Raw genomic sequence first — 57,671 nt, forward strand, 5'->3', positions numbered from 1 at the left:
CGCCCGCTCCGCGCGCCTCGGGCTCCCGGACCGCCTCGGCGGCCGGGTCCTGCTGCGGCCGCGCTCGGAGGAGTCCCGGCGCTGGCGGGGATGGCCGTGCGGCGCAGCGCCGCAGCGGCCACGTCTGCGCGGTGCAACCGCTCGCCCCGCGACCAGCGCGGTGCGCGGTTGCCGGGAAGGACCGCAGAGCAGGGCCGCCGGGTGGCGCCGGCCCGCTCGGCGATGCACGCGGCAGTCACCGCGCCGCCGCCGCGGCCCCCGGGCCGCCCTGGTGGGCCGCACTCCTGCTGCGGGGTTCCCGCCCGTACGCCCGCCGCCGCTTCGGTCCCCGGCGCGCTTCTGCTGCGGGGGCCGCCTTCCCCGCTGCAGGGCCGCCCCGCGCCCGCCGCTCCTGGCCGCGGCCGCCGCCCCGCTAGGGCGTGTTGGGTGGACACCTGCCCTGCTGCCCACCGCCCCGGCACGCCCCTCACGGCGTTCTCCTCAATCAAGGAGGAAACCCCGCCCTGACTCCCTCGTCGGCCTAGCGACGGGTGCACCGCCGACACCGCTCGCGACGAACGCCACCCACCCGACACGCCCTAGTGCGCCGCTGCCGCCCGCCCCGTCCCCGCCCCCGGTCCCGCGGAGCGGGACGGGCGGCCGCCGGCGGCGCATGCGGCCCTAGGGTCGGGGCCCGTTCCGCGCGACGTGTCGCGCACGGCCCGGCACAGGAGACGACGCACCATGCCCCCAGCGGCGCCCGCCACGTTCCCCCAGCTCCTCCGCTCCGCGGCTGAGCGGCACGCCGGCCGCACGGCGCTCGTCGACGGCGGCGTGCGGCTCAGCTACGCCGGACTGCACACCGCAGTGGTGCAGACGGCCCGCGCGTTCGCCGCGCTGGGCGTCCGGCCCGGCGACCGGGTCGGGATCTGGGCGCCCAACTCCTGGCAGTGGGTGGTGTCGCTGCTGGCCGCCACCTACCAGGGCGCCGTCCTGGTCCCGGTGAACAGCCGCTACACCGGGCACGAGGCCGTCGACCTGCTGCGCCGCACCGGAGCGCGCGCCCTCGTGGTCGCGGACGGGTTCCTCGGCCGGTCCCAGCTCGCCGAGGCCCGCGACGCCGCGCGCCCCGCGGACTCCGGCGCCGCCGGCGGCGGGCCGCCCGAGGAGGCACCCCCGATCCCCGGCCTGCCGGGCCTGGCCGCCGTGGTGCGCATCGGCGAGGCGCCGGCGGCCGCGGACAGCGCGGCGCACCCCGGCGTGGTGGAGTTCGAGGAGCTCGATGGGCTGGCCGCCCGGGTGGACGCCGCGGAGATCGAGCGGCGCGCCGACGCGGTACGGCCCGATGACGACGCCGACATCCTGTTCACCTCCGGCACCACAGGCCGCAGCAAGGGCGCCCGTTCAGCCCACCGGCAGACCATCGGCGTCGCCCGGTCCTGGGGCCGATGCGGCGCGGTCACCGCCGAGGACCGCTACCTGCTCGTCAACCCGTTCTTCCACAGCTTCGGCTACAAGGCCGGCATCGTGGTCTGCCTGCTGCACGGCGCCGCCATGCTGCCGCAGGCGGTGTTCGAGCGCGACGCGGTGCTGCGCCTGGCCGCGCAGGAGCGGGCGACCATCCTGGCCGGGGCACCGCCCGTCTTCCAGGCGATGCTGGACGCGCCGCTGCGCGCCGAGCTCGACCTGTCGGCCCTGCGGCTCGGCGTCACCGGCGCTTCGGTGGTACCGGTCGCGCTGGTCGAGCGGGTCCAGTCCGAGCTGGGCTTCGCCGCCGTCATCACGGCCTACGGGCTGACCGAGGCGGTCGTCGCCACCATGTGCCGGGCCGGCGACCCGCCCGCACTCGTGGCGGGCAGCTGCGGGCGCGCCGTGGACGGCGTGGAGGTGCGCACGGCGGGTCCGGGCGGGACCGTGCTCGGCCCGGGCGAGGAGGGCGAGGTCCAGGTCCGCGGGGACATCGTCATGCGCGGGTACCTGGACGACCCTGCGGCGACGGCGGAAGCGGTCGACGGCGAGGGCTGGCTGCACACCGGCGACGTCGGGCGGCTCGACGCCGCCGGCTACCTGTCGATCACCGACCGCATCAAGGACATGTACGTGGTGGGCGGATTCAACGTCTACCCGGCCGAGGTGGAGCAGGTGCTCGCCCGGATGGACGGCATCGCCGAAGCCGCGGTCGTGGGCGTCCCCGACCCGCGGCTGCACGAGGTCGGCCGCGCCTACATCGTGCCGCGCGGCGGCGCGGCGCCCACCGAGGAGGAGGTGATCGCGTTCTGCCGCACCCGGCTGGCGAACTTCAAGGTCCCCCGCTCGGTGGAGGTGGTGGGCGCGCTGCCGCGCAACGCCTCCGGCAAGATCCTCAAGCGCGCGCTGCGGCCCGGCGCAGCGCCGGCCGCGCAGGGCTGACCGGGTCCGGCGCTCTGCCGCCGGCCCCGGGCGCCGCGGCGGACGCGCCGATCCGGCTGCGGCGCCCGGGTACCGCAGCCCCCTGACCCGCGGGCGGAACCCGCCGCCCGCCGCCGCGGTCCGCCGGACCGCCGATCGAGGGAGCGCCCATGACCGACCAGGACCGTACCGACCGGCTCGCCGACCTGACCGGACGCACCGTGCTGATCACCGGGGCCGCGGGCGGGCAGGGCGCCGAGCACGCCCGCCTCGCCGCGCGCGCCGGCGCCCGCGTCGTCCTCGCCGACCTCGACGGGGACCGCGCGCGCGAGGCCGCCGCAACGGTCGGCGGCCCGGCGCTCGCGGTGGCGCTCGACGTGCGCTCCGCCGCGTCCTGGGATGCCGCCCTCGAACGGGTCCGCGCCGAGTTCGGCGGGCTGGACGGCCTCGTCAACAACGCCGGCATCTACGCGCCGTCACCGCTGGCGGAGCTCGCGGAGGAGCAGCTGCGCGCCATCGTCGACACCAACCTGATCGGCACGGTCCTCGGCATGCAGCGGGCCCTGCCGCTGCTGCAGGACGGCGGCGGCGCCATCGTCAACATCGCCTCGACGGCCGGAATCCGCGGTTTCCCCGGCGTCACCGCCTACAGCGCCGCCAAGTGGGGCGTGCGCGGCGCGACCCGCTCGGCGGCGCGGGAACTGGCCGCGGCGGGCGTCCGGGTCAACTGCATCTGCCCGGGCGCGATCGACACCCCGATGATCTCCGCGGAGACCCGCGCGGGCAGCGGTGCCGTCAGCCGCATCCCCATCCCCCGGGTCGGCCGGCCGGACGAGGTCGCGCCGCTGGCCGTATTCCTCCTCGGCGGCCACGCCTCCTACATCACCGGCCAGGAGTTCGTCATCGACGGCGGCCAGACCGCCTGACCCGGCGCCCGCGCCGGCCCCGGCCCGCCCGCGACCGGCGCGGGCGGGCCGCAGCCCCGGGGCGCGTCCGCACAGCGGGTGGAGCCAGAGCGTGCGGCGGAGGGCGCTGACGGCTTCGAACGCCAGGGCGGCCTCGGCGTAGCGGGGGTGGCGACGGCACGCTCGTGCGTGCGGCGGTTGACGCGGATACGGGTCAGGGCCTGTTCGGATAGGGGGGCAGCCATTGCGGTTGCCGCCGGCGCGGGGGAACGCGAGGAGCCGCCCCCGGCCGCCGGCGGCGAGGTGGATCTGGGAGGTCAGCCCTCCTCGGGACCGGCCGAGGGCGCGATCTTCCGGTTCGTCCCCGTATCGGCCCCTTTTCCGCGCCGGCGGCATGCCGGTGGGCGCCGGACCAGCGTCGATCCCAGGGCGACGAGCCGGTCCGCACCGGCGTGTGCCTGCGGGTCGGCCTGCAGGGCCGCGAGCGTCCGGGTGAAGGTGCCGTCTCGGGCGTGCTGGGTGGAGGGCGCTTGTCACGAGCGGCGCCCTGGCACGCCCTAGCGGTCGGCGGGGGTGCGGGAGGTGAGGACGAAGCCGGTGTAGCCGTCCTCGCGGACGCGCTCGCATTCGCGCGTGTAGGTGCCCAGGCCGCCGGAGTAGAGCATGAAGACGCGCTTCTTGCCCGGGATGTTGGCGCCGACGTACCAGGAGTCGGCGCGCAGGAAGAGGGTGTCCTCGGCGAGTTCGGCGACGTGGGCGGTCCACTCGCGCGCCGCGTCCGCGCGCGCCTCCACCTGGGTGGCGCCGCGGGCCCGGGAGTCGGCGATGAAGCGGAGGATCCAGTCGACCTGCTGCTCGGAGGTGAGCACCATGTTGGCGAGCACCGCCGGCGAGCCGGGGCCGTTGACCAGGAACAGGTTGGGCAGTCCGGGGACCTGCAGGCCCAGGTGGGCCACGGGGCCCTCGGCCCAGGCGTCCCGGAGGGTTGCGCCGCCCGGGCCGCGCACGTCGATGCGGCCGAGGGCGCCGGTGAGCGCGTCGAAGCCGGTGGCGTAGACGAGCACGTCCAGCCGATGGTGCCCCTGCCCGGTGGCGACGCCGTCGGCGGTGATCCGCGTGATCGGGTTCCTGCGCAGGTTGACCAGGCGGACGTTGCTGCGGGTGAACGCCTGGTAGTAGCCGGTGTCGGTGCAGATGCGCTTGGCGCCGACGGGGTGGTCGTCCGGGGTGAGGTCGGCGAGCAGCTCCGGGTCGGTGATGACGGCGGCGAGCTTGCGCTCGAAGAACCGGCGCGCCTGGTCGTTGGCAGCCAGGTCGCGGTTCTGGTCCGGGAAGGTCTTGCTGAACAGGACGCCTCCGCTGCGCCAGGTCTCCTCGAAGGCCGCGGTCCGCTCCGCCTCCCCCACGTCCAGCGTGTTCCGCGGGTGCACCCGGTGCGGGGAGCCGCCGCCGCTGCGCCGCGCGATCTCCCGCCGGCGCGGGTATTCGGCGCGGATGCGCGCGTGGTCCTCCGGCGTGAACGGGCGGTTGTGCGCCGGCACGCTGTAGTTCGCGGTGCGCTGGAAGACGGTGAGCTCCGCGGCGCGCTCGGCGATGACCGGCACCGCCTGGATCCCGGACGATCCGGTGCCGATGACGCCGACGCGCAGCCCGTCCAGGTCGGGCTCCTCCCGCGGCCACCGGGCGGTGTGCAGCACGCGGCCGGCGAAGTCGCCGGCGCCGGGGATGTCCGGGGTGCTGGGTTCGGACAGCGCTCCGGTGGCGAAGACGGCGTACTGCGCGCGGTGCACCCCGCCGCCTTCGGTGCGCAGGGTCCAGCGGGCGGTCCGGTCGTCGAACTCGGCCGCGGTGACGCGGGTGTCCAGCCGGATTCCGGAGTGCAGGCCGAGGCGGTCGGCCACGAAGCCGATGTAGGCGAGGATCTCGGGCTGGGCGGCGTAGCGCTCGCTCCACTCCCACTCCTCCTGCAGCCGCGGGTCGAAGGAGTAGGAGTAGTCGATGCTCTCCACGTCGCACCGGCAGCCGGGGTAGCGGTTGGCGTGCCAGGTACCGCCGATCCCGTCGGCCGCTTCCAGGCAGCGGGCGGAGAGCCCGGCCGCACGCGCCGCGTGCAGGGCGTACAGGCCGGCGAAGCCGGCACCGACCACGAGGACGTCGACGTCGGGCTCCGCCGGGGCGGGGGCTGCGGCGCGGGATGCTGCGGGGGTCATGGGCGGGCCGTCCTCTCCGGGGCTGCGGCGGGAAGGTGGTCACCGATGTCGCGCCAGAGCAGCGCGCGGGCGGACGCGCCCGCGGCCAGCTGCGCGATGGTGGCGAAGCCGTGGAAGGCGCCGGGGTAGCGGCGGTGCAGCACCGGCACACCCGCGTCGGCCAGTGCGGCCGCGTAGTCGCCGCCCTCGCTGCTCAGCGGGTCGCAGTCGGCGGTGACGACGACGGCGGGCGGCAGGCCGCGCAGCGAGGGGGCGCGCAGCGGTGCGAGGTGGTGCTCGGGCACGCCCAGGGAGGCACCCGGCGCTGCGGGGTCGGCGCCGCCGAGGTACTGCTTCCAGTACCACTGCATGGCGGCCCGCGTGTTGACGTACCCGGTCGCGTAGCGGTGCTGGCTCTCGCTGCCGCACTGCGGATCGATCACCGGGTAGAGCAGGATCTGCGCCGCGATGGGCGGCCCGCCGCGCTCGGCCGCGAGCAGGCTGGCGACGGCGGCGAGGTGGCCGCCGGCGCTGTCGCCGGCCACGGCGATGCGCTCCGGGTCGCCGCCGAGCCCGTCCGCCGCGGCGGCGGCCCACTCCAGCACGGCGAAGGCGTCCTCTGCGGCCGCGGGCGCGCGGTGCTCGGGCGCGAGCCGGTAGCCGGCCGAGACCACGGTGCTCCCGGTCGCGGCGGCCATCTCGCGGCAGAACCCGTCGTGGCTGTCGACAGAGCAGAACACGAACCCGCCTCCGTGGAAGAAGACCACGGTGGGGCGCGGCCGGCTGGTGCTGCCGTGCGGCACATAGATGCGCACCGGAACGGGGCCGCCGGGTCCGGGGACAGTGCGGTCGCGGATGCTGCGCACCTCGCCGCCGTCGGCCGGCGCAGCCGCCCGGGCAGCCATCACGGCCCGCGCCTCGGCTCCGGTCAGCTCCTGCACCGCGGGAAACCCGGCGTCAGCGGCGGCCATGGTCCGGGCCAGTTCCGTCTCGAGCACCTCTGCCTCCGTTCTGCGCGCCCGGTTCCGGGCGCGGAGCAGACCTGCCGTTCAGAGCCGCCGTCCGCGGCCCCTGCCCTGGCCGGGACCATCGCCGACCCGGCTCCGGAGCGTCAATCGGGGTCCCACTCGCCGGGATGCGCGGGCGCGGCGGGGACGGCCCGATGCGGCCGAAAGCGGTGCGGCGCTCGCGGGGACAGGCCGGGACGTTCTAGCGTGGAGCGGTCAGCGGTCCCGCAGCGGACCGCCCGGCCACCGACCACACGAGGGGCGCCGATGCCGAAGTCCAGTACGGGCGATGCCGCCCGGGTCGCCAATCGGCGCACCCGGGCCCCGGCGCTCGCCGCCGCCGCGGGGATGCTGCAGCGCGCCGCCGAGACGGCCCGCTCGGAGCGCGTGTTCGGGGACCCGGTGCGCACCCGCGACCTGACGGTGGTCCCGGTGTCCCGGGTCCGGTTCGCCGCGACGTTCGGCGGCGGTTCGAGCCGTATCCCGGCGCTGGGCGACGGCGCCGGCGGCGCGGCCGGCGGCGCCGCGGAGCCGTGCGGCTTCCTGGTGCTGCGCGGCACGGACGCCGAATACCGGCCGATCCGGCGGCCCGCGGCGGCGCTGGCCGTCCCGCTGGCCCTCATCGCCGCTGCAACCGCCGTCCGGATCGTCGGCGTCTCGGTCCGCGCGGCCCGCCGCCGCGCCCGCGACCGCGCCGCTGCGGCCTGCGCGCAGTGCAGCCCCGCTCCGGAGCCTGCCGCCGCCGGCACCCCGGCCGAGGGACAGGGCCGCTAGGGATCTCCGCCGGGCTGAAGAGCCGGGCGGCGGCTCCGGCCGGGCCGCTCGCAGCGGCGGCCGCGGGGGCACGGAAGGCAGGCGGACGGCAGCCGCGAACCGCTCTCCCCCGGCCGCTGTGCACGGGCAGCCCCGGGCATCGCTGTCCCGGGTCCCGGCGGACGGTCCGCCGGCGCAGCCGTGGTCAGCCCGTAGGCGGCGCCGCGCATCGGCGGTGATCCGGACCGGACCATCCAGTGCCGGGCAGCCGCCGAGGCCGAGCGGTGCCGCCGCGGCCGGCCGCAAGCATCCCGGCGTCGCCGGCGGTCGGGACAGGCGCAGCTTTGGCCGCAGGTCAGCCGTGCAGGGCACCACCGCCGGGCAGAGGAGCAGCGGACCGCGGCCGCGCTTCTCAGCGGCGGTACCCGCGGACGGCCGCACGGGCGCTGCAGGCGCGAACACCGCCGGTCCGCAGCACAGCCAGCGAGCGGCGCCCCGGTTCCACGGCGATCCGGACGTGGCCTGCGGAGCAGCTGAGGGCCTCGGCCGCGGCGTCCACCGAGCGGCCGGGCAGGGGCACCGGACACCCCGCCAACGCCGCGTGGTCCTCTCCAGCGGCACCCCAGCACATGCCCGGCCGCGGACGTGCCCCCGGCGGCACTCCGCCCCGACCGGCGGCGGGCGGCATCCCCGGCGTCGGCAGCGGTCGGAACTTGCGCAGCCGAGGGCCTGGGCCACGGCTCCCGATGAGCACCGCAGGCGGGCCGGACGGTGCAGGAACCGCCGAGGTGCTGCACGAGACGGCGCCGCCGGCCCGCGGCGCAGCCGTGGTCAGCCCGTGGGCGGTGCCCCCGCATCGACGGCGATCTGGACGAGGTCGGCGAAGCCGACGGTGCCCGCAGCGGCCACCGGCCACGGGTAGGCGCCGGGGGCGGGGGGCGCGCCGTCGCCGAAGGCGGAGGCGTCGACGGCCTGTCCGACGAGGCCGGCCAGCCCGAGCAGCGCCGTCGACTGCAGGGCCTCACCGACGGTGAGCGGCTCAGCTGCCGATTCCTCCAGAGCGGTCCGCGCCGCCGCAAGGGCCTCCTCGGCCGCGCTGCTGCGCGGCACCGGCGGCGCCGCGGAGCGCTCGGCCATCCACCACAGGGCGAGCAGACCGAGCAGGACAAGCGCGGCCAGCGGCCCGGTGCGCACGCCCGCGTCCCCCTGCTGCGCGGCCAGGCCGGCGGCGAGGGCCGCGGCAGCGGAGGCCGCCGGAATCCACAGGCGGCGCAGGGCGCGGTGCCGCGCCTGCAGCGCCGCGTCCGCCGGGGCTTCGAGCAGCAGGCCGCTGGCGGTGAGGCGGCTGACCAGCCCGCCGGGTGCCACGCCGGCTGCGGTGCGCAGGACCGGGCCCGGCGCGGCGCCGCCCGCCGCAGCGGCGGAGAGCACAGCGCTCTCCTGCGGGCCCGGCGCCGTAGAGGAGGCAGCGGGGTGCGCGGTGACCGTGCCGTCGCCGTTGCGGCGGATCTGCCCGGACAGGGCCAGCCGTACCAGCGCCACCTCGGCGGAGCGTGCCGGTCCGCCCGCGAGGTAGCCGAGTGCGTCGGGTCCCAGGCCGCCGTCCGGCAGAGCGGGGGCGGCGGCCCGGTCGGCGGCGCGCAGCACGAGGCGGGCGCGGAGCACCGGTGCCGCGAGGAACGCGGCGGAGGCCGCGGCGAGCAGCGCGAGCGCCGCATCCACACCGATCCCGCCCGGTCCCATGCACCGCCCCCTGCCCCGCCGCCGGCCGTCCGCCCGCAGGCACGAGCGGTGCCGCGGCGCGGGAACCGACGCTACCGGCCTGCCGCCGCCGGCCGGACCGTCCCGCCGGCGATCTGCTCGGCGAAATGGCAGGCGACCCGGTGGCCGGTGGCGAGGGTGCGCAGCGCCGGGCGCTCGGTGGCGCAGCGGTCGTCCTGCCGCCACGGGCAGCGGGTGTGGAACCGGCAGCCCGGCACCGGCGCGGCGGGCGAAGGCAGGTCGCCCTCGATCAGGACGCGGGTCCGGGTGTCCTCCACCGCCGGGTCGGGGACCGGGACGGCGGAGATCAGCGACCGCGTATAGGGGTGGAGTGGCGCCCGGTAGAGCGTGTCGCTCGGCGCCTCCTCCACGAGGCCGCCCAGGTACATGACGCCCACCGTGTCGCTGACGTGCCGCACCACCGCCAGGTCGTGCGCGATGACGAGGTAGGTGAGGCCGCGCTCGCGCTGCAGCTCCGCCAGCAGGTTGAGCACCTGCGCCTGCACCGACACGTCGAGCGCGGACACCGGCTCGTCGCAGATGATGAGGTCCGGCGCGAGCACCAGCGCCCTGGCGATCCCGAGCCGCTGCCGCTGGCCGCCGGAGAACTCGTGCGGGTACCGGGACAGCGCCGCCGCCGGCAGCCCGACCGCCTCCAGCGCCTCTGCGGCGCGCCGGTGCCGGTCGGCCCGGCCGGCGCCGATGCCGTGCACCTCCAGCCCCTCGGCCAGCAGCGAGGCGACGCTCTGCCGCGGATCCAGGCTGCCCAGCGGGTCCTGGAAGACCATCTGCAGGCGGCGCCGCTCGCGCCGCAGCTCCTCGCCGGAGAGCCCGGCCAGGTCGGTGCCGTCGAGCAGGACGCTTCCCGCGGTGAGGGCGGTGAGCCGCAGCACCGCCCGGCCCAGCGTCGTCTTGCCGCAGCCGGATTCGCCGACCAGGCCGTACGTCGTTCCGGCCGCGATCGAGAGCGACACCCCGTCCACGGCGCGGACGTGCCCGACGGTGCGCTCCACCAGGATCCCGCTCCGGATCGGGAAGTGCACGGCGGCACCGGCAACCTCCAGCAGGGGGCGTCCGGGCACCGCGGCGCCGGCCGCGCTGCGGGCACCGGATTCGGCGCCCGGCGCGGTTCCGGTGGAGGCGGCCGGCTCCCCCGCACTGCGCGGGGCTGGAGGGGCCGCCCCGCCGCTGCTGCCCGCACCGCGTTCCCCTGTGCCGCGCCGGGTACCGGCGGACGGCCCGGTTCGGCTGCCGTTGAGGAGGACTGGGCCGGAGTGCGCGCCGCGCAGCGGGCGGACGCAGCGGTGGCGGTGGCCGGGCCGCGCCGCGCGCATCGCCGGAGCCCTGCCGAGGCAGTCGTCGGCAGCGCGGTCGCAGCGCGGCGCGAAAGCGCAGCCGTCGTCCCACGCGATGGCGTCGTTGACGGTGCCGCGGATCGGCGTGAGCGGCTCATCGCGCGGCGCGTCCAGGCGCGGGATCGAGCCGAGCAGGCCGCCGGTGTAGGGGTGCGCCGGCTCGGCGAAGAGCTCGTACCGCGGCGCCGCCTCCACCGCCTTGCCGGCGTAGAGGACAGTCACGTCGTCGCAGAGCCCGGCGACGACGCCCAGGTCGTGGGTGATCATCAGCAGCGCGGTGCCTTCCTCGGCCACCAGCTCGGCCAGCAGCTCCAGGATCTGCGCCTGGATCGTCACGTCGAGCGCGGTCGTGGGCTCGTCGGCGATGAGCAGCCGGGGCCGGCAGGCGACGGCCATCGCGATCAGGGCGCGCTGGCGCATGCCGCCGGAGAGCTCGTGCGGGTACTCGCTGAGCCGCCGCTGCGGGTCCGGGATCCCCGCCCGGTCGAGCAGTTCGGCGGCGCGGTTCCGGGCCGCCGCACCGCGCAGGCCCCGGTGGCGGGTGATGATCTCGGTGACCTGCCGCCCGATCGGCACGACCGGGTTGAGCGAGGACAGCGGATCCTGGAAGACCATGGCGATCTCGCGGCCGCGCAGGTCGCGCAGTGCCCGCTGGGGCAGGGACGGCAGGTCGACTGCGCCGGCTCGGGCCGCGAACCGGGCGGCCCCCGACACCCGCACCCCGCGCGCCGGAAGCAGCCCCATCAGGGCGAGCGCGGTGACGCTCTTGCCGCAGCCGGACTCCCCCACGAGGCCGCCGATGCGGCCCTCGGCAAGGGTGAAGGAGACCCGGTCGACGGCGGTGATGCCGGGCCGGCCGCGCCGGGTGAACAGAACGGACAGGTCCTCCACGTCAAGCAGGGCGCCGCTGGTCATGGTCGGCTCCTCCGGGTGCGGGTCGGTGCGGTTCGGTCGGTGCGGTCCGGGCAGACGCGGGCGGCGTCATACGCGCAGCCGCGGGTCGAGGGATTCGCGCATCGCCTCGCCCAGCAGGGTGAAGCCGAGCGCGGTGACGATGATGCCCAGCGCCGGCAGCACCGCCAGCTGCGGTGCGCCGCTGAGGAACCGCTGGGCGTCGGCGAGCATCGTGCCCCACTCCGGCACCGACGGGTCGGCGTTGCCCAGGCCCAGGTAGGAGAGTGCCGCGGCGTCGATGATGGCGGTCGCGAGGCTGAGGGTGAGCTGCACCAGGACCGGGCCCAGCGCGTTGGGCAGGATGTGCAGGAGCGCGATGCGGCGGTTGCGCGCGCCGAGGGCGCGGGCCGCGAGCACGTAGTCCCGGCTGCCCTGGGCGATCATGGCGCCGCGCAGCAGCCGCGCGAAGATCGGCACCTGCGCCGCGCCGACCGCGATCATCACCGTGGCCAGGCCCTGCCCGAGGAGCGCGGCGATGCTCACTGCCAGCAGCAGCGTGGGCAGCGCGAGCAGCATGTCGGTGATGCGCATCAGCACCGCGTCGGCGCGCCGGCCTGCCGCGCCGCCGAGTGCGGCCGCCGCGCCGGAGACCCCGCCGAGCAGCGCGCCGAGGGCGAACCCGAGCCCGGCGGCGACGACGCCCACCAGGAGTGTCTGCCGCGCGCCGAGCACCATCCGGGAGAGCTGGTCGCGCCCCAGGTTGTCCAGCCCGAGCCAGTTCTCCGCGCGCGGGCCGACGAACACGTTCCGGTTGGGGAAGACCTCGGCGCCCCAGGTCTGCGCGGTGGGGCTGTAGGGGGCGAGGAGGGGGCCGAAGACGGCGGCCGCGGCGAAGGCGGCGACGATCGCGGCACCGGTGATCGCCATCGGACTGCGCCGCATGCGGGCGAACGCCTCGCCCCACACGCCGCGCCCCGCACCGTCCGCCTGGCGCGCGGCGACGAGCTCGGCGAGCCGGTCGATCCGCTCGGTGCGGCCGCCCCGGGCGGGGCGGGGTGCGGGGGCCGTCATGCCTCCACCCGCACTCTCGGGTCGAGGAGGCTGTAGGAGATGTCGACCAGCAGGTTGATGAGCACGTAGACCACCGCGATGATCAGGATGAAGCCCAGCAGCACGGGATAGTCGCGGGTCTGGGTGGCCGCGTAGATGAACTGGCCGATACCGCCGAACGCGAACACGCTCTCGGTGAGCACGGCCCCGGCGAGCAGGTTGCCGGCCAGCAGCCCGATGGCGGTCACCACCGGCAGCATCGCGTTGCGCAGGACGTGCCGGGTGCGGACCGTCCCGCGGCGCAGGCCCTTCGCCTCTGCCGTGCGCACGTAGTCCTCGCCGAGCACTTCGATCACGCCGGCCCGGGTCATCCGCACGATCACGGCGAGCGGGATCGACGCCAGCGCCAGCCCGGGAAGGGCCAGGTGCAGCAGCGCGTCCCAGGCGGCGTCCCACTCCCGGGTCGCGATGCCGTCCACGACGAAGAACCCGGTGATGCGGGTGGCGTCGATTCCGGGCGTCTGGCGGAACGCCGACGGGAGGATGCCGAGCTGCTCGGCGAAGACCAGCTTGAGCACGAACGCGAGGAAGAACACCGGGGTGCAGATGCCCAGCAGCGAGCCGCCGACGGCGATCGCGTCGAGGAGGCCGCCGCGGCGCCGGGCCGCCAAATAGCCGAGCGGGATGCCGACCGCGACGGCGATGAGCATCGCCGCCGCAGCGAGCTCGGCGGTGGCCGGGAAGCGCATGGCGAACTCGGTGAGCACCGGGCGCCCGGTCTGCAGGGAGCTGCCGAGGTCGCCCTGGACCAGGCGGAGCAGGAACACGCCGTACTGGGCGACGACCGGGTCGTCGAGGCCGAGGGACTCGCGCAGCGTCGCCCGCTGCGCCGGGCTCGCATCCTCGGGCAGCAGCGAGTACTCCGGGCCGCCGGGCAGCAGCCGCACCCAGCCGAAGAGGAGGACGGAGAGGCCGGCGAGCGTGGGCACGGTCGCCAGGACGCGTCGGACGATGAACCGGAGCACCGTTGCAGCCGCCTGACTCTGCGCGGGGCCGGCGGCACTGCGCCGCGCGGCCGGGGCGGACGGGGGCGCCGCGCGGAACGCGGCGGTCCTGCGGGTGGGGTGCCCGGGGCGCGGACCGGGCGCCCCGGGCCGTGCGCTAGCGGAACGCCGCCTCGGCGAAGCGCTCATGCGTGAGCGGGCTGACGGCGGGGGGCTCCACGTCCGGAGCGAAGACGATCGACGGCGCGGAGTGCGAGATCGGCAGGCCCGGCAGGTATTCCATGATCACCTGGTTGGCCTCCTGGTAGAGGAGTTCGCGCTCGGCGACGTCGGGCTCGCCGGCCACCCGGTCCATCACGTCGAACACCTCGTCGTCGCGGAACCCCCACGCCTTCTTGTAGCCGTCGAACCAGGTGCCGAGGAAGTTGTATGCCTCGTTGTAGTCGCCGGTCCAGCCGAGCATGTAGAGGCTGCACTCGCCGGCGTCGACGTAGGGCGTGTACTCGTCCCACGGCTTGGACTCCGGCTCGACGGTGATGCCGGCCTCCTCGAGGTCGGCCTGGATGATGTCGTAGATGTCCTTGGGGGCCGGCATGTAGGGCCGCGTGACCTCGGTCGGATAGCACGCGTCGATGGTCATGCCGTCCTCCCCGGCCTCCTCCAGCAGCCGCTGGGCCTGGGCCGGGTCGTGCTCGTAGGTGGCGACCTCGTCGGACCAGCCGGCCACCGTGTCCGGGATGAACTGGGTGGCGACCTCCGCGCCCTCGGGCAGGACGGTGTCGACGATGCGCTGGCGGTCGACGGCGTGCGCGAGCGCCTGCCGCACCAGGGGATCCTCCAGCGCGGGTCCGGCCTCGGGGTTGTAGGCGAGGTAGAGCACGTTGAACACGTCGCGCACCGGCACCTGGAAGCCGGCCTCCTCCAGCGGCTCCACGTCGGCCGGGGCCACGAGGTCGTAGCCGTGCACGTCGCCGGCTTCGAGGGCTTGGCGGCGCGCGGTTTCCTCGGAGATGGTCTTGATGATGAGGGTCTTCAGGGCGGGCGCCTCGCCCCAGTAGTCGTCGTAGCGCTCCAGGGTGACCTCCTGGGCGTCGTGGTCCCAGGAGGTGTAGGCGTAGGGGCCGGTGCCGGCGATCCGGCCGGCCTGCTGGCTGTACTCGGGCAGGACGGGCGCGCCCTCGTCACCGCCCACCTCCTGGTCGGCGACGGCCTCGATGGAGGCCGGGCTCATGATGCTGAGCGAGCTGAGCGTGAACGCGCCCGGGAACGCAGCGGACGCCTCGGTCACGGTGATCCTGGCGGTGTGCTCGTCGACCGCCTCGCACCCGTCGTAGGTCGACTCGGGCAGGTCGTCGTTCTCGTTCTCGGCGAAGCCGCCGAAGACGGCCTGCCAGTAATAGGTCTGGTTGCTGCTCTGGTAGCCGCCGGTGAACTCGTTCCAGCGGTCGAAGTTGGCGCAGACTGCGGCGGCGTTGAACGGCTCGCCGTCGTGGAAGGTGATCCCCTCGCGCAGCGTGAACGTCCATTCCGTACCGGCGTCGTTGGATTCCCAGGACTCGGCGAGTCCGGGTCCGATCTCGGTGCCGCCGGATTCGTGGGTGAGCAGGGTCTCCATGGCCTGGCGGGTAACGCGGAAGGTCTCGCCGTCATTGGCGAGCACGGGATCCAGGGAGCGCGCATCGCCGGTGCCGGCGAAGACGAAGGGCTGGGTCTCGTTGGGGTCGCCGCCCTGGTCGCGTTCGCTCTGTGCGCATCCCGCGGCGGCGATGAGGAGAGCTGCGGCGGCGGCCGCGGGGGTGAGGAGCCTGGTCGATGTCAGCACGGTCCACCTCGTCGGGGGGGGTCGGCGGCGTCTGGATCACCGGCGGTGGTCCGCCATTCCTCGTTCAATTCTCCCGGGGATCGGCAACAGAAACGTATCCATTCCGGACGCGCCTGGATACCGCCCGGATATTCGCTGACCAGAAACGGAAGAGTCCGCAGGGCCCGGAAATGGTGAGCAGGATGGGGAGAACGGTTTCCAGGCGCCCGGAGGAATAAAAAGGCGCTCGCGGGGTTCCAGGGGATTGTGCAGCCCCGGGGAATTCAGCGCACCCGGATCACCGGCGGGGCGCCGGAGCGCGCCGGTACTGCCGGGGCGGGTGCGCGGCCGGGCGGGACGGCGGCGCGGGTCGGCGGGTCAGGCGGGCTGGCAGCCCGGGCACCAGTAGAGCGTGCGCCCGGCGAGCTCCGCGGAGCGGATCGGGGTGCGGCACACCCGGCACGGCCGGCCCGCGCGGTAGCAGACGTAGAGCGTGTCGGGCTTCGGCACGGGGCGCGCGTCCGGATCGTCGCGGTGCTCAGGCCGGGTGGTGATGATGATTCCGTCCCGGACGCCGTCGCGGAGCAGGCCGGACAGGTCCGCCCAGAGGGCGTCCCACTCGGCCCGGGTGAGGTCGCGGCCGGGCCGGTAGGGGTCGATCCCGGCGCGGAAGAGCGACTCGGCGCGGTAGATGTTGCCGATACCGGCGATGACGTCCTGGCGCATGAGCAGCGCCGCGACGGTGGTGCGGGAGCGCGCGATGACGGCGCGGGCCCGCTCGGGGTCGGCGTCCGGGCGCAGCGGGTCGGGGCCGAGCTTGGCCTGTGCGGCGTGCTTCTCGTCCTCGCTGACCACTTCGCAGGCGGAGGGGCCGCGCAGGTCGGCCCAGCCCCGTCCGGTCACCAGCCGGGCGCGGACGGCGCCGACCGGCTCGGGCGGAACGATGAAGCCCTCGCCGTCGCGCAGCAGCGGCCGCCCGGCCGCACCGGCGGTCCGCGGCGCCCCGAGGTGGCGCTCACCGCTCTCATCGCCGAAGGTCCAGGCGCCGTAGAGGCCGAGGTGGACGCGGAGCCACTCGCCGGAGTCGAAGCCGACGAAGAGCTGCTTGCCGTGCGCTTCGGCGCCCTGCACGGTGCGGCCGTCGATACGCCGCGCGCCATCGGCGAAGCGCCCCTGCGGGCTCGCGGCCCGGATCCGTACGCCGCCGAACTCCGCGGCGAAGTGCGCCGCCAACCGGTGCAGCGTGTGTCCTTCGGGCACGGTCCGCCCTGTCCCCTCTGTCGTGCTCTCTGGCGAGCGCACTCTATCCGCGCGCGGGACCCGGCCGGACCCCGCCCCGGGCGGCACCGCCGGTTCCCGGGAGACGTCGCCGGGAACGGGGAGACCCGCTGCAGGCACGTCCGCATGGGCTGCGGCCGCGGCAGGTCCGTCCGAGGACGGAGCCGTGCGGCCTCAGGGCCTGCCCCCGAGAGGGCAAGCCCTGAGGCCGGGAAGCCGCGGCGGTGCGCGGCGGCGTTCAGCTGCGCGAGGACGCGGCGGCCGTCGGGGGCCCGGGGTGCGCAGCACGGGACCGGCGGCTCGCCGTGCATGACCGGGCAGGCGCGGGCTCTCCTCGCCGTCAGCCTGCGGTTCCGGCTTCATGGCACGCGCCGCACCGTGCTGCGGGCCAGACGCGGACTCCGGAAGGAGGCCGGGGAATCGAGGCACCGGCATACGCTCCCGGATGCGCGTCCGCCGCAACCGTGCCCCTCCCGCGGGGCGCACCGCCGAGCACACGGCAGGTCGCCGCCGATGGGCCCGGAGGGCGGGCACCGCGGGCCCGCGCGGAGTGCCCTCCGGCAGCGGACCCGCGCTGCACCGCCGCTGGCAGGCACGCAGCCCCTGCCGGGCACCCCGCCCGGCCGGAGTCCGGGCGCTGCCGGCCCCCGGCGAGCGGAGCGCCGGCAGTGCTCAGGCCCGGTCGGCCGCCGCGGCAATGTCGCGCACGACCGCGGCCGGGTTGTCGGCGCACCGCCAGGCGGGGACGCAGACCACGGGACGCCGCTCGGCGGACTCCAGCGCGCGGGCGCGGGAGAGGACCCGGTACAGGCCCGCGCCGTCCCGCGAGTCGTCCAGGACGGCGAGGGCTTCGCCGCCCTGCGCGGTGCGGACCCGGGCGTCGGCGTGTGCGGGGCACGGGGCGACGGAGGTGAGCCCGCCCTCGTCCAGCACCCGCAGCAGTGCGCCGGCCCGGCCGGCCTCCGGATCCGGCTGCTCCGCCTGGGGATCGGTGACCGAGATGCGGGCGGAGGCGCCGGTCTCGGCGCCCGTTCCCGTCCGGCTCGCGCTGAGCAGTGCGCGTACCGCGCCGGGCCGCCGCTCCCAGTAGGACCGGTCCCCCACGATGACGACCCGCTGCCGCGCGCGGCCCACCGCTGCCGCCCACATGCGCTCGGCCGCGGCGTCCGGGGGCGGGCCGCCCGGGCCGCCGGTGGCCGACACGACCACGACGTCGGCGACGGCTGCGCCTGCCCCGGGCGGAGCGGACGGCTCCGCTGCACGCCCGAGGGCCGCGGCCGGATCCGCCGTGCTGCCGGGGGCGGGGCGGGCCCGCAGTTCGGCGGCGGTCAGTACCGCGACGCGCTGCCGCTCCGCGGGCCGGATCAGCCGGCGCAGCAGCGCGACCTGGCCCTGCCAGGGCGCGGTGACCGCGATCGCGATGCCGGCCGGCAGATCGGCGTCGAGCCGGTCGACGGCGACGGCGGTGCGGTACGCCTCGTCCCGGTTGACGGCCGAGGCTCCCGGTTCCGGCGTGCAGGAACCCGCGGTCTGCACCCACGCGACGGGCGGGCCGTCCAGCAGGCCGCTGGGCGGGGGCGGGCCGGGCACCGGATGCAACGTCCGCGACGGGAGCGCCTGTGCCGTTGCCGCCACCAGCGCGCACGACGTGCGCTCCGCCTCGGTCAGGCGCAGCACCCGGCCGTCCGGGTTCCCCGCTGCCTCGGCCACGGTGGTGCACACCTCCAGCGCCGATCCTCCGTCGGCGGCGGACTCCGCTCCGCGCGCGCCGGCGGGGCCGTGTGCCGCGAAGGCGTCCAGGTGCGGCTGCGCCGGGTCGCCCAGCACCAGGGCGTGCCGCGCGCGGTAGAGCAGCGGCAGCAGCTCCGCGGCAGTGACGCGGTCGGCCTCGGCCACCACGACGAGGTCGAACAGCCCGGCCACCGCGGGCAGACTGCTGGCCGCGTCGGCCGCCACCGCCCAGGCCGGCAGCACCGACAGGGAGCGCGCGAACCCGTACCAGGGGTCGGAGCCGGGCGCTTCGAGGGCACCGGCTCGCTGCCGGGCAGCGGCCCGGCCGCGGGCCGCGCGCCGCTCCGCCTCACCCGCAGCGAGTTCGGCGCCGGACAGCGCCTGGCAGGCGAGCGCAGCCGCCAGGTCGGCGGCCAGGTCGCCCACCGAGGTGGCCCGGTGCCGCCGGTCGAGGGAGCGCCGCCACTGCGCCTCCACCGTGGCGGCCCGTGCCAGCGCGTCGAGATGGTCGCTGGTCGGGGCGATGCCCAGTTCGCGGCGGACCGCAGCACGGACCGCGCGTCCGCCGAGCCGGCTCTCCGCGGCCCGCCGGAACCGCGCCAGCCAGGACTCCGGATCGCCGCGGCGCTGGCCGAACAGGGCCTGCGGGTCCCAGCCGCACGCGGCCAGCCGGCGCCGCTCCGCGCCGAGCCGGACCAGCGCGTGGCCCTCCGCGGCGACGGCGTCCATCGCCCGCCACGCCTGCTGCACCCGCACCCAGTCGTCCCGGGCGCTGTGCCGGAGGGCAACGTGGTCGGGCGGTTCGGCGGGGGCGTCGAGGACCCGCCGGAGCGCGCACTCCTCGGCGGCACGGGCATCCGGGGCGTCGGCGCGCAGGACCAGCGAATCCAGCGGCGCCTCCGGGTCCCCCCAGCTGGCGGGCAGGGCGCTCGCGGGCGCGGCCACCACGACGCTGAGCCCGGCGGTGCGGGCGGTGCGCACGGCGGCGTCCACGGCCTCCGCGGCGGACGCGCCGGCGGCGGCGTGCACGGTGGTGAGCGTGCGGCGCAGGGCCGACTGCACGGCGGCGGCGCGCTCCTGGGTCAGCCGCGCGGCCGCAACGGGCAGGACCGCCTCGTCGCGTTCGCGGTCGGTGCAGGTCAGGACCGGCGCCAGAGCGGTTCCGGCAGCCTTGCCCGGGTCGATGCCGCCGGCACCGGGATCGAGGTCGGCGCAGAGCGGGGCCGAGGTGCCGAGCTCCGGCGGCGCGGACGCGGCGGGGGCCGGGCGGTAGACGAGCGCCACGTTGTAGGCGCCCTCGCCGGGCGGGAGCGGAGGCGCTCCGCGCAGCGCGGCGGGCGCGACGGTGTCGGCGCGGGGGATCTGCAGCCGCGCCAGCAGCGCGTGCGCCTTCTGGGCGAGGGCGGCGACGGCGGGCGCGGTGCGCGCGGCGGGCGTGCTCGGCCCGTCTTCCGGACCCTCCCGCAGCCAGGCGCGCAGGGCGGCCCGCTCCTCGGCGGTGTCGGCACCGAGCAGGCGGAGCAGGCCGGGGTGGACGTCAGGCGGTCCGGTGAGCCGCACCCGGGGCGCCGCGCCGCCGCTGCCGGGCAGGAGTTCGGCGTCAGCGGCGAACAGCGGCGCCGCGAACGGCGCGCCGCCGCAGTCGAGGACGACGAGCGGGTAGCCGTAGCGCAGCGGGCCGCTGCCTTCGCGGAGCGCTGCGGCGGTGCTGATCGGCGCGGAGGCGGCTGCACCGCCCGGCCGGTCGGCGCTGAACAGCGGCTCGGGCCCGGCCGGCAGGGCGGCCCACGGCGCCGCCGTACCGGCGAGGTCGACCCCGCTGAGCAGGGTGTCGCGCCGTTCGAGGCGGCCGCGGTGGCGCGCGAGCAGGTCGCGCAGCCGGTCGTCGGCGAGGGCCTGCGGGCTGCGGGCGACGTTGCGCCGGACGGCATCGGCCACCAGCGCGGGCTCCCCGGCCGGCAGATCCGCCGAGCCCGCCGCCTCGGGCGCCGGCGCGGAGACCACCGGTTCAGGGGCCCCGCCGGCGCCGCCCCCGGCGGGGCGGTCCGCCTCGGCGGGCGGGCGGATACGCGGTCGGGATCGCTGGACGGCCACGGGGCACCTCACGGTCTTCGGACGCCGGCAGACGCACCCCATCGCTCCGCTCCGCGTTCAGAGCGTCACTCAGGGGTGGTGCCCATTCTGCGTGCCACCCGCCCTCCGCGCAGGACTTCCGTGATTTCCCACCCGGACCCCCCGATCCGGGACACCGGCGGCCGGCCCGGCGGGTACAGGGCAGCGGAAGCGCCCACGGGCGTTTTGGGTGGGTGGCGTCGGTCGCGAGCGGCGCCCCGGTGCACCCATCGCACGGCCGGCGAGGGAGTCAAGTCGGGTTTTCCCTGTCGACGATGGAGAACGCCGGCGCGGCACCAGCCCGAGCACCTGCCCGGCCGGCTCGGCGTGGCTGCTCGTCGCCCTCTGGAGCACCCACCGCCGGCGGCGGGCCGGATGCACATCAAGCGGGCGACCGCACAGCGGTGACCTCACCCCTGCCGTCGAGCACGGCGCACCCGGCTGCAGTGCCGTCCGCGCCGAGGTGGCGCCCCTCCGCGCCAGAGCGGCCGGCCTCGGCGCACCGGCGGGCGGCGGCACCGGAGCCGCGGAACAGGATCGCGCCGCCTTTCCCGCCTTCCGCCGCCGCTCTGATGAGTCGTCTCAGGAGAGCGGAGCACACCCCGCCAGCGGCGGCATCCGTGCACCGCTTCTCTCGGCGGGAGAGTGCGGCGCGGCCGGCCAGCGGACCGGTCGGGAGAGCGGCTGCGTGGACCGCGGGGGCGACGCGAGTGCCGGGCCGGCCGGCTGGCGCTTCGACATCAGGCCGTCATCGGCTCACTGCGCGGCTACCGGAGAGTTCTCGGGCCACGGCGTCATATGCCCAGCTGCGCCATTGGTCGAGTGTCCATCCCCGTTCGGTGACGAACAGCGTGTAGGACTCGACCGTCATGGTCGCGTAGATGACATCGGCGACGCGGCCGGCCGCCTCGCGGTCGGCTCCGGGCAGGTCGAGCAGGATGCGGGCGAGACCACGGCTGAACAGGTGGCGCTGCCGCCGGAGATCCGTCAACAGGTCGGCGATGCCAGGGTCGGCTGCCGCTTGGTGGATCACGGTCAGGATGGGCGCGACGCGAGCGGTGGACTCGGCCAGTCTGCTCGCCGCCCCGGCCCAGGCCTCCTGCGCTGATTCCGCGTCGGTGAGTGCTCGAACCCAGGGGCGTTCGAGCAACGGGATCGGCTCACTGCCGCCCAGGACGGCACGGTCGTGGGAGGCGGAGAGCACGCCGAGCTTGCTGCCGTAGGCAGCGTAGATCGTCTTGACCGCGACCTGCGCCTGCTCTGCAATCGAGCCGATCGTGGTCGCCACGTACCCGTCGCGCACGAACAGCTCCGTCGCCGCAGTCACGATGCGCTCCCGCGCCGCCTCGTCCCTGGGCCTGCCCTTCGCTGCCACCAGCGGCCACCTCCCCCTGTCTCGACAACACGACTTTACACCATGATATAGTGCAATGGCGTTCTACTAATAAGGGAGACTGTCCATGGCACGCATCACCGTCGTCTACTACTCGTCCACCGGGGCGAACCACACGATCGCTGAGGCCTTCGCCGCCGGAGCATCCGAGGCCGGGGCCGAGGTGCGGCTGCGCCGCGTCGCAGAACTCGCGCCCGCAGAAGTCATCGAACGGAACCCCGAGTGGTCTGCGCACCTGAAGGCGACCGAGCACATCGAGACCGCCACGCCCGATGACCTCGTCTGGGCCGACGGGTTCGCCATCGGCGCTCCGACCCGGTTCGGTCAGCCCGCTGCGCAGATGAAGCAGTTCATGGACACCACCAGCGGCGCCTGGGGCGAAGGGCATCTCGCGTGCAAGCCCGCAACCGGGTTCACCAGCAGCGACGAACGCCACGGAGGGCAGGAGGCCACACTCCTGGCGATGTACCACACGCTGTTCCACTGGGGATCGATCGTCGTGCCCACCGGATACGTGGACTACGACCTCTCCCATTCCGCCGGAGGCAACCCCTACGGAGTCAGTGCGATCGTCGGCGACGGCCCGCCCAACAAGGATGTCCTGGCCCTGGCCCGCTACCAGGCGGGCAGGGTCGCCGCCCTCGCAGACGCCCTCCTGCCGACGCGTACCGCGCCATGAGCAGGCAATGCGGAAATCCGCCCTCCGACCGGTTCAGGGCCGGCGGTCGCGGGTGCGGAGGGCGAGCCAGAGCTCGGTGCGGTAGTCGGGATCGTCGAGGTCGCCCGGGAGAAGCTCGCGGATGCGGTTGATGCGGTACCGCAGGGTGTGCCGGTGGACGCCGAGGGCTTCGGCGGCCGCGTCCCAGCGGCCGGCGGCGGCCAGGTAGGCGCGGAGCGAAGCGAGGAGGACCCCGGCGGACCGGCGGCCGGCCACCGGCGCCAGCACCTCGTCGGCGACGCGGTCGGCCGCGGGTCCGGCGACCAGTCCGGCGAATCCGCCGGGCAGGTCCTCGGCGCGCACCACCGGCGGTGTCCCGGGGCTTCCCGCGCCCGCGGACGCCCGCGCGCGCGCCGCTTCCAGGGCCCGCTCGGCCTCGGACCGGGCCGCGGGCAGCGCCGGGTAGCGGTCGGCGCGCCCCACTCCCACGGCCGCGCCGCCCAGCCGCACGAGCAGTCCGCCCGGATCCGATCCGGCCGGCCCGAGGGCCGCCACCAGGCCGGTGCCGTCCAGCAGCGCCAGCAGCCGGTCGCCGACTGCGGCGGGCAGCGCCTCCTCCGGCGCGTCCGACAGCGCCACCTCCAGCGGCTCGGCGGGCAGCGCCGCACGCAGCCGCCGCGCATCTGCCACCGGCAACGTCCCGTCCAGCAGCCCCGCGACGAGGCCGCCCACCAGGTCGCCGCCGACCGGGTCGACGTGCTCCAGCTCCAGCGAGAGCAGCGAGGCAGCGCCGCTCACCAGCGTCCGCTCATCGGCGCCGAGCGCGTGCGCGGTACCCACGGCCAGGAATCCGCGCACCCGGCCGGCGACGCCCAGCACCTGCAGCGCCACCCGGTCCCCCGCCGCGACCAGCGACGCCGACGCGGGCCGGCCCGACGCGGCAAGGCGGTGCAGCTGGTCGGCGAGGTCGGCGGCGAGCTCCGCTGCGCCGTCCGGCACCGCGTGGCGGACGCCGCCCTCCGGCCCCAGCAGCAGCACCCGGGCCGGGGCACCGCCCACGCTGCGCAGTTCGGTGGCGAGCCGCTCGACGACGGCGCGCTCGCCGCGCGGCGCGGCCTGGGTGAGCCGGCGCTGCGCGGCGAAGGCGCGGGTCAGGCCCTCGTACTCGGCTTCGGCGAGCAGCCGGGAGACCGCCTTGCCGACCGCCATGAAGGGCGTCGGGATGGGCACCTCGACGAGCGGAAGGCCCTGCTCGGCGGCTGCGGACTCCACTGCCGCCGGCACGTCGGCGTGGGCCACACCGACGCCGAAGCCGAGCGCCGCGATCCCCCGGTCGGCGAGCCGGCCGACGTAGGCGGATGCCTCATCGGCGCCGAGCTCCGGCGGCCAGCGCACGCCGGTGGTGAGCAGCAGTTCGTCGCCTTCCAGGTAGGGGGTGGGGTCGGTGAGCTCGCTGGTGGCGACCCAGCGGACCGGGCGGGACTCGGCGCCCGGCACGCCGCCGCGCAGGCGCAGGCCCAGCTTCGGCGTCCGCAGCACGGCACCCAGGGTGGGCGGCACAGCCCCTCCTCTCCGGTGCGCGGAGGCCCGCGCACCCGTCGCTGCGCCGCCGGCCGGCGGCGCCCTCCCCGCTGCAGCGCAGCGGTGCCGGCGGAACCCCGGGGCGGCTCAGCCTCCGCCGGGGCGGTAGCGGCCGGACAGCCCCGCGTGCGTGCTCCGAAACGGCGGAACGATACCGCGAGTTTATCCGGAACGGCGCTGGGTGGGCGGCGGCCGCGGCCGTACAGTCGCTGCGTCGGGCGGCGCAGCGGGCTCCGCCGGGGGCGCTGCGGCGCCCGCGAGACGTGGAAGGAGACAGGTATGACGTCGAGCGAGATCGCCCAGGCGCGGCGCATCGTGACGGAGATTCCCGGCCCGAAGTCGCGCGCCCTGCAGGAGCGCCGGGCGAGCGCGGTCGCGCAGGGGGTCGGCAGCGCCCTGCCGGTCTACGTCGAGCGCGCCGGCGGCGGCATCGCCGTCGACGTCGACGGCAACTCCTTCATCGACTTCGGCTCGGGCATCGCCGTCACCAACGTCGGCAATGCCGACGAGCGCGTGGCCGCGGCGGTGAGCGAGCAGGTCTCCCGGTTCACCCACACCTGCTTCATGGTCAACCCCTACGACAGCTACGTCGAGGTGTGCGAGGCGCTCAACCGGCTCACCCCGGGCACCCGCGAGAAGCGCTCGGTGCTGTTCAACTCCGGCGCTGAGGCGGTCGAGAACGCGGTGAAGATCGCCCGCCGCGCGACCGGCCGCTCCGCCGTCGTCGCCTTCGACCACGCCTACCACGGCCGCACCAACCTGACCATGGCGCTGACCGCGAAGAACCAGCCCTACAAGGACGGCTTCGGCCCGTTCGCCGGCGAGGTCTACCGGATGCCGATGGCCTACCCCTACCGCTGGCCCACCGGCCCGGAGAACTGCGGCCCGGAGGCGGCCGCGCAGGTGGCCGAGCAGATCGCCAAGCAGGTCGGCGCGGACCGCGTCGCCGCCGTGGTGATCGAGCCGATCCAGGGCGAGGGCGGCTTCATCGAGCCCGGCGCCGGCTTCCTCCCCGCGCTCGCGGAGTTCTGCCGGGAGAACGGCATCGTGTTCATCGCGGACGAGGTGCAGACCGGCTTCGGCCGCACCGGCGACCTGTTCGCCAGCGAGCACGAGCAGATCGTGCCCGACCTCATCGCCACCGCCAAGGGCATCGCCGGCGGGCTGCCGCTGGCCGCGGTGACCGGCCGCGCCGAGCTGATGGACTCCGTGCACGGCGGCGGCCTGGGCGGCACCTACGGCGGCAACCCGGCCGCGTGCGCGGCGGCGCTCGCCACCATTGCGGCGATCGAGTCCGACGGCCTGGTCGAGCGGGCGCGGCAGATCGGCGAGCGCATGCTCGGCCGGCTGAACGCGCTGGCCGCCAAGTACGACATCATCGGCGACGTCCGCGGCCGCGGCGCCATGGTGGCCATCGAGCTGGTCGCCGGCGCCGGCGACACCACGCCCAACACCGGCGACCTCGGCGCGGTGGTCCGGTACTGCCACGAGCGGGGCCTCATCCTGCTCACCGCGGGCACCTACGGCAACGTGATCCGGATGCTGCCGCCGCTGGTCATCGACGACGCGCTGCTCGACGAAGGGCTCGACCTGCTGGACGAGGCGTTCGCCCAGCTCGGCTGAGCCGGTCCGGCCGCGCGCTGCGGGCCCGCACCCCCGCGGGGTGCGGGCCCGGCCTGTTCCGCGGACGGCGGGCGCGCGATGATGGGTGTGCCGCCCCTCATCAGGTGCGGCGGCAGCAGCGCGGACGAAGCGGCCGGCGCATCCGCCTGCGCAGCCAGTGCACACACCGCGTTCCGCCCGGGGCGCAGCGAGGAGGTCGGCATGGTCGAGGTGGCGGTGGCGCAGTTCGCGCCCGGCGAGGACAAGGCGCGCAACCTGGAGGCGGCGCGCGGCTTCATCGCCGAGGCCGCAGGCCGCGGCGCCCGGGTGGTGCTGCTCCCCGAGTACGCCATGTTCACCGCACCGCGCATGGACGCGCGCTACGTCGACGCCGCGGAGCCGCTGGACGGGCCGTTCGCGGCCGGGATCGCCGCGGCGGCGGCCGAGCACGGCGTCTACGCGGTAGTCGGCCTCGTGGTGGCGCTGGCGGACACGCCCGACCGGATCTCGAACACGCTCGCCGCGTTCAGCCCGGAGGGGCAGCTGGCGGCGAGCTACCGCAAGCTCCACCTCTATGACGCGTTCGGCGCGACCGAGTCCGACACCCTGGTGGCCGGGCCGATCGAGGAGCCGGAGACGTTCACCGCCGACGGCGTCACCTTCGGCGTTCAGACCTGCTACGACCTGCGCTTCCCCGAGGTCTCCCGACGCATCGCGGACGCCGGTGCGCAGGTTCTGCTCCTCGCCGCCCAGTGGGTTCCCGGTCCGCTCAAGGAGGACCACTGGACGACGCTGCTGCGGGCCCGGGCGATCGAGAACACCCTCTACGTGGCGGCCGCCGGGCAGAACACGCCGCGCGGGTCCGGGCGGAGCATGGTGGTCGACCCGCTGGGGACCGCGGTTGCCGCCCTCGGCGAGGAGACCGGAGTGGCCCTCGCCCGAATTCGCCCCGAGCGCATCGACGAAGTCCGAAAGGTGAACCCTTCGCTGGCGCTGCGGCGGTTCACCGTCGCCCCGAGACCCTGACCGCCGTTCTCCCGCTGCCATTCCGGCGGGCGCTCCGCGGAGCAGCCCCCTCCGCACCGCGGGGCGCCGGCGCGATTCCCGCGGGAGCCTTCCTGTCCCCTGCACGTTCCACCGGGCTGTGCGGCCAATGGGCCGCCTCCGTTCGGCATGGATCGGCCCCACCTGCACCACCGGCCGGGATCCGGCTCGTCCCCGCCAGGCGCACTCCGACGTCGAGGGCATTGCCCGGAATCAGGCCCAGATACATCTGGGCAGCCGGATCTTGCGCGACTCCGCGCACATTTGGAACGCCACAAAATAAGACAAAGTACGCAACCCTCCGTTCGACTTGACCAAGTCATTCCTCGGATGACTACCAACAGTTAACCTTCATGGGCTTAGAGTCACATGAAACGGCCTGAGCCATTCCCGTCGCAGACCGTTTCTGGTTCAATAAGAGCCGATCTCTATAGGTCCGCCAGACTGTCCTAAACCACGGGGGGAGCAGGGACGTTGAGCGGTCTGAGCATTGTGCCCTACGTCGACATCGATTCCGATTCGACCGAATATGACATCTACAGTCCGAAGCTGTTGAGCAGCGCGCAGTGCATGGGGGACGCGTGCGCGATCTGCCATGCGCGCTGGCCGCGCCCGCGCCACGCGCTGGGCGAGCTGGCCGGCGGCGGCCTGGTCTTCGGGTGCGCGGAATGCGCGGGGATCATCGCCGCGCACGAGGCGCGCACGAAGCAACCGGAGCTCGCCGCGCGCTGAGGCAGCCGTCCGCACCGCGCACCGGTGCAGGCGGCGAGAGGCGGGCGCCGAACGGCGTGCCGGACCGCGTCCCGGGGGGCGCGGACCGGCGCGGCGATCGGCGCCCGCCGCGGTTCACCGGCCCGCGGACCGGGAGGCGGGACGGGATGCAGCGGCCCGCTCCGGATCCGGCCGATCGGGACGCAGCGGGGCTGCCGGGGGCAGGCGCGGCCGGCCGGACCGGCGCTTTCGCCCGCCGACAGGACCGCGGTGAACAGGGCTTCCACACCTCTGGCGCACCCCGCGGGACATGCGCGGCCGGGGCGTTCGCGAGGTGCGCGGGACACTCCGGGTCCGGGGGGAGACCGGACCCGGAGCGCCCGCGATGCGCCCGCTTCCATGGGGAGGAGGGGAATTGAGCGCATTCTCCCGGTTGGCGCAGCGGGGCGGGCACGGTGCAGCACCGCCCGCAGAGCGTGCCCCATCCCCGGCGGACAGACTACTGCGTGTTCCGGCCATCTGACCGCGAGTAGGCAATTTCGCACCGGAGGAGCATCAGCGCGGCGGATGCCGCCGCTCCGCTCCCCCGGCGATCCGGTCGCGGCCCGCCGCACCCCGGGGGGGCACGGCTCGGCCGGCGGTCAGCCGTTCGTGGGGAAACCGAGGTTGACGCCGCCGTGCGACGGGTCGAGCCAGCGCGCGGTCACCGCCTTGGTGCGGGTATAGAAGTGCACGCCCTCGGTGCCGTGCGCGTGCGAGTCACCGAACAGCGAGTCCTTCCACCCGCCGAAGGAGTAGTAGGCCATCGGGACCGGGATCGGCACGTTGATCCCGACCATGCCCACCTGCACCTCGTTCTGGAACCGCCGCGCGGCTCCGCCGTCGTTGGTGAACACGGCCGTGCCGTTGCCGTAGGGGCTGCCGTTGATGACACCGAGCCCCTCCGCGTAGGAGGACACCCGCAGCACGCTGAGCACCGGCCCGAAGATCTCGTCGGTGTAGCAGTCCATCCCGGTGGTGACCCGGTCGAGCAGCGAGGGCCCCAGCCAGAAGCCGTCCGCTCCGCCGCCCAGGACCGGGTGGACGCGCCCGTCGATCGCGAGCGTGGCGCCCTGGCGCACGCCGGACTCCAGGTAGGACGCGACGCGGTCGCGGTGCTCCCGGGTGACCAGCGGCCCCATCTCCGATTCCGGGTCGTCGCCGGGGCCGACCCGCAGCCGCGCGACGCGCTCGGTGATCTTCTCCACCAGGGCGTCGGCGACCGGCTCGACCGCCACCACCGCGGAGATCGCCATGCACCGCTCCCCGGCCGAGCCGAAGCCGGCCGAGACGGCGGCGTCCGCAGCGAGGTCGAGGTCGGCGTCGGGGAGCACCAGCATGTGGTTCTTCGCCCCGCCGAGGGCCTGCACGCGCTTGCCGCTCGCCGCGGCCTTGGTGTAGATCGAGCGGGCGATCGGCGTGGAGCCGACGAAGCTCACCGCGTCCACGCCGGGGTGCTCCAGCAGCGCGTCGACGGACTCCCGGTCGCCGTGCACCACGTTGAAGACGCCCTCGGGGAGGCCGGCCTCGGCCCACAGCTCGGCGATGCGCACCGCGGCCGAGGGGTCCTTCTCGCTGGGCTTGAGCACGAACGTGTTCCCGCAGGCGATGGCGATGGGGAACATCCACATCGGCACCATGGCCGGGAAGTTGAAGGGGGTGATGCCGGCGGCGACGCCGACCGGCTGCAGCACCGAATAGGCGTCGACGCCGGTGGAGACGTTCTCCGAATGGCCGCCCTTGAGCAGGTGCGGGATGCCGCAGGCGAACTCGACGACCTCCAGGCCGCGGGCGACCTCCCCGGCCGCATCGGAGCGGACCTTGCCGTGCTCGGCGCTGACGATCTCGGCGAGCTCGCCGGAATTCGCCGCGAGCAGCTCCCGGAAGCGGAACAGGATCGCCATCCGGCGGGAGAGCGGCGTGTCCCGCCACCCGGGGAACGCGTCGCGGGCGGCGGCGACGGCGGCGTCCACGTCGGCGGCCGAGGCGAAGTCGACGGTGCCGGAGACCTGCCCGGTCGCCGGGTTGTAGATGTCGCCCCGCCGCTCGGCGGGGCCGCCGGCGGGCTTGCCGCCGATCCAGTGGGTCACGTGCTGGGTCACGGGGTGCCTCTCGGTGTCGAAGCGGACGGAGGAGCGGCGCTGCGGACAGCGCGGGTGCGGTCGGCGCCGGGCTGCGGCGCGCCCCTTGCCCGGTACAGCGCGGGCAGCGCCACCGCACCCGCGGCAGGCGGCGGCCGCCCCTCCGCGGGACAGCGCCTCTCGCGGGTGTCAGCCCGCAGGCGCGGCGTCGACGGCGCGCACGGAGTCGACGAGGATGGTCCGGGCTTCGGCCGCCTCGTCGGCGGTGACGGTCAGCGGCGGCGCGATCCGCAGCGTGTTTCCGGCCAGTCCGCCCTTGCCGACGAGCAGCCCGCGGCGGCGCGTCTCCTCCAGCACCCGCGCGGCGAGCGCGGGCGACGGCGCGCCGGATTCCGGGTCGACCATGTCGATCGCGAACATCAGGCCCTTGCCGCGCACGCCGCCGACCGAGGCGAGCCCGGTCAGCGGGGACAGGCCGTCGAGCACCAGCCGGCCCTGCCGGTCGGCGTTGGCCTGCAGGTCGTGGTCGAGCACGTAGTCGAGGGTGGCGTTGGCGGCGGCGGTGGCGACCGGGTTGCCGCCGAAGGTGGAGACGCCGTTGGCGTCCAGTCCGTCCATCAGGTCGCCGCGGGCGACGACGCCGCCGACGGCGAAGCCGTTGCCGAGGCCCTTGGCGAAGGTCAGCGCGTCGGGCACCACGCCGTGGTTGCCGATGCCCCAGAACGAGGTGCCAGTGCGGCCCCACCCGGTCTGCACCTCGTCCGAGACCAGCAGGATGCCGTGGGCGTCGAGGACCTCCTTGTAGGCGGCGAGCAGGCCGTCCGGCGGCATGGTGAACCCGCCGACGCCCTGCACCGGCTCGGCGATCAGCGCGGCGGGGCGGTGCGCGGCGGTGGCCAGCACGTCGTGCAGGTCGGCGACGCAGGCGTCGATGTAGGCGGCGTCGCTGAGGCCGCGGAAGGCCGGCAGGTCGCGGTCGGTGCCGTGCAGGTAGTGCACGTTGAGCGGGGACAGCGACGAGTTCTTCCAGCCGCGGTTGCCGGTGACCGCGACGGTGCCGAACGAGCGCCCGTGGTAGCTGCCGCGCAGGGCGAGGACCTCGTCGGAGCTGCGCGCGGCGGTGGCCAGCAGGAGCGCGGTCTCGTTCGCCTCGGTCCCGGAGTTGGTGAAGAAGACCTTGGCGCCGGGGATCCCGGACAGCCGGGCGATCTTCTCGGCCAGTTCGACCTGCCCGCGGAGCAGGTAGAGGGTGGAGGTGTGCACGACGCCCCGGGCGAGCTGGCGCTCGACCGCTTCGCGGACCTCGGCGACGTCGTAGCCGAGCATGTTGGTGAGGATGCCGGCGAAGAAGTCGAGGTAGGTGTCGCCGTTGGCGTCGGTGACCCGGTTCCCCTTGCCGCCGGTGATCTCGATCGGTTCGTCGTAGTACAGGGACAGCCACGAAGGCAGGACAGCGCGGTGGCGCTCGTGCAGTTCCGACATGGTCTCAGTCTCACTCCGCGGCGGCGCCGCCGCCAGCCCCACCGTGTCAATTCCGCCCCCGGGGGTCTGACAGGCCGTCAGGCGGATTCGCCGCCCCAACCCGACACTCTGTAATAATTCGTGCCGACGGCGACAACAGACTGTCCGGTCGCGGTGGCGCGAAGACCGTAGAATCGCCGCATGCTCCCCACCCTCGCCGAGATCCTCCGCATGCCGGTCATGCTGCGCGCCCGGCCGCGGGTGGTGGTCGGCGAGGACCTGCTCGACGTGCACGTGCGCTGGGTGCACATCGCCGAGGTGACCGACCTGGCGCACCTGCTGCGCGGCGGCGAACTGGTGCTCACGACCGGGATCGCCATGCCCGACGAGCCGGACGCGCTGCGCACCTACGTCCGCGACCTCGCATCGGTGGGCGTCAGCGGGATCGCGGTGGAGCTGGGCCGGAAGTACGGCGCCGAGTCGGAGCTGCCGCACGCCCTGCTGGCGGAGGCCCGCAGCACCGGTATCCCGGTGGTGGCGCTGGACCGGGAGACCCGCTTCGTGGAGATCACCGAGGCGGTGCACGTCCGGGTGGTCAACGAGCAGCTCGCCGAGTCGCGCGAGTCGGAGCGGCTGCACGAGGTGTTCACCCGGCTCTCGGTGGAGGGCGCCCGCCCCGAGCGGGTGCTGCACGAGGTGGCGCGGCTGTCCGGCTGCCCCGTGGTGCTGGAGAACCTGAGCCACCAGGTGCTGCTCTGCGAACTCGCCGGAGAGGACCCGGAGGCGGTGCTCGCGGCGTGGGAGCCGCGGTCCCGGTCGGTGGTGGGCTCGACGCGCACCGCGCACGACGTCTCCACCGGCTGGCTCACCACCGCCGTCGGCGCGCGCGGCCAGGACTGGGGGCGGCTGATCCTGGTCTGCGGCGCCGCGCCGTCGCCCCGGCACACGATGCTGGTGGAGCGGGCGGCCACCACGCTGGCGCTGGGCCGGCTGCTGGAGCGGCACCGGGAGAGCCTGGAGCGGCAGACGCACCGGACGATCATCGGCGGCATCGTCGACCGCTCCTACGCCGACCCGCAGGAGGCGCTGGTGCGGGCGCGCGCCGTCGGCGTTCCGCTGGAGGAGCGGTCGCTCAGCGGGCTGGTGCTCCGGCTTCCGGACGGCGCTACCGGGCTCAGCGCCGAGGCGCAGCTGGCCGACTCGGCCGAGTCCGTCGCCCGCGCCTGCCGCGAGGTGCGGCTGCCGGCGCTGGTCGGCACGCTCGACGACGTGCGGGTCGGCATCCTCCTCGCACTTCCGCGCGGCCGCGCCCCCGATCCGGTGCTGCACCGGCTCGCCGAGCGCGTCGCCGAGCTGGTCGGCCCCGGACCGGTGCTGGCGGTGGGATCGGCCACCGACGACATCCGCGAGGTGCGCCGCTCCTTCCTGGAGGCGCGGCAAGTGGGCGATGTCGCCCTGCACACGCCCGGCCGGGCCCTCTACCGGCTGCCCGACCTGCACCTGCGCGGCCTGCTGCACCTCTTCCGCGACGACGAGCGGCTGCAGACCTACGCCGAACGGGAGCTGGGGGCGCTGCTCGCCTACGACGACCGGCACGGCAGCGACCTGTCCGCGATGCTCCGCCACTACCTGGACGCGGGGCGGAACAAGGCGCTCGCGGCGTCCCGCGCGCACCTGTCCCGTCCGGCGTTCTACGAGCGGCTGCGGCGGATCGCGCGGATCCTCGCCGCCGACCTGGACGACGTCGAGACGTGCCTGTCGCTGCACGTGGCGCTGCTGGCGCTGGACGCGGTCCGGGGCCGGCTGGAGCCCGCCGGCAGCGATCCGGCCGAGCGCGGCCCCGCCGCGGGCGCACTGGGCTGACCCCTGCCTCAGCGGCCGCCGGCGCTATCCGGGCAGCGTGCCGCCCAGGGCCGCGGCGAGGCCGGGCAGGTAGACGATGGCGAGGAAGCGCAGGAAGCGGGTTGCCGCGGTCACCGCGGTGAACACCCAGACGGGCATCCGCACCGCACCGGCCAGTACGCACACCACCATCAGCGGCGGAATGCTGATCAGCGACGACGAGGCGAGCAGCCCGGCGGACCAGACCGGGCGCGCCTCGCCCTGCTCGCGCCAGCGGGCGGCGCGCTCCCGCCATTTGCCGGCGGGCCGCTCGCTCTGGCGGCGCAGCCACGACACGTCCAGCGCCCCGCGGCCGACAGCGTAGTAGGCGAGCTTGCCGGCGGTCTGGCCGGCGGCCGCCGACAGCGCAGTGGCGACGAGGGCGGCGTCGTCGGTGATGACGGCGGCGCCGAGCAGGTAGACCTCGATGTTGAGGACCGGGACGAGGCCGGAGACCGCCCCCGCGGCGAAGGCGAGCAGGATCTCGCCCACGTCAGCCCCCGGCCCGGCGGTCAGTTCTCCGCCGCGGCGAGCTGGCCGCAGGCGCCGTCGATCTCCTGGCCGCGGGTGTCCCGGACGGTCACCGGCACGCCGTGCGACTCCAGCACGCGGACGAACTCGCGCTCGTCCTCCGGGCGGGACGCCGTCCACTTGGAGCCCGGCGTGGGGTTGAGCGGGATGAGGTTCACGTGCACCAGGTTGCCCTTGATGAGCCGGCCCAGCAGGTCCGCGCGCCACGCCTGGTCGTTGATGTCGCGGATGAGCGCGTACTCGATGGAGACGCGGCGCCCGGTCAGGGCGGCGTAGCGCCAGGCGGTGTCGAGCACCTCCTGCACCTTCCAGCGGGTGTTGACCGGCACCAGCTCGTCCCGGAGCTCGTCGTCGGGTGCGTGCAGCGAGATCGCGAGGCGGGTCTGCATCCGCTCCTCGATCAGCCGCTCGATGGCCGGCACCAGGCCGACCGTCGACACGGTGACGCCGCGCTGGGAGATGCCCAGGCCGCTGGGGACCGGGTCGGTCATGCGGCGCACGGCCTGCAGCACCCGCTTGTAGTTGGCGAGCGGCTCGCCCATCCCCATGAAGACGATGTTGCTGATCCGGCCCGGCCCGCCGGCGACCTCGCCGCGCTCCAGGTCGCGGGCGGTGGCCACGACCTGGTCGACGATCTCGGCGGTGGACAGGTTGCGGGTGAGGCCGTTCTGCCCGGTGGCGCAGAAGGGGCAGTTCATGCCGCAGCCGGCCTGCGAGGAGACGCACAGCGTGGCCCGGTCGGGGTAGCGCATCAGGACCGACTCGAAGAGGACGCCGTCGAACGCCTTCCACAGCGTCTTGCGGGTCATGCCCTTGTCGGTGGTGATGTGCCGCACCGGGGTGAGCAGGGTGGGCAGGAGCGCCTCGCCGAGCGCGGCGCGGGAGGACTCCGGCAGGTCGGTCATTGCCGCGGTGTCGGATTCGTGGTGGCCGAAGTAGTGCTGGGCGAGCTGCTTGGCCCGGAACGGCTTCTCGCCGAGGTCGGTGACAGCGCTGCGCCGCTCCTCGGGGGTGAGGTCGGCGAGGTGCCGCGGCGGCTTGGCGCGGCGCGGGGCGGCAAAGGTGAGCTCGGCAGGCATGGGAGTCCAGTGCGACGGGGCGGAGAGACGGCGGCCGCAGACCCTGCGCGCCAGGGTGTCCGCTCGGGATGGTGCGGCGCGCGGGCGGGCACTACGGTTCATACTATGCGCCGCCGCGGGAGGGCGGCACGCCGAACGGAGCGGAAGGGAGTCCAGTGGCCGGAGCGCGAGTGCTGCTCGACCAGTTCAGCCCCTACCACAGCCGCCGCGTCGTCGTGGAGGCGGACTCCACCACCACGGCCGCCTACCTGATGGACGCGCGCGACCGCATCCGGGTCCCGGTGTGGCTGGCCAACCACACCCTGGCACCGGAGACCAGCGACCCGTCCGGCCTCTACCGCGGCAGCGCCCCGCTGATGCCGGCCGCCAACACGCGCCACCCGCAGGGCCGCGCGCCGTTCGACCCCGCCGCACTGCGCGCCGTCTGGTTCGAGGAGGGCGACGGCGTGGCGCTGCTGGACGGCGAGGGCCTGCTGGCGATCATCCCGGGCTGGGCGGAGGCCGACAGCGGGCTGCCCGGCTACGCCCGCGAGGCGATCGGCCGCAGCCCCTACGCCTGGGCACTGGAGCCGGTCCGCGACCAGTTGTGGCCGCGCGTGGTGCACGCCGAGGCGTACTGGGACTGGCGCGCCGCCCCGAACGCGTGGCGCAGCGTGCAGCGCACGGTGTTCAACCACCTGAACCGCACTGTCGGTCCCCCGGGCCACTACTGGGACGTGTCCGACGGCCACGAGCCGCTGATCCGGGTGACCGAGCGGCCGCCCACCGAGGAGCGGCCGTTCACCGTGCTGAGCACGGTCGGCATGTGCGGCCAGCGGATGCCGACGCTGGACCGGTACATGGCCGACACCTCCGCCTACGCCCGCATCGAACTGGCTCTGGCCACCACGCTGCCGGCGCACGCGGCTGCCCGGGTGTTCCGGTGGATCGGCGCGTTCCCGTGGCGGGCAGTCACCTGGTTCGGGCCCGGGCACAGCGTGAAGTGGCTGGACAACCCCGAGGACCGGATCGTGCGCGGGGACAGCTCCGCCGTGCTGCTGGTCGCCGACCCGTCGCCGCTGGCTCCGGAGGGCGCAGCCCCGCCGGACCCCTCGGGGCTGGCGTTCCACGGGGACCCGGTGCGCTGGCTGTGGCTGGTCCCGCTGACCCGCCCTGAGCACCAGTTCGCCAAGGAGCACGACGCGTCGACGCTGCTGGACAAGCTCACCGCGGAGGGCCGCAGCTGGATCCTCGGCTGACGGCCCCGCCCCTGCCCCCCCCACGACCCGCGCGGAGGTCACCGTGTCCGTCGCCGTGCTGGCGCCCGCCGCACCGGCCCTCGGAGCCCTCCTGATCGGCTCCCTGCCGGAGTTCGCCGCGGCCCACGCGGTCCTCACCGCCGCGGCGGCGGTTGCCGCGGCCGCCAACCTGGTGCTGGCCGTGCACCCGCGCCTGGCGTGGACGCTCACCAAGTGGCAGTACCGCGACCCCGACGCGGTCGAGCCGAGCCGGATCGCGTTCAACCTGCGGCGGATCCGCTACACGCTGCTCTTCTGCGTATTCGGCGCCGCCCTGGTGCTGCTGCTGTCGTTCCGGCCCGGCTGAGCGCCGCCGCAGCCGTTCCTACGGAGCCGTGCGGGCGCGCACTAGCCCCAAATAACTCTTTGACAGTTACCGCCCCGGTGCCGATGCTGAAGGCGTGAACAGCAGCGATTCGCCCGGGGGCCGCTCCCCTGACGGGCACTCCAGCGCGCAGGGTACCGACTCGGGCGAACGCCGGGCGGAGGCTCCGGGCACCGGTGGCGCCGGCGGTGTGCCGGGGTCCGGCGGCCCGTCCGGCGGCCCTTCCGGCAGCACGTCCGGCGGCGCGGACGCCGAGGCGGCGCGTTCGCTGCGGGCGTTCGCGCACCCGCTGCGCCTGCGGCTGCTGTCGCTGCTCACCGGCGCGGCGATGAGCGCCGCCGAGGCGGCCCGCGAGACCGGCGAGACGCAGGCCAACGTCAGCTACCACCTGCGCCGCCTGCACGCGGCAGGGCTCGTGCAGGTGGCCGAGGAGGTGGCGGTGCGCGGCGGCCGCGCCCGCCGGTACCGGCACGATCCGGAGAGCGGCCCGCGCACCTCGGGCACCGACACCGACCGGCGGATGGTGGACGCCGCCCTGGCCGAGGAGATCGTGCGCCGCGGCGCGCTGCGCGATCCGGCCGGCGGAGCCCGGCACTTCACCGACCTCGAAGTGTGGATGGACCCGGCCGAATGGCGGCGGCTGACCGACCGGGCCGGCGAACTCGGTGCCGAGCTGCACGCAGCGGCGCGCCCGCCCCGCGCACCGGGCGCGGTCCGCGTCAGCGCCAGCATGCTCTTCTTCGGCATGGCCGATCCCGGCCCGCCCGCCGGGCACGCCGGAGCGGCCGGGCCCGAGGGCGCCGAAGCCCCATCCGCCGACCCCGGAGACGGACCGGAGGCCGGCGATGGCACCGCCTGACTCCGCAGACGCGCCCGACGGCCCGGGGCGCAGCGGGCCGGGGCTGCTCGCTCCGCTGCGGCACGGCGCGTTCCGGGCCCTGGCCGCGGGGCGCACCCTGCTCTATTTCGGCAACGGCCTGGCCACGGTCGCCCTCGCCTTCGCCGTACTCGACGCCACCGGATCGCTGGCCCAGCTCGGCCTGGTCGTCGCCGCCCGCACGCTCGCCAACGTCGTGCTGCTGCTCGCCGGCGGGGTCCTCGCCGACCGGATGCCGCGCGGCCTCCTGCTCTGCGGTGCCAGCGGCCTCGCCGCGCTCGCCCAGGGGCTGCTCGCGGCGCTCCTGCTCACCGGGACCGCCACGCTTCCGCTCATGCTGGTGCTGGCCATGGTCAACGGGGCCGCGGCCGCCGCGAACCTGCCGGCCGCGGCCGCCCTCGTCCCGCAGACGGTGCCCGCCGGGATGCTGCGGCAGGCGAACGCGCTCGCCCGCATCGGTATGGAGGGCGGCCGGCTGACCGGCATGTCGGTCGGAACGCTACTGGTGGCCTTCGTCGGCGCCAGTGGGGCGATCGCGGTCGACGCAGCGGCGTTCGTACTGGGCGGGGCATGCTTCGCGTTCGTCCGGGTCCCCGCGCCGCGGGCGGCCGCGTCCCGCCCGCCGTCCAACCCGCTGCGCGAGCTCGCCGAGGGCTGGTCGGAGTTCATCCGGCGCCGCTGGGTGTGGGCGGTGGTCGCCCAGTTCATGCTGGTCAATGTGGCCTGGACGGCGATGGTGACCGTACTCGGCCCGGCCATCGCCGACGCTTCCTTCGGCCGCGCAGCGTGGGGCGCCATGCTCACCCTGAACAGCGCCGGCATGATCCTCGGCGGCCTGCTCGCCGCCCGCTGGCAGCCGAGGCGGGCGCTCGCCTTCGGCGTCGCCCTCACGTTCGTGGAGACCGTCCCCGCCATCGCCCTGGGCTTCGGCGCTGCGGTGCCGCTGCTGTTCGCGCTGTTCTTCTGCGCCGGCATCGCGGTCGAGCAGTTCACGGTGGCCTGGGAGGTGTCCCTGCAGGAGAACATCCCGCAGGAACGCCTCGCCCGCGTCTACTCCTACGACGCCCTCGGCTCCTTCCTCGCCGCCCCGTTCGGCCAGGCCGCAGCCGGCCCCCTCGCCGCCGCCGCGGGCCCCGGAGCCGTTCTGGTCGGCATGTCCGCCCTCGTCATCGCCGCCACCGCCGCCACCCTCTGCGACCCCTCCGTCCGCCGCCTCGAACAGCACCGCACCACCGCCCCACCCTGACCGCGCCGCTGCGGCCTCCCCGGGAGGCCGCGGCGCCGGTGGCTGGTATCGCTGGTGGGGTGGGGTCAGAGGAACAGGGCCAGAACGACCCAGGCGACCGGGCCGGCGATCAGGAGGGAGTCGATGCGGTCCATCAGGCCGCCGTGGCCGGGCATGAAGCGGCCCATGTCCTTCATGCCGAGGTCGCGCTTGACGAGCGACTCGATGAGGTCGCCGAGGATCGCGGCGCAGACCACGGCGAGGCCGAGCAGAACGCCCACCCAGACCGGGCCGTCCAGCATCAGCGCGACCGTCGCGCCGCCGGCGACCGTGCAGGCCAGTACCGACCCGCCGAAGCCCTCCCACGTCTTGTTCGGGCTGATCACCGGCGCCATCTTGTGCCGGCCGAGCAGGATCCCGGCGAAGTAGCCGCCGATGTCGCTGCTGATGGTGACGATGATGAAGGCGATCAGGCGGGCCCGGCCGTCGTCCGGCGCCGCCACCAGCAGCTGCCAGGTACCGAGCAGGAACGGCAAGTAGAGCAGGGTGAACAGGCCGGCCGCGGTGTCGCGGACGTAGCCGTCAGCCCCGCCGCGCAGCCGCCACCCCAGTGCGGCGATCCCGGTCAGCGCGGTGGCGCCGACCAGCCAGACCGGACCACCGAAATGCGCACTGACCTGCATGGCGACACCGCCGGCCGCCAGCGGCACCAGCGGTATGCGGGCGCCCTGCATGGCGAGTGCGCGGTTGAGTTCGCGCAGTCCGATCAGCACCGCCGCCGAGGTGATCCCGACGAACAGCTGCGGCCAGGGGAACAGCGACAGGAGGACGAGTGCGCCGAGGGCGACGCCGCTGGCGATCGCCACCGGGAGGTTGCGCCCGGTGCGCACCGGCTCGCCGTTCGGCTTGTTCAGGCGGAATCGCTGGTCCGCGGAGGACCCCCCGGCGCCGTCAGGCGGCGCTGCGGGATCGCCTTCGGAGGGTCTGCGGTCCGGCCCAGAACCCGGGTCAGATGTGGCCACGCTGGTCTTTCTTCGCGTCCGGGGTGCTCGTCGTCTCCCAGGGCGTGTTCGGTGGGCGGCGTCCGTAGCGAGCGGTGCCGGAGGTGCCCCGGCCCGGCGGGGGCCAGGGCGGGGCCGCCTCCTGCCCGGCCGGTAGCCGGGGAGAACGCGGCGGGAGGGGTGCCCGGGCGACGTGCAGTAGGGCAGTTACCCACCGAGCGGGCCCTAGACCTCGAGGAGCTCGGCTTCCTTCGTCTTCAGCATCTCGTCGATCTCGGCGATGTGCTTCTGGGTCGCCTCGTCGAGGTCGGCCTGGGCGCGGTGCCCCTCGTCCTCGCCGATCTCGCCGTCCTTGACGGCCTTGTCGAGGGCGTCCTTGGCGCGGCGGCGCACGTTGCGGATCGACACCTTGCCGTCCTCGGCCTTGGCGCGCACGACCTTCACGTACTCCTTGCGGCGCTCCTCGGACAGGTCCGGGAAGACCACGCGGATGATCGCGCCGTCGTTGGCCGGGTTCACCCCCAGGTCGCTCTCCCGGATCGCGCGCTCGATCTGGCCGAGCGAGGACTTGTCGAACGGGGAGACGACGACCATGCGCGGCTCCGGCACGGAGAACGACGCGAGCTGGTTGATCGGCGTCTGGGTGCCGTAGTACTCGGCCGTGATCTTGTTGAAGGTGGCCGGGCCCGGACGGCCGGTGCGGATGGAGGCGAAGTCCTCCCGCGCCACGCCCACGGCCTTCTCCATCTTCTCCTCGGCCTCGAGGAGCGTCTCATCGATCATTCTGACTCCCGTAACTCGCTGTCGATGGGGTGCGTGGGGTCGGGCGCCGTCAGGCGTCGGGCGGGCAGACGATGGTACCGATCTTCTCCCCGCGCACGGCGCGGACGATGTTTCCGGAAGCCATGAGGTCGAAGACGACGATGGGCAGCCCGTTGTCCATGCACAGGCTCACCGCGGTGGCGTCCATGACCTTGAGCCCGCGGGTGAGCACCTCGTTGTAGTTGAGGCGCTCGAACTTGACCGCGTCGGCGTTGCGGTGCGGGTCGGAGTCGTAGACCCCGTCGACCTGGGTGCCCTTGAGCACGGCCTGCGCGCCGATCTCCAGGGCGCGCTGGGCCGCGGTGGTGTCGGTGGAGAAGAACGGCGCGCCCAGCCCGGCGCCGAAGATGACGACCCGGCCCTTCTCCAGATGGCGGACCGCGCGGCGCGGAATGTAGGCCTCGGCGACCTGGCTCATGTGGATCGCGGTCTGCACCCGCGTCTCCACGCCCTGGCGCTCCAGGAAGTCCTGCAGGGCCAGGCAGTTGATGACGGTGCCGAGCATGCCCATGTAGTCGGCGCGGCCGCGCTCGACGCCGCTCGCGGAGAGCTCGGCGCCGCGCATCATGTTGCCGCCGCCCACGACGACCGCGACCTGCATGCCCTCGCCGACGGCGCGGGCGATCGACTCGGCGACGTACTGCACGACGCCGGCGTCGATGCCGAGCTGCTCACCGCCGGCGAACGCCTCGCCGGACAGCTTCAGGACAACGCGGCGCCATCCCGCATCGTGCATCTCCGGCGCCTCGGCGGCACCCTCGTTCTCCGGCACGGCGCTCGGCCTCCTTCTCGGTTCCCCCGGGTGGTTCGCGGCGCGGGGGCACCGGGTGGACCGTGTCCCCGCCTGATCCGCCGAAGGTGCCGGGGAACCAACGCTCCCCGGCACCTTCGCGCGGCTCGTGACTAGGACTGGCCGACCTTGAAGCGCACGAAGCGCTGCACGGTCACACCGGCCTCGTCGACGACCTTCTGCACGGTCTTCTTGTTGTCCTTGACGAACGGCTGCCCGAGCAGCGTCGCCTCCTTGAAGTACCCGTTCACGCGGCCCTCGATGATCTTGGGCAGCGCCTGCTCGGGCTTGCCCTCCTCGCGGGCGGTGGCTTCGGCGATCTCGCGCTCCTTGGCGACGATCTCCTCGGGCACCTCGTCCTTGCCCACGTACTTCGGCGCGAGCGCGGCGATCTGCTGGGCGACGTCCTTGCCGATCTGCTCGTCGGCCTTGTCCAGCTCCACGAGCACACCCATGGTGGGCGGCAGGTCCGGGTCGGACTTGTGCATGTAGCTGGCGACGTAGCCGCCCTGGAGCTTGGCGTAGCGGCTGAGCTGGATCTTCTCGCCGATGACGGCGCTGGACTCCTCGATAACCTGCTGCACGGTCTTGCCGTCGCCGAAGTCGGCGGCGAGCAGCGCGGCGGTGTCGGCGAAGTCGCCGGCGGAGGCGAACGCGGCGATCTTGTCGGCGAGTTCGACGAAGCTCTCGTTCTTGGCGACGAAGTCGGTCTCGCAGTTGAGCTCAACGAGCACCGCGGCGGAGTCGTCGTCCTGCTTCAGGGCGACGAGGCCGTTGGCGGCGGTGCGGTCCGCGCGCTTGTTGACGGACTTCGCACCCTTGATGCGGAGGAACTCGACGGCCTTGTCGAAGTCGCCGTCGTTCTCCTGCAGGGCCTTCTTGCTGTCCATCATGCCGGCGCCGGTCAGGTCGCGCAGCTTCTTGACGTCGGCGGCGGTGAAGTTCGCCATGGCTTTCTCAGTTTCCCTTGACGTGGTCGGCGTGGACGGCGGGTGGCCCGCCCGCCGTGCGGCGGGCGGGCCGGAGGGGGTCAGCCCTCCTTGGCTGCCTCGTCCACGGGGGCCTGGGCCGCGCCCTCGGCCGGAGCCTCGGCCGCAGCGGCACCGGAGACGGCCTCGGCGTCCTCCGCCGCAGCGGCGACCTCGGCGGTCTGCTCGGCGGGAGCAGCGTCGGCCTTGGCCGCGTCCGCCTTCTCGTCGCCCTCCTGGCCGGCGCCGGCGAGGATCTCGCGCTCCCACTCGGGCATCGGCTCGTCGGCGGGCTTCTTCTCGGCGGAGGCGGCGGAGGCACCGGAGCGGGCCATCAGGCCGTCGGCGACCGCGTCGGCGACCACGCGGGTCAGCAGACTGACGCTGCGGATCGCGTCGTCGTTACCCGGGATCGGGTAGTCGACCTCGTCGGGGTCGCAGTTGGTGTCGAGGATCGCGACGACCGGGATGTTGAGCTTCCGGGCCTCGCTGATCGCGATGTGCTCCTTCTTGGTGTCCACGATCCAGACCGCGCTGGGCACGCGGGCCATGTCGCGGATACCGCCGAGGGTGCGCTCGAGCTTCTCCTTCTCGCGGCGCAGCCCCAGGAGCTCCTTCTTGGTGAGGCCGGAGGCGGCGACGTCGTCGAAGTCGATCTCCTCCAGCTCCTTGAGGCGCTGGAGCCGCTTGTGCACGGTGGAGAAGTTGGTGAGCATGCCGCCCAGCCAGCGCTGGTTGACGAAGGGCATGCCCACGCGGCGGGCCTGCTCGTCGATGGCTTCCTGCGCCTGCTTCTTGGTGCCGACGAAGAGGATGGTGCCGCCGTGGGCGACCGTCTCCTTGACGAACTCGTAGGCCCGGTCGATGTAGGCCAGCGACTTCTGCAGGTCGATGATGTAGATGCCGTTGCGCTCGGTGAAGATGAAGCGCTTCATCTTCGGGTTCCAGCGGCGGGTCTGGTGCCCGAAGTGGACGCCGCTCTCGAGCAGCTGACGGATGGTCACGACGGTGGCCATGACTTCCTCCCTGTGCGGCGGGGCGTACCCCCGCCTCGGTTGTCCCTGACGCCCCGGCCGGTCCGCCGCGCCGCGAGCTGCGGCGCGGACCGTAGGTCCCGGCCCCTCCCTGGGGAGGCGCGTGGGCGCGCGTAGTGTTCGGCTCACAGTGAGCCGCCCGCAATTCTAGCCGCCCCCGGCCGGCGCCGCGTCCGCTCCCGCAGGCCCTGCACACCCTTCGCGACCGAGGTCACCTCGCGCGCGCGGCCGCCCGGCGGCCCCGGCCCCGCCGGGCGCGCGCGGCTGCGGAGCCCGGGCTGCGCGCCGCTTCCCCGCTCCTGCGCCATCGCGCGCCGCTCCGCGGCCGCCGCACGGCAGCGGACTCGGCCGCGCTGAACCGGGGAGACACCCCGGACGACCCGCCCGACGATTTGCTTCTGTGACGAATGCGTGACGCCTTTGCGATGGAAAACCGGTGCATTCAACCGGGCATTCGCCCCACCCGCCCCATGCGCCACAGTGCACACAGGGTTCACTCGGGCGCCGCCGCGCCCCGCCGACCGGGCTCCGGTTGTCCACAGATCGCGTTCGGGCGGTGGCAGCAGCCGCCTCGGACGCCCACTCTGGCGCCATGCCGCTCACCCGCCTCCGCCGCTCCCCTGCTCCGAGTGCCGCACCTCCGCCGCCGCCCGCGCCCGGATGGTGCGCCGGATCCGCCCGCCGCGCTCCGCCGGGACCCGCCGGAAGCCCGCCGGCCGTGCCGCGCCGGGTGCCGGCCGCCGCGGCGGGGAGACCGGGGTGAGGGCCCTGGCCGCGGCTGCGGCGGCCGTGCTCGCTCTGGCGAGCGGGGCGGCAGCGGCCGGCCCGCTGCCTGCTGCCGCAGCGCCGCCCGCTGCCGCCGCCCAGTGGTCGGCGCCGCTGGCGGAGGGGGTCCGGGTGGTCCGGCCGTTCGCACCGCCCGCCGAGCGGTGGCTGCCCGGCCACCGCGGTGTCGACCTCGCTGCGCCCCGCGGCGCGGCGGTCCGCGCCGCCGGCGCCGGCCGGGTCGCGTTCGCGGGCACCGTTGCGGGCACCCCCGCCGTCTCGGTCGACCACGGCGCCCTGCGCACCACCTATCTGCCGGTGGACGCGGCGGTCGCCTCCGGGGACGCCGTGCACCGCGGCGGCGTCCTCGGCACCCTCGCCGCACAGCCGCCGCACTGCCGCAGCGGCCCCTGCCTCCACTGGGGCCTGCGCCGCGGCCGCACCTACCTCGACCCGCTGGCGCTCCTGGGGATGGCGCCGGTCCGCCTGCTGCCGCTCGACGGGCTTCCGGGCGCGGCCGCCGCGGGGACCCGGCGGCCGCTCAGGCGCGCGGGTGGGCGCGGTTGTAGACCTCGGTGAGGCGGTCGATGGAGACGTGGGTGTAGATCTGCGTGCTGTCCAGGGAGGAGTGGCCGAGGTACTCCTGCACCGACCGGAGGTCGGCACCGCCGTCGAGCATGTGGGTGGCCGCGCTGTGCCGCAGGGCGTGCGGGCCGACCGGGGCGGCGCCGTCGGAGTCCATGCGGGCGTGGACGTCGCGGCGCGCGGTCCGGGTGCCGAGGCGGGCACCGCGCGCCCCGAGGAACAGCGCGCTGCCCGACGCCGGCGCCGCGAAGTCCGGCCGCCCGCCCGCCAACCAGGCGTCAACGGCGTCCAGGGCGGGCGCGCCCACCGGTACCGCGCGCTCCTTGTCCCCCTTGCCGATGACCCGCACCGTGGACCGCTCGCGGTCGACGTCGCCGACGTCGAGCCCGCACAGTTCGGCGACGCGGATGCCGGTCGCGTACAGCAGCTCGACCACGGCCGCCCGCCGGAGCTGGAGCGGCGCCGAGCCGCCGTCGTCCTCGGCGTCGGCGGCGCTGCGGGCGTCGGCGATCGAGCGGGACAGCGCGTCGGCCGCCTCCTGGGCGCCGAGAACCCGCGGCAGCCGCCGCCTCCGGACCGGTGACGACAGCAGCGGCCCGGGGTCGCGGTCGAGGCGGCCGGTGCGGTGGAGGAAGGCGGTGAGCGAGCGGGCGGCGGCCACGCGGCGGGAGAGCGTGGCGCGGCTGGCACCGCGGTCCGCGGCTGAGGCCAGCCACGAGCGCAGCAGCGGCACATCGATGCCGTCGGAGCCGGCGCCCTCCTCCGCAGCGTGGTCCAGCAGGGAGCGGGCGTCGGTGAGGTAGGCGCGCACGGTGTGCGGCGAGCGCCCGCGCTCGGCCTGGAGGTGCCGGGCATAGTCGTCGAGGAGGGCGTGCGCCCCGTCGTCCGCGCCGCTCACTGCTGGTCGCCCCCGCCGCTCGCCAGCGTGGCCACGGCGTCGACGGCCAGCAGGTACCGCGAGTCGGCGAGCCCGGTGACTTCGACGAGCGTCGCGGCGGGCCGCGGCCGCTGCACGAGGACCTCGGCCAGCACCTGGCGGACCGGCTGCAGGTCGGCGATGTGGCGGAGGTAGTAGGTGAACTTGACGACCCGGTCGAGGCCGCTGCCGTGCGCCTCGAGCACGGCCTCCAGGTTGCGGAGCACCTGGCGGGTCTGCCCGGCCGCGTCCCCCTCCGCAACACTGCCGTCGGGCGCTTCCGGCAGCTGGCCGGAGACGAAGACCAGCGGGCCGTGCGCGACCACCGCGTCGCTGTAGTTCTGCGCCATATCCCCACCTTAGGCCGCCCCGGCTCCCCTGGGGAGGCCCCTCGCGCACCCCGCTGGATTCCTCCTCGTTGCGCACGGATCCGCCGCGCCGGACCGCGGAGCGGACCTGCACGGGCGCGCCGGCGGGAGGGGGCCGCCGCCGCACGGACGGGCGGGCCGCCGCGGAACCCGCCGGGCGGGTTCACCGCCCGGAGCCCGGGCGGGGGCGCCAGCCGGAGGGGGTGCGTTCCAGGAATCCTCCGGCGGTGAGGAGGCCCAGGTGGCGCAGAGCGGCGGAGAGGTCGGCGCCGGCCGCTGCGGCGATGGCGGCCGGACCCGCGCCGGAGCGGGGGACGGCGTCGAGGATGCGGCGGGCGTCGGCGCCGAGGGCGTCGCGAGCGAGGACGGTGCCGCCGGTGGCCAGCTCCGGGCCGATCGCGCCGAGCTGCTCGGCGATGTCGGCGGCACCGGTGACGCAGACCGCCTGCCAGTCGCGGAGGAGCCGGTGGCAGCCGGCCGACAGCGCCGAGCTGACCGGGCCGGGGACCGCCATCAGGGTGCGGTGCAGCTCGTGGGCGTGCCGGGCGGTGTTCAGCGCGCCGCTGCGCAGGCCGGCCTCGACCACCACGGTGCCGGGGGTGAGTGCCGCGATGAGCCGGTTGCGCACCAGGAACCCGTGCCGCGTGGGGGCAGCGCCCGGCGCGTGTTCGCAGACCAGGGCGCCGTTGCCGGTGACCGCGGCGAAGAGGTCGGCGTTGCCGCGGGGGTGGATCCGGTCGGCGCCGCAGGCCAGCACGGCGATGGTGGGCCCGCCGCCGGCGAGGGCGCCGCGGTGCGCTGCGGTGTCGATGCCGTGGGCTCCGCCGGACACGACCGTCCAGGCGGCTTCGGCCAGCGCGCAGCCGACACTGCCGGCGACACGCTCCCCGTAGCGGGTGGCGGCGCGGGCCCCGACGACCGCCACCGACCGCAGCGCAGCGTGCCGGAGGTCCGCGCTGCCGCGGATCCACAGGGCAACCGGCCGGCGCGGACCGAGCTGGTCGAGGCGGCCGGGCCATTCCGGGTCGCCGGGGACGACGAGCCGGGCGCCGGCCTCGGCGGCGCCGGCGATGATCCGGTCGGGCTCCGCGGAGCGGGCCGCCGCCGCCCAGCGGTCCGCAGCGTCCCCGCCGCCGCGCGCCCCGATTCCGGCGAGCATCCGCGGCAGCCTTCCGCCGCGCAGCGCGGCCCAGACCGCGGGGGCTCCGTGCTCGCCGACGAGAGTGCCGAGCGCGGCGTGCCCCGCGTCCACCGACGCGCTGAGCCCCGCCCGCGCCCGCGCGTCGTCTTCGCCTCCTGCGCAGCGCGCCGAGGCCTGTGCAGCAGAGCCCACTCCCCGCTCCCTTCCGCTGTGCGCGCCTTCCCGCCCGGGTGGGCACCGCAGGCGGCCCGCGGAGGCGCAGGACGCCGGGCTCCCGCCCCCCCACCGCGGCACCCGGCACCCACCCGGAGCGAGCAGCGGCCCCGGGCTCCGCGCCCCCGTCCACGCGCCGTCCTCGCCCGGCCGACCGGCGCGCCGAACCGGGGCCCGCTCGTGTGCGCCACGGGCAGCCGCGTCCACCCGGGCGCCGAGTGGGGTCCGCTCCCCCACCGGCCCGCACGCTCGCTGCGGCCTCCGCGAGCGAGCCCGCGCGTCGGCGCACCGCGGGCAGCCGCCTGCCCCGTCGGCGAACGCCGAGCTCCCGCTGCGCGGCTCGCGCTGGGACACCGGCGGCACGCCCTCGCAAGCGCAACCGCAACCGGGCCACCAGCGGCGCCGGCGGCGCCCGCCAGCCGCGGGGGGGGCGGCCCCGGGGGCGGAGGAGCCCTACCGGTGCCGGCGGGCCGCCGGGCGCTCATCCGGCGATCCCCGTTTCGGCCGACGCGCCGACCCAGAGGCTGTAGGCGAGCACGGCGTGGTCGCCCCTGGGGATGTCGGCGCCGGCAAGGTCGGCGAGGGTCCAGGCCAGGCGGAGGCTGCGGTCGACGCCGCGGGCGCTCACCTCACCGCGCTCCATCGCGCCGGCCAGGACGGCGCGGGCGGCATCGCTGACCGGGAAGCGGCGGCGCAGCTCGGCCCCTGGCACATCGGCGTTGCACCGCCACGGGGTGCCGCGGAGGCGGTGGGCGGTCCGGGAGCGCGCCTCGGCGACGCGGTCGGCCACGGTGGCGGAATCCTCGGCGAAGGACTGGTCGGCGAGGAGCTCGCTCCGGGTGACCGGCTGGAGTTCGAGCTTCAGGTCGACCCGGTCCAGCAGCGGCCCGGAGAGCACCGACAGGTACCGGCGGCGCACGGCACCGGGGCAGATGCAGGACGCGCCGGGCCGCGCGCACGGACACGGGTTGGCGGCCATGAGGAGCTGGAAGCGGGCGGGAAAGCGCACCGAGCCGGCCGCCCGCGACACCGTGACCTCCCCCGACTCCAGGGGCTGGCGCAGCGAGTCGAGCACGCCGCGCTGGAATTCGGGCGCCTCGTCGAGGAAGAGGACGCCCCGGTGGGCGATGGACGCACACCCCGGTCTGATCGCGGAGCTGCCGCCGCCGACCATGGCGGCGCGGGTGGCCGAGTGGTGCGGCGCGCTGAACGGCGGCCGGGTGATGAGCGGCTCGCCGTCGGCGAGCGTGCCGGCCACCGAGTGCACCGCGGTGACCTCCACGGCGGCGTCGGAGTCCAGCGGCGGCAGGATGGACGGCAGCCGCTCGGCGAGCAGGCTCTTTCCGGTGCCGGGCGGCCCCACCATCAGCAGGTGGTGGCCGCCGGATGCGGCGATCTCGAGGGCGTGCCGGGCGAGCGGCTGGCCGACGACGTCGGCGAGATCGGGGCGGGGCGCCCGGGGCGCGGGCGGCCCGGGGGCGCTGGGCGGTTCGGGCAGGACCGCCGCGAACGGCACCCCGCGCAGGTGGGCGGCGAGCTCGGCCAGACAGGAGACGTCCAGGACATCGGCACCGGGCACCAGCCGCGCCTCCGCTGCGTTGGCCCGCGCCACCACCGCCTTGCCGTGCCCGGCGCGCACACCGGCGAGCAGCGCCGGCAGGACGCCCTTGACCGGCCGGGTGCGGCCGTCCAGGCCGAGTTCGGCGATGACGATGGCGCCGCTCAGCGTCTCGGCCGGCAGCGCGCCGTCGGCGCCGAGCACGGCGATCGCCACGGCGAGGTCGAAGGCGCTGCCGCGCTTGGGCAGGCTGGCCGGCGACAGGCTGATGGTGATGGCGGCGTCGGGCCAGTTCTCGCCCGAATTGAGGACCGCGGCGCGGATCCGCTCCCGCGCTTCGCGCAGAGCGGTGTCGGGCAGCCCGACGAGGGTGACCGAGCTCGGGCCGCCGCCGATGTGCGCCTCGACCTCGACCGGGTGGCCTTCGACGCCGACGAGGGCCACCGATCGCGTCCGGGCGAGGGACACTCAGCCCACCCCCCGGTCGTGGCGGAGGAACGCGCGGCCGTCCCGCCGCACCAGCACGCCGACGACATCGACCCGGGTGCGCGGCGGGACGGGGCCGCACTGGGCGTCCCTCCAGGCACGGGCCAGCCGGCGCAGCCGGCGGCGCTTGCGCCGGTCCACCGCCTCCAGCGGGGTGCCGTACGCGCGGCCGGTGCGCGTCTTCACCTCGACCACGACGAGGGTGCCGCCCGAGCGGGCGAGGATGTCGATCTCGCCGCCGGCGCACCGCCAGTTGCGGTCGAGGATCCGCAGCCCGGCCCGGGCCAGGTGCGCGGCCGCAAGGTCCTCGCCGTAGCGGCCGAGCGCCGCGCGCGACCGTTCCGGCCCGCCGGACTCGGCCGCCCGGGGCGCGCCCGGCCGCGTTCCGGCCCGCCCCGGCGGTCCGCTCCCGCTCCTCCCCCGTGCCGCCTGCCGCGCCCGGCCCCGGGCGGCACATCCCGCCCCGGACGGCCACCGTCCCGGCCTCGCATCCATGACCACCACCTCCGCGGTCAACAGTGGCCGCCCGGATCCGCCCCGTCACCCCCGGTCTCCAAGACTGTGGACAACCGGCCGCACTGGACACCCGGCGGCCTCCGCGCCGCCCGGGACAGCAGCCGTCACCGGCGCGGCCAACGGAGGCGGGGGCGGAGGTGGGGGGCGGGCCCCGGCCCGCGGCGGCCTCGGCACAGCGCACGGGCCGCGGGGTGCCAGCCACCGCACGCACCTCGGGCTGCGGGACACGGGCGGGGATTTCGGTCCGGGCACGAAAAAGGCCCCCCGGTGTACGGGAGGCCGAGCGGTCGGGGGCTAGGGACGGGAGGGGGGTTCGAGGTCAGACTTGGTGATCTCTTCGACGTTGACGTCCTTGAAGGTGACCACGCGGACGTTGCGGACGAAGCGCGCCGGGCGGTACATGTCCCACACCCAGGCGTCTTCCATGGTGACCTCGAAGTACATCTCGCCGTTGTCGGTGCTGCGCGGCTGCAGGTCGACGTTGTTGGTGAGGTAGAAGCGGCGCTCAGTCTCCACCACGTAGCCGAAGAGTCCGACCACGTCGCGGTACTCCCGATAGAGCTGCAGCTCCATCTCCGCCTCGTACTTCTCCAGGTCCTCTGAACTCATCTCGCACTCGCTTCCGTCGTGCACTCCCCGGTCTGCCGGCCCGGCCCCCTTCGCCCAGATCGGCGCCGCCCCGGCCTGCCCGGGCCGGAAGCGGACGTCCTCCGCTACAGATCCATCATGCGCCATATGTCAACCGCGCGGGGTGATTTCCCACCGGAGGCGCGCGGCACCGCGGCCGGCGAAGCAGGGCGGAGCAGACCGGTCAGGACTCTCCGTCGCCCTCGTTGAGCGGCGTGAAGGTGTCCGGGATGGGCAGGGTGGTGATCCGGTCGAACGGCCAGACCAGGACGAACGCCCGGCCGACCACATCCTCCTCGGCAATGCTGCCCTCGCCGGGGTCGTTCTGGTGGAGGCGGGAGTCGTAGGAGATCTGCCGGTGGTCGCCCATCAGCCACAGCCGGCCCTCGGGCACCTCCACGGGGCCGAAGTCGCTGTGCGTGTCCTGGCTGCCCGGGTAGAGGTAGGGCTCGTCGATCGGCTCCCCGTTGACGAGCACCCGGCCCTCGCTGTCGCAGCACTCCACGGTGTCGCCGCCGACGCCGATGACCCGCTTGATGTAGTCCTTGCCGGTGGGCTGCACCCCCAGCTGCTGGCCCACCCAGGTGAACAGGCGGTTCACCGGGTTGCCGGACTCCTCCGGCTGCACGCCCTCCTCGTCCCAGGTGCCGGCGCCGTTGAACACGACGATGTCGCCGCGCTCGATCTCGCGCACCTGGTAGACGAGCTTGTTGACGAGCACCCGGTCGCCGATTTGGAGGGTGTCCTCCATCGACTTGGACGGGATGTAGAAGGGCTGGACCACCCAGGTCTTGATCACGAACGCCAGGACCAGCGCGATGACGATAAGGAGCGGCAGCTCCTTCCAGAAGGAGCCCTGCCGGGCCTCGGCGTCCTGCTTCCTGGCGTTCATCGGCTCCTCCGCGATCCCCCCGGCCCGCGCGCTCCGCGGGCCCGCTCCGCCGGGACACAGCAGGCTCCCCCGCGCGCGGGCACGGGGGAGCCAGTGGTCTTCGGGCCGGAGCCGTCGTTGCTCATCGGGAACGAAGCTTAGCCCAGCTGCGGCGGGGCCGGGGCGCCGACTGCGGATCGGCGCCGGTACTGCCCCCGGAGCGGCACTGCCGGGCACCGGAGGCGGAGGCCTGTGCCGCTGCTGCTCACAGCCGTGCGGCGCCGCCCGGGGCCTGCCCGGCGCGCCCTCGGGAAGGGGCGCAGCCGACGGGCTGCCGGCGCGGCGCCGCAGCGTACGGATGCGGCAGCGGACCGCCGAGGGCGGCTAGCGGCGCTCGGGGATGCGCGCAGCCTTGCCGCGCAGCGAGCGCAGGTAGTACAGCTTGGCGCGGCGGACGCGGCCGCGAGCGGCCACCTCCATCTTCTCGATGGCGGGGGTGTGCACCGGGAAGGTGCGCTCCACGCCGACGCCGTAGCTGATCTTGCGGACCGTGAAGGTCTCGCGGTTGCCGGCGCCCTGGCGGCGGATCACGACGCCCGTGAAGACCTGGATCCGGGAGCGGTTGCCCTCGGTGACGCGAACGTGGACGTTCAGCGTGTCGCCCGGCCGGAACTCGGGGACGTCGGAACGCAGCTGGTTCTTCTCCAGCTCCTGAATTGCGGTGTGCATCTCAGCGATTCCTCATCGGTTGCGCGCCGCGGCGACGGACATTGCGGTTCGCGCGGGCGGATTCTGCTGCCGGGTCGATGTGCGCCGTATCGCAGAGCACCAACTCCGCGGGCCGCCGAGGCGTCCCGACAGGGTTCGGGGCATGCGTCTGCGGCGGGGCGACTGTCCTAGTCTGCCATAGGTTCGGGACCGGCCTGTACCCGGTGCTGTTCGAGGACCTCCTGGTCGCGGCGGTCGAACCGGTCCGCGGGGCCGCGCTCGAGCAGCTCCGGCCGGTTCTGCGCGGTGGTGCGCAGCGCCTGGTCGCGCCGCCACCGGTCCACTCTGCCGTGGTCGCCGGAGAGCAGCACCGGCGGCACTTCGCGGCCGCGCCACACGGCGGGCTTGGTGTAGACGGGCCCCTCGAGAAGGTTCTCCATCTCACCCGGCGCGAAGGAGTCCTGGTCAACGGAGTCGGTGTTGCCCAGGACCCCCGGCAGCAGCCGGGACACGGTCTCGACCATCACCAGCGTCGCCGATTCGCCGCCCGCCAGGACGTAGTCGCCGATGCTGAGCGCGGTCACCGGCATGCGCTCGGCGGCCTCCTCGGCGACCCGGGAGTCGATCCCCTCGTAGCGGCCGCACGCGAAGACCAGCCAGGGCTCCGCTGCGAGGCCGCCGGCCCGCTCCTGGGTGAACCGCCGGCCGCTGGGCGAGGGCAGCACCAGGGTCGGCACGGTTCCGGCGCGGCCGGGGTCGGCGGCGCCGGCCGCGAGCACGGCATCCAGCGCTTCGCCCCACGGCTCGGGCTTCATCACCATGCCGGGCCCGCCCCCGTAGGGGGTGTCGTCGACCGTGTTGTGCCGGTCGTGGGCCCAGTCCCGCAGGTCGTGCAGGTGGACGTCGAGGATCCCGGCACGGCGGGCCTTGCCGATCAGGGACAGCTCGAGCGGTGCGAAGTACTCGGGAAAGATCGAGATGACGTCGATGCGCATCGGTGCCGCCGGGCTCACTGCACCTCCTCGGGGGACTCTCCGCCGGCGCCCAGGCCGAGCAGGCCGGGCGGCGGGTCGAGGGTGATGCGGCCGGCGGCGACGTCGACGTCCGGCACGATCGCACGCACGAACGGCACCAGGACCTCGCGCTCCCCGGTGTCGATGACGAGGACGTCCTGGGCGTTGTGCAGCACATCGGACACGGTGCCGACGCTGTCGCCGGCGGCCGTCGCCGCCTCCAGGCCGATCAGCTCGTGGTCGTGGAACTCGTCGGGGTCTCCGGTGGGGCCGATGTCGGCCGAGTCGACGAGGAGGAGGGTTCCGCGCAGCGCTTCGGCGGCGTCGCGGCCGCTGACTCCGGTGAACCGCACGACGAGCCGGCCGGAGTGCCGGCGCGCGGTGCGCACGGTGAGCGGTCCGGCGGCGGCGGGATCGGTCTGCAGGACGGCGCCGGCGGCGAAACGCGCGTCCGGGTCGTCCGTGCGCACCTCGACCGCGACGTCGCCGCGGATCCCGTGGGCGCGGCCGATCCGGCCGACTACGAGACGCATCCTTCTCCTCGGTCAGGCTCCCGGGTGAGCGGTGCCGAGGCGCCGCGGGAGCAAGGGGGCAGGGGGGAGGGGCAGTGCTGCGGGGCCGTCGCGGGGACGGCGGGGCGCGGCGCACCGGGCCGCGGGAGCCGCGGACGGGCTGCGGGCCGTCAGGGCGCCGGTGCGGGCGCCATCCGGTGCCCGCACCGGGTGCGGGCATGACACCGGGGCGCCGACCGGTCTCCGGTCGGCGCCCCGGTGCGCGGCGTCAGCGCACCTCGTTCAGGTCCAGCAGGTCCACTCGGACGTACTTGCCGCCGGCGAGCGAACCGACCACGGTCCGCAGCGCCTTGGCGGTCCGGCCGTTGCGGCCGATGACCTTGCCGAGGTCGTCGGGGTGCACCCGGACCTCGAGCACCTTGCCCTTGCGGAGCCGACGGCCCCTCACCTGGACATCGTCACCATTGGCGACGATGCCCTTGACCAGGTGCTCCAGCGCCTCTTCCAGCACGTCAGGCCTCGCCCTCGGGCTTCTGCTCGGCCTCCGCCGGCTTCTCCGCCGGCGCCTCGGCCTGGGTCTTGGACTGGGCGTCGGCCTTGGCCTCGGCCTTGGAGTCGGACTTCTTCTTCTTGCCCTTGCCCTCGCTGTCCGGGAGGACGAGCTCCTTCAGGACCGCCTGGAAGGCGGCCTCTTCGGCCTCGGTGTCGCGCGGCTCGGCGACCTGGAGGGGCTTCTGCGGCTTCGGCAGGCCCTTGAACTCCTGCCAGTCGCCGGTCCGCTTGAGGAGCGTCTTGACCGCGTCGGTGGGCTGGGCCCCCTGCGACAGCCAGTACTTGGCGCGGTCGGACTTGACCTCGATGAAGGAGGGGTGCTCCTTCGGGTGGTACTTGCCGATCTCCTCGATCGCCTTGCCGTCGCGCTTGGTGCGGGCGTCGGCGACGACGATGCGGTACTGCGGCGTACGGATCTTCCCCATACGCTTGAGCTTGATCTTGACAGCCACGGAGTGGTTCTCCTGATGATGGTGTGAACGCCGGGACACCGCTCCGCGTGGGGTTGCGGTGGCCTCCCGGACCGGACGTGGGAGCGCGGGCAAGTAGAGGGCCGGCCCGCGCACCGTGAGTCGCTGCAACGATTATGCCAGAGCGCACCCTGCGGCGCGGCCGTCTGCGCCGGGCGGGTCGGATCCCGCCGGCCCGGCTCCGCGCGCTGCGCGGCCCCGCAGCGCCGACCGGCCCCGAACAGCGCGCGCCGGTGTCCTTCCGCACAGCAGGTGCGGGGGCAGGACACCGGCGCGCCCGCCGCAGCGGCCGGACCGCCGCGGGACCGGCTACTTGTCGCCGAGCTTGAAGGACGAGAGGTCGGGCATCTTTCCGCCGCCCAGGGCGGGCGGAAGCTGCCCGCCGCCCAGACCGGGCGGGAGGTCCGGCGTCTGCGGGGCGCTGCCGCCCTCTTCGCGGCGGCGCTTGCGGGCCTCCTCGCGCTCGACCTCCTGCTGCTTGGCCTTGAGCGGGTTGCCGCTGACCTTGCGGCCCTTCTTCGCCTTCTTCTGCTGGGCCTTGGCCTTCTTGCGGTTGCCGCCGCCCATGCCGGGCATGCCCGGCATCCCGGGCATCCCGCCGCCGTTCTTCATCTGGCGCATCATCTTCTGCGCCTCGAAGAAGCGGGTGACGAGCCCGGAGACGTCGCCCACCTGGGTGCCGGAGCCGTTGGCGATGCGCAGCCGGCGCGATCCGTTGATCGACTTGGGGTTGGACCGCTCGAACGGCGTCATCGAGTTGATGATCGCGGTGATGCGGTCCAGGTCCTTGTCGCCGACGTTGTCCAGCTGGTCCTTCATCTGGCCCATGCCGGGCATCATGCCGAGGAGGTTCCCGATCGGCCCGAGCTTGCGGACCATCGAGATCTGCTCGAGGAAGTCGTCGAGGGTGAAGTCCTCCTCGGAGGCCAGCTTGCTGGCCATCTTCTGGACTTCGTCCTCTTCGAACGTGCGCTGCGCCTGCTCGATCAGGGTGAGCACGTCGCCCATGTCGAGGATGCGCGAGGCCATCCGGTCCGGGTGGAAGAGGTCGAAGTCCTCGAGCTTCTCCCCGGTGGAGGCGAACATGATCGGCCGGCCGGTGATGTGCCGGATGGACAGCGCGGCACCACCGCGCGCGTCGCCGTCGAGCTTGGTGAGGGCGACCGCGTCGTAGCCGACGCCGTCGAGGAACGCCTGCGCCGTGTTCACGGCGTCCTGGCCGATCATCGCGTCGACGACGAAGAGGATCTCGTCCGGCTGCACGGCGTCGCGGATGTCCGCGGCCTGCTGCATCATCTCGGCGTCCACACCGAGGCGGCCCGCGGTGTCGACGATGACGATGTTGTGGTTGGTGCGCTTGGCGTGCTCGACCGCGTCGCGGGCGACGGCGACCGGGTCGCCGACCCCGTTGCCCGGCTCCGGCGCGAACACCGGCGTCGCGGCGCGCTCGCCGACGACCTGGAGCTGGGTGACGGCGTTGGGGCGCTGCAGGTCAGCGGCGACCAGGAGCGGCGTGTTCCGCTGGTCGGAGAGCCACTTGGCGAGCTTGCCCGCAAGCGTGGTCTTACCGGCGCCCTGGAGGCCGGCGAGCATGATGACGGTCGGCGGGTTCTTGGCGAACCGGATCTCGCGGGTCTCCCCGCCGAGGATCTCGATGAGTTCCTCGTTGACGATCTTGATGACCTGCTGGGCGGGGTTGAGGGCCTTGGAGACCTCCGCGCCGCGGGCGCGCTCCTTGACCCGCGCGATGAACGCGCGCACCACCGGGAGGGCGACGTCCGCTTCCAGCAGAGCGAGACGGATCTCGCGCGCGGTCGCGTCGATGTCCTCCTCGGACAGCTTGCCCTTGCCGCGCAGCGAGGTGAAGACCGATGTCAGCCGGTCGGAAAGCGTCTCGAACACGAGTGTGGCCAGTCCTTCGTCTCGGGTTTGCCTCCCCAGCCTACCGGCCCGGGCCGGGTCGCAGGCCGGGGGAAACCGCCCGGCGCCGGTGCGCGCCGTCCGGTTGCGGCCGAGCCTCCGCCGGCGCCCCTGCTGCTCGGCCCCTGCGCCGCGGCGCGCCGCCCCCAGCGCGCCGGCAGCGCCCGCCGGGAGCGGTGCCCGGCAGGCGCGGCCGGCGGCGTTCCGGTGCCGGTACTGCGGCGCACGCAGCGGTGCGGGCAATGCGGGCAGTGCGGGCGGTGCGGAGCGCGGCTATTCGCCGCCGCCTCCGCCTTCACCGCCGCCCTGGCCCTCGCCCTGGCCGCCGCCTTCGCTGCCGCCCTGGCCTTCGCCCTGGCTCTCCTCGGTCTGGCCACCGCCCTCGGCGAGCTCCTTCTGCGCGGTCTGCAGCTCGGTGGTGATCTTCTCGCTCGCGGATTTGCTCAGGCCGCGGGTGGAGAGCAGGCCGCCGGCGTTGATCTCGTACTCCTGCGGGTCGGCGCTGGGCTCCAGCGCGTAGTCCACGCCGCACGAGATGCTGGCGCTGCCGCCGGCCTCGAGCACCTCGGTGGAGTCGCACTTCTTCTCGCCGAGCTCTTCGTTGTCGAAGGTGGCGTCGAGGCGGACGATCACCTTGCCCTCCCCCGCCCCCTCGGACACGTCCTTGGCCGTGCCGGAGACCGTGCAGGCGCCGCCCGTCTTGCAGTCCAGCTCCAGCTGGCCGTCCCACTGCAGCGCGATCCGCGCGTCCCGGGAGGAGGTGAGGTCCTCCTTGGCAGTGCCGATCAGGGAGGTGTAGAGCTCGTCGACGTCGGCCGCCTCCGGCTGGGTGACGTCGAACTGGACCCGGGCGCCCTCGGCCTCGGAGTCGCCGCCGTCACCGGCCGGCGCGAGGTTCTCGATCTCCATCCGGAGGATGCGGTGCGGCTCCTCCTCGCTGACCCAGATGCGGTTCTTCTCGCCGCCCTCGAGGTCGATCCGGTAGCCGGGGGTGCCGTCCAGGTCTTCGAGCGAGGCGCGCGCGTTCGCGGTGCCCATCTCCTCGAGGGTGTCGGCGAGCGCGCCGGGCGCGAGGACCGTGCCGGGGTCGATGCCGATGAGCGAGGGAGCGATGCGGACCCAGCTGCCGGCGTAGGAGTCGGAGTCGGGGTTGGCCACGCTCTGGTCGAGCCAGAACTCGTCGGCGGCGTTGAGGAACAGCCGGCCCTCGGCCTCGAGGACCTCCGCCTCGTTCTCCCCCTCCTTGTAGGTGCCCTGCGTGGCACCGGTTCCGGTCACGGTGAGCGCGGCGTCATTGACGCCCTCTCCCTCGCCGTCTCCGCCGCCCGCAGCCACCTTGCCCTGAACCGCGAGTGCCGGGGCGGCCCGCAGGTCGTCCAGCGCGGCCTCGAAGATCGGGGCCGCGTCGACCGGCGCGGCCTCAGTGGCGGAGGGCTCCTCGCCCGACCCGCCGCCCAGGGAGCAGCCGGCCGCGCCGAGCGCGACCGCCGCCGCTGCCGCGGCGTAGGCGAGCGGTCGGCTCGGCCTTCGTGTGCGGGTGTCCACCGGCGCCATTGTGCCTCCAGGCCCGTGCGCGGCCGCGGCGCGTCTGCGCCGCCCGGGCGCAGCCGGGCTTTCGTCCGTCGGTCATGGGATGCGCGGGAGCCTCAGCGGGCTCCGGGCGCGGACAAACCGCCCCGGGAGGGGCGGGTGCGGGCCGGTCGCGTGCGTTCGCGCGCGTCGTCGGGCCCGACGTGGGAGCCAGAGTACCGAATCCTTCCCGCACTCCTCGCCAAGGCCGCCGCCGCGTCCGGGAAACACCCGCAATGACCGGCGGGCCGGCCCGAGGGAACCCCTCTGACCGGCCCGCCGGCATGCCTCGCG

General features: G+C 75.1%; 46 protein-coding genes and 1 pseudogene. 13 read left to right on the forward strand and 34 right to left on the reverse strand.

Annotated elements, in window-relative coordinates:
• Positions 1-723 precede the first annotated feature (723 nt).
• On the forward strand, positions 724-2,388 hold the full coding sequence (locus tag ACYVGT_RS17880) for an AMP-binding protein (RefSeq protein ID WP_460859766.1): 1,665 nt from the start codon (positions 724-726) through the stop codon (positions 2,386-2,388).
• A 149-nt stretch (positions 2,389-2,537) separates the two neighbouring features.
• Positions 2,538-3,293 (forward strand): SDR family NAD(P)-dependent oxidoreductase, encoded by a 756-nt coding sequence (locus tag ACYVGT_RS17885; RefSeq protein WP_460859768.1) that lies wholly within the window; start codon positions 2,538-2,540, stop codon positions 3,291-3,293.
• 536 nt (positions 3,294-3,829) lie between these two features.
• Here the strand turns inward: ACYVGT_RS17885 and ACYVGT_RS17890 are convergent.
• On the reverse strand, positions 3,830-5,482 hold the full coding sequence (locus ACYVGT_RS17890) for a flavin-containing monooxygenase (protein WP_460859770.1): 1,653 nt from the start codon (positions 5,480-5,482) through the stop codon (positions 3,830-3,832).
• Positions 5,479-6,459, reverse strand: coding sequence for an alpha/beta hydrolase (locus ACYVGT_RS17895; protein ID WP_460859772.1), 981 nt, complete (start codon positions 6,457-6,459; stop codon positions 5,479-5,481). The genes ACYVGT_RS17890 and ACYVGT_RS17895 overlap by 4 nt, the downstream gene beginning before the upstream one ends.
• Positions 6,460-6,735: 276 nt before the next feature.
• Between ACYVGT_RS17895 and ACYVGT_RS17900 the strand changes: the two genes are divergently transcribed.
• Complete coding sequence (locus tag ACYVGT_RS17900) at positions 6,736-7,242, forward strand: spore germination protein GerW family protein (protein WP_460859774.1); 507 nt, start codon at positions 6,736-6,738, stop codon at positions 7,240-7,242.
• 810 nt (positions 7,243-8,052) lie between these two features.
• On the opposite strand, the gene ACYVGT_RS17905 is transcribed toward ACYVGT_RS17900, so the two are convergent.
• From ACYVGT_RS17905 to ACYVGT_RS17940, 8 genes are all read right to left on the reverse strand, one after another.
• Positions 8,053-8,964 (reverse strand): TIGR04222 domain-containing membrane protein, encoded by a 912-nt coding sequence (locus tag ACYVGT_RS17905; RefSeq protein ID WP_460859776.1) that lies wholly within the window; start codon positions 8,962-8,964, stop codon positions 8,053-8,055.
• Between the two features lie 71 nt (positions 8,965-9,035).
• Positions 9,036-11,252 (reverse strand): dipeptide ABC transporter ATP-binding protein, encoded by a 2,217-nt coding sequence (locus ACYVGT_RS17910; protein WP_460859777.1) that lies wholly within the window; start codon positions 11,250-11,252, stop codon positions 9,036-9,038.
• A 66-nt stretch (positions 11,253-11,318) separates the two neighbouring features.
• Positions 11,319-12,302: an ABC transporter permease gene (locus tag ACYVGT_RS17915; protein ID WP_460859779.1), complete on the reverse strand. Its 984-nt coding sequence runs from the start codon at positions 12,300-12,302 to the stop codon at positions 11,319-11,321.
• Positions 12,299-13,306, reverse strand: coding sequence for an ABC transporter permease (locus ACYVGT_RS17920; protein WP_460859782.1), 1,008 nt, complete (start codon positions 13,304-13,306; stop codon positions 12,299-12,301). The genes ACYVGT_RS17915 and ACYVGT_RS17920 overlap by 4 nt, the downstream gene beginning before the upstream one ends.
• A gap of 136 nt (positions 13,307-13,442) precedes the next feature.
• A complete protein-coding gene (locus tag ACYVGT_RS17925) occupies positions 13,443-15,107 on the reverse strand; it encodes an ABC transporter substrate-binding protein (protein WP_460859783.1) in 1,665 nt (554 codons plus the stop codon).
• A gap of 357 nt (positions 15,108-15,464) precedes the next feature.
• Complete coding sequence (locus ACYVGT_RS17930) at positions 15,465-16,346, reverse strand: Fpg/Nei family DNA glycosylase (protein WP_460859785.1); 882 nt, start codon at positions 16,344-16,346, stop codon at positions 15,465-15,467.
• 690 nt (positions 16,347-17,036) lie between these two features.
• Positions 17,037-20,033, reverse strand: a complete 2,997-nt coding sequence (locus ACYVGT_RS17935; RefSeq protein ID WP_460859789.1) for a hypothetical protein — start codon at positions 20,031-20,033, stop codon at positions 17,037-17,039.
• Positions 20,034-20,955: 922 nt separating this feature from the next.
• Positions 20,956-21,582 (reverse strand): TetR/AcrR family transcriptional regulator, encoded by a 627-nt coding sequence (locus ACYVGT_RS17940; RefSeq protein WP_460859791.1) that lies wholly within the window; start codon positions 21,580-21,582, stop codon positions 20,956-20,958.
• An 85-nt stretch (positions 21,583-21,667) separates the two neighbouring features.
• On the opposite strand from ACYVGT_RS17940, the gene wrbA reads away from it, so the two are divergent.
• Positions 21,668-22,279 carry an NAD(P)H:quinone oxidoreductase gene (wrbA, locus tag ACYVGT_RS17945; protein WP_460859794.1) on the forward strand — a complete coding sequence of 204 codons (612 nt, stop codon included), beginning with the start codon at positions 21,668-21,670 and terminating at the stop codon, positions 22,277-22,279.
• Between the two features lie 33 nt (positions 22,280-22,312).
• Here the strand turns inward: wrbA and ACYVGT_RS17950 are convergent, their stop codons facing one another.
• Positions 22,313-23,818 carry a PucR family transcriptional regulator ligand-binding domain-containing protein gene (locus ACYVGT_RS17950; RefSeq protein WP_460859795.1) on the reverse strand — a complete coding sequence of 502 codons (1,506 nt, stop codon included), beginning with the start codon at positions 23,816-23,818 and terminating at the stop codon, positions 22,313-22,315.
• A 300-nt stretch (positions 23,819-24,118) separates the two neighbouring features.
• Between ACYVGT_RS17950 and gabT the strand changes: the two genes are divergently transcribed.
• From gabT to ACYVGT_RS17965, 3 genes are all read left to right on the forward strand, one after another.
• Positions 24,119-25,462 (forward strand): 4-aminobutyrate--2-oxoglutarate transaminase, encoded by a 1,344-nt coding sequence (gabT, locus tag ACYVGT_RS17955; RefSeq protein ID WP_460859797.1) that lies wholly within the window; start codon positions 24,119-24,121, stop codon positions 25,460-25,462.
• A 201-nt stretch (positions 25,463-25,663) separates the two neighbouring features.
• Positions 25,664-26,467 carry a carbon-nitrogen hydrolase family protein gene (locus ACYVGT_RS17960; RefSeq protein WP_460859799.1) on the forward strand — a complete coding sequence of 268 codons (804 nt, stop codon included), beginning with the start codon at positions 25,664-25,666 and terminating at the stop codon, positions 26,465-26,467.
• Between the two features lie 501 nt (positions 26,468-26,968).
• On the forward strand, positions 26,969-27,217 hold the full coding sequence (locus ACYVGT_RS17965; RefSeq protein WP_460859896.1) for a hypothetical protein: 249 nt from the start codon (positions 26,969-26,971) through the stop codon (positions 27,215-27,217).
• A gap of 620 nt (positions 27,218-27,837) precedes the next feature.
• On the opposite strand, the gene ACYVGT_RS17970 is transcribed toward ACYVGT_RS17965, so the two are convergent.
• Together ACYVGT_RS17970 and ACYVGT_RS17975 are read right to left on the reverse strand one after the other, a co-directional pair.
• On the reverse strand, positions 27,838-29,337 hold the full coding sequence (locus ACYVGT_RS17970; protein ID WP_460859801.1) for a CoA-acylating methylmalonate-semialdehyde dehydrogenase: 1,500 nt from the start codon (positions 29,335-29,337) through the stop codon (positions 27,838-27,840).
• 168 nt (positions 29,338-29,505) lie between these two features.
• Positions 29,506-30,798 carry an aspartate aminotransferase family protein gene (locus tag ACYVGT_RS17975; protein ID WP_460859803.1) on the reverse strand — a complete coding sequence of 431 codons (1,293 nt, stop codon included), beginning with the start codon at positions 30,796-30,798 and terminating at the stop codon, positions 29,506-29,508.
• A gap of 180 nt (positions 30,799-30,978) precedes the next feature.
• Between ACYVGT_RS17975 and ACYVGT_RS17980 the strand changes: the two genes are divergently transcribed.
• On the forward strand, positions 30,979-32,640 hold the full coding sequence (locus tag ACYVGT_RS17980) for a PucR family transcriptional regulator (protein WP_460859806.1): 1,662 nt from the start codon (positions 30,979-30,981) through the stop codon (positions 32,638-32,640).
• 24 nt (positions 32,641-32,664) lie between these two features.
• On the opposite strand, the gene ACYVGT_RS17985 is transcribed toward ACYVGT_RS17980, so the two are convergent.
• Both ACYVGT_RS17985 and rlmN read right to left on the reverse strand, forming a co-directional pair.
• The gene (locus ACYVGT_RS17985) at positions 32,665-33,150 is read right to left on the reverse strand and encodes a VTT domain-containing protein (protein ID WP_460859808.1); all 486 of its coding nucleotides are present in this window, start codon (positions 33,148-33,150) and stop codon (positions 32,665-32,667) included.
• Between the two features lie 20 nt (positions 33,151-33,170).
• Positions 33,171-34,268 carry a dual-specificity RNA methyltransferase RlmN gene (gene rlmN / locus ACYVGT_RS17990; RefSeq protein ID WP_460859810.1) on the reverse strand — a complete coding sequence of 366 codons (1,098 nt, stop codon included), beginning with the start codon at positions 34,266-34,268 and terminating at the stop codon, positions 33,171-33,173.
• Positions 34,269-34,423: 155 nt separating this feature from the next.
• Between rlmN and ACYVGT_RS17995 the strand changes: the two genes are divergently transcribed.
• The 4 genes from ACYVGT_RS17995 to ACYVGT_RS18010 all read left to right on the forward strand — a co-directional run bounded on the left by ACYVGT_RS17995 (position 34,424) and on the right by ACYVGT_RS18010 (position 37,993).
• Entirely contained in the window at positions 34,424-35,506 is a 1,083-nt protein-coding gene (locus ACYVGT_RS17995) for a suppressor of fused domain protein (RefSeq protein WP_460859811.1), read from the forward strand.
• A gap of 43 nt (positions 35,507-35,549) precedes the next feature.
• Positions 35,550-35,852, forward strand: a complete 303-nt coding sequence (locus tag ACYVGT_RS18000) for a hypothetical protein (RefSeq protein ID WP_460859814.1) — start codon at positions 35,550-35,552, stop codon at positions 35,850-35,852.
• A 94-nt stretch (positions 35,853-35,946) separates the two neighbouring features.
• Positions 35,947-36,729, forward strand: coding sequence for an ArsR/SmtB family transcription factor (locus tag ACYVGT_RS18005; RefSeq protein WP_460859815.1), 783 nt, complete (start codon positions 35,947-35,949; stop codon positions 36,727-36,729).
• Positions 36,716-37,993 (forward strand): MFS transporter, encoded by a 1,278-nt coding sequence (locus ACYVGT_RS18010; protein ID WP_460859816.1) that lies wholly within the window; start codon positions 36,716-36,718, stop codon positions 37,991-37,993. Before ACYVGT_RS18005 ends, ACYVGT_RS18010 begins: the two co-directional genes overlap by 14 nt.
• Positions 37,994-38,058: 65 nt before the next feature.
• Here the strand turns inward: ACYVGT_RS18010 and ACYVGT_RS18015 are convergent, their stop codons facing one another.
• The 5 genes from ACYVGT_RS18015 to rpsB all read right to left on the reverse strand — a co-directional run bounded on the left by ACYVGT_RS18015 (position 38,059) and on the right by rpsB (position 42,569).
• On the reverse strand, positions 38,059-38,994 hold the full coding sequence (locus ACYVGT_RS18015; RefSeq protein WP_460859818.1) for a phosphatidate cytidylyltransferase: 936 nt from the start codon (positions 38,992-38,994) through the stop codon (positions 38,059-38,061).
• Positions 38,995-39,198: 204 nt separating this feature from the next.
• Positions 39,199-39,756 (reverse strand): ribosome recycling factor, encoded by a 558-nt coding sequence (frr, locus tag ACYVGT_RS18020; RefSeq protein ID WP_460859820.1) that lies wholly within the window; start codon positions 39,754-39,756, stop codon positions 39,199-39,201.
• A gap of 49 nt (positions 39,757-39,805) precedes the next feature.
• Positions 39,806-40,567, reverse strand: coding sequence for a UMP kinase (gene pyrH, locus ACYVGT_RS18025; RefSeq protein WP_460859822.1), 762 nt, complete (start codon positions 40,565-40,567; stop codon positions 39,806-39,808).
• Between the two features lie 131 nt (positions 40,568-40,698).
• Positions 40,699-41,535 (reverse strand): translation elongation factor Ts, encoded by an 837-nt coding sequence (tsf, locus tag ACYVGT_RS18030; protein WP_460859824.1) that lies wholly within the window; start codon positions 41,533-41,535, stop codon positions 40,699-40,701.
• A gap of 80 nt (positions 41,536-41,615) precedes the next feature.
• Positions 41,616-42,569, reverse strand: a complete 954-nt coding sequence (rpsB, locus tag ACYVGT_RS18035) for a 30S ribosomal protein S2 (RefSeq protein WP_460859825.1) — start codon at positions 42,567-42,569, stop codon at positions 41,616-41,618.
• Between the two features lie 777 nt (positions 42,570-43,346).
• On the opposite strand from rpsB, the gene ACYVGT_RS18040 reads away from it, so the two are divergent.
• Positions 43,347-43,931 (forward strand): M23 family metallopeptidase, encoded by a 585-nt coding sequence (locus tag ACYVGT_RS18040; RefSeq protein WP_460859827.1) that lies wholly within the window; start codon positions 43,347-43,349, stop codon positions 43,929-43,931.
• Here ACYVGT_RS18040 and ACYVGT_RS18045 read toward each other — a convergent pair.
• From ACYVGT_RS18045 to ACYVGT_RS18110, 14 genes and pseudogenes are all read right to left on the reverse strand, one after another.
• Entirely contained in the window at positions 43,894-44,835 is a 942-nt protein-coding gene (locus ACYVGT_RS18045) for a tyrosine recombinase XerC (RefSeq protein ID WP_460859829.1), read from the reverse strand. The genes ACYVGT_RS18040 and ACYVGT_RS18045 overlap by 38 nt on opposite strands.
• A complete protein-coding gene (locus ACYVGT_RS18050) occupies positions 44,832-45,203 on the reverse strand; it encodes a RidA family protein (protein ID WP_460859831.1) in 372 nt (123 codons plus the stop codon). The genes ACYVGT_RS18045 and ACYVGT_RS18050 overlap by 4 nt, the downstream gene beginning before the upstream one ends.
• Before the next feature lie 181 nt (positions 45,204-45,384).
• On the reverse strand, positions 45,385-46,554 hold the full coding sequence (gene dprA / locus ACYVGT_RS18055) for a DNA-processing protein DprA (protein ID WP_460859834.1): 1,170 nt from the start codon (positions 46,552-46,554) through the stop codon (positions 45,385-45,387).
• 502 nt (positions 46,555-47,056) lie between these two features.
• Positions 47,057-48,601 carry a YifB family Mg chelatase-like AAA ATPase gene (locus tag ACYVGT_RS18060; protein WP_460859836.1) on the reverse strand — a complete coding sequence of 515 codons (1,545 nt, stop codon included), beginning with the start codon at positions 48,599-48,601 and terminating at the stop codon, positions 47,057-47,059.
• Positions 48,602-48,955 (reverse strand): annotated as a pseudogene (locus tag ACYVGT_RS18065) (YraN family protein); the annotation flags it as partial.
• A gap of 474 nt (positions 48,956-49,429) precedes the next feature.
• Positions 49,430-49,744: a DUF2469 domain-containing protein gene (locus ACYVGT_RS18070; protein ID WP_460859837.1), complete on the reverse strand. Its 315-nt coding sequence runs from the start codon at positions 49,742-49,744 to the stop codon at positions 49,430-49,432.
• Between the two features lie 202 nt (positions 49,745-49,946).
• Positions 49,947-50,654 carry a signal peptidase I gene (lepB, locus tag ACYVGT_RS18075; RefSeq protein WP_460859839.1) on the reverse strand — a complete coding sequence of 236 codons (708 nt, stop codon included), beginning with the start codon at positions 50,652-50,654 and terminating at the stop codon, positions 49,947-49,949.
• Positions 50,655-51,017: 363 nt separating this feature from the next.
• On the reverse strand, positions 51,018-51,362 hold the full coding sequence (gene rplS / locus ACYVGT_RS18080) for a 50S ribosomal protein L19 (RefSeq protein ID WP_460859841.1): 345 nt from the start codon (positions 51,360-51,362) through the stop codon (positions 51,018-51,020).
• 167 nt (positions 51,363-51,529) lie between these two features.
• A complete protein-coding gene (trmD, locus tag ACYVGT_RS18085; protein WP_460859898.1) occupies positions 51,530-52,336 on the reverse strand; it encodes a tRNA (guanosine(37)-N1)-methyltransferase TrmD in 807 nt (268 codons plus the stop codon).
• A gap of 14 nt (positions 52,337-52,350) precedes the next feature.
• A complete protein-coding gene (gene rimM, locus ACYVGT_RS18090) occupies positions 52,351-52,887 on the reverse strand; it encodes a ribosome maturation factor RimM (RefSeq protein ID WP_460859843.1) in 537 nt (178 codons plus the stop codon).
• Positions 52,888-53,134: 247 nt separating this feature from the next.
• Positions 53,135-53,377 carry an RNA-binding protein gene (locus ACYVGT_RS18095; RefSeq protein WP_460859847.1) on the reverse strand — a complete coding sequence of 81 codons (243 nt, stop codon included), beginning with the start codon at positions 53,375-53,377 and terminating at the stop codon, positions 53,135-53,137.
• Position 53,378: 1 nt separating this feature from the next.
• Entirely contained in the window at positions 53,379-53,870 is a 492-nt protein-coding gene (gene rpsP / locus ACYVGT_RS18100) for a 30S ribosomal protein S16 (protein ID WP_460859849.1), read from the reverse strand.
• A gap of 327 nt (positions 53,871-54,197) precedes the next feature.
• The gene (ffh, locus tag ACYVGT_RS18105) at positions 54,198-55,790 is read right to left on the reverse strand and encodes a signal recognition particle protein (RefSeq protein WP_460859852.1); all 1,593 of its coding nucleotides are present in this window, start codon (positions 55,788-55,790) and stop codon (positions 54,198-54,200) included.
• A gap of 291 nt (positions 55,791-56,081) precedes the next feature.
• Positions 56,082-57,362: a hypothetical protein gene (locus ACYVGT_RS18110; protein WP_460859854.1), complete on the reverse strand. Its 1,281-nt coding sequence runs from the start codon at positions 57,360-57,362 to the stop codon at positions 56,082-56,084.
• Positions 57,363-57,671 lie beyond the last annotated feature (309 nt).

The organism is Nocardiopsis coralliicola, assembly GCF_054779695.1.

What these genes read in the sequence shown, in the direction of transcription:
- tsf (WP_460859824.1), bottom strand. Translation starts at nt 41,535, where the DNA reads ATGGCGAACTTCACCGCCGCCGACGTCAAGAAGCTGCGCGACCTGACC.
- wrbA (WP_460859794.1), top strand. Translation starts at nt 21,668, where the DNA reads ATGGCACGCATCACCGTCGTCTACTACTCGTCCACCGGGGCGAACCAC.
- rlmN (WP_460859810.1), bottom strand. Translation starts at nt 34,268, where the DNA reads ATGCCTGCCGAGCTCACCTTTGCCGCCCCGCGCCGCGCCAAGCCGCCG.
- ACYVGT_RS17975 (WP_460859803.1), bottom strand. Translation starts at nt 30,798, where the DNA reads ATGTCGGAACTGCACGAGCGCCACCGCGCTGTCCTGCCTTCGTGGCTG.
- lepB (WP_460859839.1), bottom strand. Translation starts at nt 50,654, where the DNA reads ATGAACGCCAGGAAGCAGGACGCCGAGGCCCGGCAGGGCTCCTTCTGG.
- ACYVGT_RS18070 (WP_460859837.1), bottom strand. Translation starts at nt 49,744, where the DNA reads ATGAGTTCAGAGGACCTGGAGAAGTACGAGGCGGAGATGGAGCTGCAG.
- gabT (WP_460859797.1), top strand. Translation starts at nt 24,119, where the DNA reads ATGACGTCGAGCGAGATCGCCCAGGCGCGGCGCATCGTGACGGAGATT.
- ACYVGT_RS17910 (WP_460859777.1), bottom strand. Translation starts at nt 11,252, where the DNA reads ATGACCAGCGGCGCCCTGCTTGACGTGGAGGACCTGTCCGTTCTGTTC.
- rimM (WP_460859843.1), bottom strand. Translation starts at nt 52,887, where the DNA reads ATGCGTCTCGTAGTCGGCCGGATCGGCCGCGCCCACGGGATCCGCGGC.
- ACYVGT_RS17880 (WP_460859766.1), top strand. Translation starts at nt 724, where the DNA reads ATGCCCCCAGCGGCGCCCGCCACGTTCCCCCAGCTCCTCCGCTCCGCG.
- ACYVGT_RS17915 (WP_460859779.1), bottom strand. Translation starts at nt 12,302, where the DNA reads ATGACGGCCCCCGCACCCCGCCCCGCCCGGGGCGGCCGCACCGAGCGG.
- ACYVGT_RS18110 (WP_460859854.1), bottom strand. Translation starts at nt 57,362, where the DNA reads ATGGCGCCGGTGGACACCCGCACACGAAGGCCGAGCCGACCGCTCGCC.
- frr (WP_460859820.1), bottom strand. Translation starts at nt 39,756, where the DNA reads ATGATCGATGAGACGCTCCTCGAGGCCGAGGAGAAGATGGAGAAGGCC.
- rpsB (WP_460859825.1), bottom strand. Translation starts at nt 42,569, where the DNA reads ATGGCCACCGTCGTGACCATCCGTCAGCTGCTCGAGAGCGGCGTCCAC.
- ACYVGT_RS17885 (WP_460859768.1), top strand. Translation starts at nt 2,538, where the DNA reads ATGACCGACCAGGACCGTACCGACCGGCTCGCCGACCTGACCGGACGC.
- ACYVGT_RS18050 (WP_460859831.1), bottom strand. Translation starts at nt 45,203, where the DNA reads ATGGCGCAGAACTACAGCGACGCGGTGGTCGCGCACGGCCCGCTGGTC.
- trmD (WP_460859898.1), bottom strand. Translation starts at nt 52,336, where the DNA reads ATGCGCATCGACGTCATCTCGATCTTTCCCGAGTACTTCGCACCGCTC.
- ACYVGT_RS17980 (WP_460859806.1), top strand. Translation starts at nt 30,979, where the DNA reads ATGCTCCCCACCCTCGCCGAGATCCTCCGCATGCCGGTCATGCTGCGC.
- rplS (WP_460859841.1), bottom strand. Translation starts at nt 51,362, where the DNA reads ATGCACACCGCAATTCAGGAGCTGGAGAAGAACCAGCTGCGTTCCGAC.
- ACYVGT_RS17960 (WP_460859799.1), top strand. Translation starts at nt 25,664, where the DNA reads ATGGTCGAGGTGGCGGTGGCGCAGTTCGCGCCCGGCGAGGACAAGGCG.
- ACYVGT_RS17890 (WP_460859770.1), bottom strand. Translation starts at nt 5,482, where the DNA reads ATGACCCCCGCAGCATCCCGCGCCGCAGCCCCCGCCCCGGCGGAGCCC.
- ACYVGT_RS18010 (WP_460859816.1), top strand. Translation starts at nt 36,716, where the DNA reads ATGGCACCGCCTGACTCCGCAGACGCGCCCGACGGCCCGGGGCGCAGC.
- ACYVGT_RS17900 (WP_460859774.1), top strand. Translation starts at nt 6,736, where the DNA reads ATGCCGAAGTCCAGTACGGGCGATGCCGCCCGGGTCGCCAATCGGCGC.
- ACYVGT_RS17905 (WP_460859776.1), bottom strand. Translation starts at nt 8,964, where the DNA reads ATGGGACCGGGCGGGATCGGTGTGGATGCGGCGCTCGCGCTGCTCGCC.